Genomic DNA, 56,893 nt, shown 5'->3' on the forward strand with positions numbered 1-56,893 from the left:
GCGCGCGGGGGCAGGGCGACGGCGCCCGGAAGGCCGGCCGCACCGGGCGTCGGCGCGCCGGCGGGCCCGGACGCGGCGCCGGCCGCCGCGTCGGACGCGGGCCCGGGCTCGGACGGGTCGGCGAGGCCGGCGGAGGAGACGGTTCCGGTGCTCATGCGCCCATGCTGTCGCGCCCGCCGACCAGGGGGAATTCCCCTATCGGGTGGTTCGGGCGGACGTCTGTCCGCCCGTTCACTCCTCCGGGTTGAACAGCGCCACCACGTCCCCCGCGGTGAGCCGCTCCAGGGAGTCCGGCGCCGCGTCGAGCGGGCCGGGGTAGAGCCGGTAGAGGGCGCCCGAGGCACCGTCCGGAGCCGGGAGGTCGGCGTGCACCAGCGCGGCGAGCACCCGGCTCCGGGCGAGCCGTCCGGCCAGCGCGCGGGCGGTGTCGTCGGCCGGGGCGGTCACCCTGTCGTCCGGTGCGCGCCCCTCGCGCAGCCGGGCGGCGAAGGCGGCCACCGGCTCATCCGCGGCCCGGCGGTAGGAGCTGACCACGCCGCCGGAGCGGTCGCGGACCAGTACCTCGTCGGTGCGGGCGGCGGCGCCGGCACAGGCGAGGTCCCAGAGCGTGGCGCGGGAGCCCTCGGCGAAGTGCGCCGCGACGTCCGCGGCGAGGGTGCCGATCCGGTCCCGGTACCGCCAGACGTTGTGGAAGCCGCCGGAGGCACCGGTGTTGAGGTCGGTCCAGGTGTAGCTGCGCCGCGCCAGGTCGACGATCATCGGCACGCAGACCTTGGCGTCCCCGCTCAGGTCGAGTCGCTGCCGGACGGCCGCGGGGTGGAACCGGTCGCCGCGGTGGCGGGCCGCCGTGCCCTCGTCCAGCTCCATGAACCCGGCGAAGGCGTCAGCCAGTTCCTCGAACGGGATGTCGTTGTAGCTGAAGACCACGACCACCGCGTACCGGGCGCCGGCGCCGGCCAGCGCGGGCAGGTCCAGGTCGACGAACTCGGTGGCGCCGTGCGGCGGCGGGGCCGAGGTGAAGTCGCCGGAGTGCACGGCGGCGCTCGGGCCGTGCACCAGGTGGGTGTAGTCGCAGAGGCCGGTGAACTGCCACCGGTCGTCGTACAGCGCCACCGAGAGGTCCAGGTCGACCCGCTGGCGCTGCTGCTGCGTCCAGTGCAGGAAGAGCCGGACGCGGCCGCCGTCCGGCAGCCGCTGGACGCTGCCGCGCGGCACCGCGACCAGCGTCCTGGCGGCGGCCCGCTCGGCGAACGGGACCACCAGATCGGCCAGGCCCTCGTCCAGGACGGCGAGTTCGACGCGCTCGTGCTGCCCGGCCCGGCGCAGCAGTTCGGCCTCGATCAGCGCGCAGACGGGTGCGCTGAGCCCGGCCGGGACGGCGGTGCCCCAGTCGTCGCGGGCGTGCGCCAGTGCGACCCGCCCGCGCGGGAAGTAGAGCCGGCGCTCACCGATCTCGCGCGGGGCGCGCAGCCGCCCGTACGCGCCGAGCAGCGGGCCGGGCGCGACCGCGCGCAGGGCCGCCGGGAGGGCGTCCTCCAGTACGGCGGGCAGCGGCTCGCCCGGGCTCCAGGAGGCGTGCACCCGCAGCAGGTGGTGCAGCCGGCGGACCAGCTCGCCCGGGCGGCGGGCCAGCAGCCGGACGGCGGCGCGCACGTCGCCACCGGCCAGGGCCCGCTCGACCTCGGCGGCGAAGGTGCTGACGACCAGCCGGGTGTGACCGGCCGGGGTCGCGTTGATCCGCAGCGGCGCGGGCGCCTCGCCCAGTTGCGGGCCGAGGCCGTGCAGGTCGAGGTCACTCTGCCGGAGCACGGCGAACGCGGCGGCCGCGTACGGGAAGCGCTCGCGGTACTCGTAGGGGTGGAGCAGTTCGCCGGCGCGCAGCCAGGCCTGGCGGTGCCGGCCGAGGTCCTCGGCGACGGTGCCGACCGGGAGCGCGTCGAGGACGGCCAGCAGGTCGCGGCGGAGCGGGCGGGGCAGGGTGCGCAGCCGCAGGCCCTTGGCGGTGGCGGGCAGCAGGTCGGGCTCGACGCCGGACCAGGCCCAGATCAGCCGCAGCACGTCGGTGGCGGTGGTGAGCCGGTCCGCGAGCAGCGGGCGGGCGGCCTCCGGGTCGCGGCGCAGCAGCGCGGCGAGCACGGTGGCACGGCTCTCCCGGACCGGAATGTCCGCCGGCAGCCAGTCGGCCGGGTCTGCGGGCACCAGGTGGAGCAGCAGCGCGAGGTCCTCGCGGTCCTGCGGGTCGAGCGGTGTGCGGCGGGCCAGCAGCCGGCGGGCCTCGGCGGCGGCGAGGGCGGCCCGGTCGGTGCCCCCGGCCAGGCGCAGCGGGCGGAGCAGGGCGGCGGGGCCGTGCTCGCGGGCGGCGTTGCGGACGGACTTGGCGTCCAGCGGGAGGTGGCGCCCGGCGGCGATCGGGGTGCCGCAGAGCGGGCAGGCCCGGCCGTCGCCGTGGATCTCCAGCTCGTCGTGGCAGTCGTCGCAGACCAGGTGGGCGCAGGGCGCGAGGGCGCCGATGCCGCGTTCGGCGCCGGTGCGCTCGCAGACGGCGCAGGGCTGGTCCGGCTGGTTGAGCAGGAAGGCGCGGACCTGCGCGGAGTAGTAGGCGTGCGCGTGGTCGGGCACGCCGCCCGGGAACCGGGCGAACAGCGGCCGGTGCCGGCGGTCGGCGCCGGTCAGCCCGTCGAGGCGCCGCAGCAGCGCCTGCCCGGTCTCGGCCAGCTCGGCCGGGCGCAGTCGCCCGAGCGCGGCCCGCAGCGGCACGGTCAGCAGGTGTCCGCGCAGCGCGAGGTCGGCCTCCAGTGCGAGCAGCCCCCGCGCGCTCCACGGGTCCGGCTCTCCCGCCGCGTCGTCTGCGACGGCGACGGCGACGGCGACGGCGCCGTGGTGGCGCAGCAGCAGCGCGTCGAGGCCGGTTTCGGGCATGGCGGCGGTCTGCTTCTTCACTGGTGGATCCCCCGGAGATATGACGAAGCGGGGGCGGAGAGTGGGCGCACTCGGTTCATTTAAAAGTGAGTGAGAAGGAAGCACGCCGCGGAGCCGCCCCCGCGCCGCCCACCCTAGCGGCGGCCGCCGACGGCGCCGAGCGAATTTCCGCCGCCCGCCCGCCCGGCCCGGTCGGGCGGCGGCGCGAAGAGGCCGTGCCCAACCCCTTCCTACTGGCGAGTAGCTTCGCTACAGTGTCGGCACGCACCACCGTCGGGCTTCGGGAGCCGCACCGACGGGGTCGTCGGCCGGCGCGCGTGATCGTGCGGAACGGGCCGACGGCGGGCGGTGCGTCTTCACCGGTCGGTGCCGCGGATCGCGGCGGGCCGGATTCTCTCCTCGTATCAGAGCCGCTTCCTTTCACCTCGAGCGCCTGAGTACCACGGCACACCCGCAGCACGGCCGGAGCGGACCGGCGGCTGCGCCGGTGGGCCGCAACCGTCATCTCCCCAGCCCCCGCGCGCGGACCCTCCTCCGCCGGCGCGTCCGCCGGAGCGCGCGCGGGCCCTTATGACAAGGAGTCAGGACAGATGGAGCGTCCCTTCCCCACGGTCGCCGTGGTCGGCCTCGGCACGATGGGTGCCGGCGTCGCGGTCGCGGTCGCGCAGAGCGGCCGCCGAGTGATCGGCATCGAGGCCAACGAGGACTCCGCCGCCCGGGCCCTGGCCCGGATCGAGGAGGCGACGGCACACGCCGTCGCCCGGGAGCGGATCACCGCCGAGGACCGGACCGCGCTGCTCGCGCGGATCTCGGTGGGCCACCTGCTCGACGCCGCCGCCGCGGCGGACCTGGTGATCGAGGAGGTCCCCGAGCAGCTGGAGCTGAAGCGGGAGCTCTTCACCGAGCTGGACCGGATCTGCCCGCCCGCGACGGTGCTGGCCACCGGCACCACCGCACTGTCGGTGACCCGGATCGCCGCCGCCACCGGGCGCCCGGAGCGCGTGCTGGGCCTGCACTTCTTCAACCCGGTGCACACCATGAAGCTGGTCGAGGTGGTCCGCACCGTGCTGACCGCCCCACAGGTCGCCGAGGACGCCGCGGCGTTCGCCCGCGGCCTCGGCAAGGAACCGGTGGCGGCGGGCGACCGGGCCGGCTTCGTGGTGAACGGGCTGCTCTTCGCGTACCTCAACCAGGCCGCCGCGATGTTCGAGTCCAGGTACGCCACCCGCGAGGACATCGACGCCGCGATGCGGCTCGGCTGCGGGCTGCCGATGGGGCCGCTGGCGCTGCTCGACCTGATCGGCGTGGACACCGCGCGGACCGTCCTGGAGGCGATGTACGAGCAGTCCCGGGACCGGCTGCACGCGCCCGCGCCGATCCTCGGCCAGCTGGTGGCCGCCGGGCTGCTGGGCCGCAAGTCCGGCCGGGGCTTCTACACCTACGAGGCGCCCGGCTCGTCCAAGGCGGTCGACGCCGCCACCGGACCGGCCCGGGCGAAGGTGCCCGGGCGGGAGGTGCGCGGCGTCGGCGTCTGCGGCTCGGGCACCATGGCCACCGGCATCGTCGAGGTGTTCGCCAAGGCCGGGTACCCGGTGCTGCTGGCCGCCCGCAGCCAGGAGAAGGCCGAGAGGGCCAAGGCGCAGCTGGCCAGGTCGCTGGAGCGCTCGGTGTCCAAGGGCCGGCTGACCGAGGAGCAGCGGGACGCGGCGCTGGCACTGGTGACGCCGGTCGGGCAGTACACCGAGCTGGCCGGGGTCGACCTGGTGGTCGAGGCGGTGGCCGAGGACCTCGCGGTCAAGCGCGAGCTGTTCGCCACCCTGGACAAGATCGTCAAGCCGGGCGCGGTGCTCGCCACCACCACCTCCTCGCTGCCGGTGATCAGCTGCGCGGCGGCCACCTCGCGGCCGCAGGACGTGATCGGCCTGCACTTCTTCAACCCGGCGCCGGCCATGAAGCTGGTCGAGGTGGTCTCCACCGTGCTGACCGCGCCGGACGTCACCGCGACGGCGCTGGAGGTCTGCGCGAAGGTGCGCAAGCACCCGGTGGAGTGCGGTGACCGGGCCGGGTTCATCGTGAACGCGCTGCTCTTCCCCTACCTGAACGACGCCGTGCGGATGCTGCAGGAGCACTACGCGACGGTGGACGACATCGACACCGCCATGAAGCTCGGCTGCGGCTACCCGATGGGCCCGTTCGAGCTGCTGGACGTGGTCGGCCTGGACGTCTCGCTGACCATCGAGCAGGTGCTGCACCAGGAGTTCCGCGAGCCGGGCCTGGCGGCCGCACCGCTGCTGGAGCACCTGGTGGCGGCCGGCTGCCTGGGCCGCAAGACCGGCCGCGGCTTCCGCGACCACGCGCGCCGGTGACCACGCCGTCGGTCGGGGGCGCCGCGCCCCTCGGCGCGGGCCCCGCCGGCCCGGCGCCGGTCCAGCCGGGGCAGCCCGGATACGGCCCGCCGCGCACCGGCTGGAGCCCCGGGGCGGTGTCGGCGCGCTGGCCGAGACCGGCCGTGACCGGCCCGGTCGCGCCGGTACGGCGGGGAAGGCCCGCGGCCCCGGCCCCGGGGGCGTGTAGCGTTCCGGGCATGGATCGGGTTCAGTCAGCCTCCCCTCAGCACTCCGCCGTACCGCGCGGCGCCGACCGGCCGGCCGGGTCCGGCGCCGAGGCGGGTCCGGGCAACCGCCGGGCGGCCGCGCAGCGCCAGCAGATGCGTCAGGACCTGGCCACGGCCGCGATGGAGCTGTTCGCGTCGCAGGGCTACGAGGAGACCACGGTCGACCAGATCGCCGCGGCCGCCGGGGTGGCCCGGCGGACCTTCTTCCGGTACTTCCGGTCCAAGGAGGAGGCGATCTTCCCGGACCACGACGACACCCTCGTCCGGGTGGCCGACCTGCTGGCCAGCGCCGAGCCCGACGAGCACCCGCTGGACGTGGTCTGCCGGGGCATCAAGGAGGTGCTGCGGATGTACGCCTCCACCCCGGCGGTCTCGGTCGCCCGGTACCAGCTGATCCGTCAGGTGCCGGCGCTGCGCGAGCGGGAGATCGCCGTGGTGGCCCGGTACGAGCGGCTGTTCACCCGCTACCTGCTGGGCCGGTTCGACACCGGCGGCGAGATCCCCTCGGGCTGGCAGCGGGCCGGCGAGGATGACTCGATGCTGGCCGAGGTGTCGGCGGCGGCGGTCGTCGCGGCCCACAACCACGTCCTGCGGCGCTGGCTGAGGGCCGGCGGCCGGGGTGACGTGGAGGCGCAGCTGGACCACTCCTTCGAGGTGATCCGGCGGACCTTCTGGGCCGCCGCCCCGCCCGGGGTAAGACGGCGTGGGGCCCTGGTGGCACCCGGTGCCAGTGTGACGCTCCTGGAGGGGGCGGCCGCGAGCGCACTGAGTGCCAGCCCCGGAGGTGAGGTACTCATCACAGTGGCCCGGACCGACGCCCCGCTGGACGTCGTGGTGGACAGCATCCGGGCCGCGCTGAGCAGCGCCAGGGAGGCCTGACCAGCAGCGTTTCCGCAGGTAGAAGCAGCATTGAGGGCCCGTGCCGGATCTCCGGCACGGGCCCTCCGCGCGTCCGCCGGGGGGCCCTCGAACGCGGATTTGATTCACCTGAATTGGTGACACCCGGTGTCTTTACGAGTGGCACAGGGTGCCACTACCTTGTTACCCACCAGTCGCGGCGCCGCGGCTCCCCACCTCGGCGCGCCGTCGTCCGGCGCTCCCACACCCCGGGAGCTGTGTCCAGCCAGGTCCACCGCCAGGCCCCTTGCCAGACCCACCAACCACCCATCTCAGCGAAGCCGGTGTCCGCTCCCGGCTCCCCCAGACGCCCTGTGCCCCTCACACAGGTACGCCTTCGGAGGCAGCCATGAAGGAAATCCTCGACGCGATCCTCAGCTCCGACAGCACCGCGGCGGACTTCGCCGCGCTCAAGCTGCCGGAGTCCTACCGGGCGGTGACGCTCCACAAGGACGAGGAGCAGATGTTCGCCGGCCTCGACAGCCGCGACAAGGACCCCCGCAAGTCCCTCCACCTCGACGAGGTCGCCCTGCCCGAGCTGGGCCCGGGCGAGGCACTGGTCGCCGTCATGGCCAGCGCCGTGAACTACAACACCGTGTGGAGCTCGATCTTCGAGCCGGTCTCCACCTTCGGCTTCCTGGAGCGCTACGGCCGGCTCTCCCCGCTCACCAAGCGCCACGACCTGCCGTACCACGTGCTCGGCTCGGACCTCGCGGGCGTGGTGCTGCGCACCGGCGCCGGGGTCAACGCCTGGAAGCCCGGCGACGAGGTCGTCGCGCACTGCCTCTCGGTCGAGCTGGAGTCCTCCGACGGCCACAACGACACGATGATGGACCCGGAGCAGCGGATCTGGGGCTTCGAGACCAACTTCGGCGGCCTGGCCCAGCTGGCCCTGGTGAAGACCAATCAGCTGATGCCCAAGCCCGCGCACCTGACCTGGGAGGAGGCCGCCTCCCCCGGTCTGGTCAACTCCACCGCCTACCGCCAGCTGGTCTCGCAGAACGGCGCGGGCATGAAGCAGGGCGACAACGTGCTGATCTGGGGCGCCAGCGGCGGCCTCGGCTCGTACGCCACCCAGTACGCGCTGGCCGGCGGCGCCACCCCGATCTGCGTGGTCTCCAACGCCCAGAAGGCCGAGATCTGCCGGGCCATGGGCGCCGAGGCGATCATCGACCGCTCCGCCGAGGGCTACAAGTTCTGGAAGGACGAGAACACCCAGGACCCGCGCGAGTGGAAGCGCCTGGGCAGCCGGATCCGCGAGCTGACCGGCGGCGAGGACGTGGACATCGTCTTCGAGCACCCGGGCCGCGAGACCTTCGGCGCCTCGGTGTACGTCACCCGCAAGGGCGGCACCATCGTCACCTGCGCCTCCACCTCCGGCTACATGCACCAGTACGACAACCGCTACCTGTGGATGTCGCTGAAGAAGATCGTCGGCTCGCACTTCGCCAACTACCGCGAGGCCTGGGAGGCCAACCGCCTGGTGGCCAAGGGCAAGATCCACCCGACCGTGTCCAAGGTCTACAGCCTCGACCAGTCCGGCCAGGCCGCGCTCGACGTGCACCAGAACAAGCACCAGGGCAAGGTCGGCGTGCTCTGCCTCGCCCCGTCCGAGGGCCTGGGCGTGCGCAACGCCGAGCTGCGCGAGAAGCACCTGCCCGCGATCAACCTGTTCCGCGAGGCCTCCGAGCGGACCGAGCGGTCCAGCCGCGACATCTAAGGCGATCCGATGACTGATCAGAAGCGTGATCGGCCCTGGCTGATGCGGACCTACGCGGGGCACTCCACCGCGAGCGACTCCAACGCGCTCTACCGGAAGAACCTCGCCAAGGGCCAGACCGGGCTCTCGGTGGCCTTCGACCTGCCGACCCAGACGGGCTACGACTCCGACCACATCCTCGCCCGCGGCGAGGTCGGCCGGGTCGGCGTGCCGGTGGGCCACGTCGGGGACATGCGCACCCTGTTCGACGGCATCCCGCTCGAACAGACCAACACCTCCATGACGATCAACGCCACCGCGATGTGGCTGCTGGCGCTCTACCAGGTGGTCGCCGAGGAGCAGGGCGCCGACATCGCCAAGCTCACCGGCACCACCCAGAACGACATCGTCAAGGAGTACCTGTCGCGCGGGACGCACGTCTTCCCGCCCGGGCCGTCCGTGCGCCTGATCACCGACATGATCGCCTACACGGTCGGGAACATCCCCAAGTGGAACCCGATCAACATCTGCAGCTACCACCTGCAGGAGGCCGGGGCCACCCCGGTCCAGGAGATCGCCTACGCGATGTGCACCGCGATCTCGGTGCTGGACGCGGTGCGCGACTCCGGCCAGGTGCCGGCCGAGCGGATGGGCGAGGTGGTCGCCCGGATCTCCTTCTTCGTCAACGCCGGCGTGCGCTTCGTCGAGGAGATGTGCAAGATGCGCGCCTTCGCCCAGCTCTGGGAGAAGGTCACGCTGGAGCGCTACGGAATCCAGGACGCCAAGCAGCGCCGCTTCCGCTACGGGGTCCAGGTCAACTCGCTGGGCCTGACCGAGGCGCAGCCGGAGAACAACGTCCAGCGGATCGTGCTGGAGATGCTCGCCGTCACGCTCTCCAAGGACGCCCGGGCCCGGGCCGTGCAGCTGCCCGCCTGGAACGAGGCGCTCGGCCTGCCCCGCCCGTGGGACCAGCAGTGGTCGCTGCGGATCCAGCAGGTGCTCGCCTACGAGTCCGACCTGCTGGAGTACGGGGACATCTTCAACGGCTCCGAGGTGATCGAGACCAAGACCGCCTCGCTGCTGGCCGGCGCGGAGGCCGAGATCGCCAAGGTGCTGGAGATGGGCGGGGTCATCCCGGCCGTCGAGTCCGGCTACCTCAAGTCCAACCTGGTCGCCTCGCACGCCGCCCGCCGGGCCCGGATCGAGTCCGGCGAGGACAAGATCATCGGGGTCAACTGCTTCGACACCACCGAGGAGAGCCCGCTCACGGCCGACCTCGACACCGCGATCATGGTGGTCGACCCGGCCTCCGAGCAGTCCGTGCTCGCCGCCCTGGAGCAGTGGCGCGGGGGCCGCGACGAGGCCGCCGCCCAACTGGCCCTGGACGAGCTGAAGCGCGTCGCGGTCACCGAGGCCAACCTGATGCCCGCCACGCTCGCCTGCGCCCGTGCCGGGGTCACCACCGGCGAGTGGTCCTTCGCCCTGCGCGAGGTCTTCGGCGAGTACCGCGCGCCCACCGGCGTCGGCGGCGCCCCGGTCGCGGTGGCGGCCGAGCCCGGCGGCGAGCTGGCCGCCGTCCGCGAGGCGGTCACCGCGACCGCCGCCGAGCTGGGCGCCGGCAAGCTGCGCCTGCTGGTCGGCAAGCCCGGCCTGGACGGCCACTCCAACGGCGCCGAACAGATCGCCGTCCGGGCCCGCGACGCCGGGTTCGAGGTGGTCTACCAGGGCATCCGGCTCACGCCCGAGCAGATCGTCTCCGCCGCCGTCGCGGAGGACGTGCACTGCGTGGGCCTGTCGATCCTCTCCGGGGCCCACCCCGAGCTGGTACCCGACGTCCTGCACCGGCTGCGTCGGGCCGGGGTGGAGGATGTGCCAGTGATCGTGGGTGGCATCATCCCGGCAGCGGACGGCGAGGCTCTCAAGGCCGCCGGCGTGGCTGCCGTGTTCACCCCGAAGGACTTCGGCATCACGACCATCATCGGCCGGATCGTGGACGAGATCCGGCTGGCCAACAGGCTCCAGCCGTGGACGCCCGCAGCCGCCGCGACGACCACCAGCTGACCCCGGAAGGACTGACCCACCCTCATGGCAACCGTCAACAGGCTCCGCCCCCGCCGCTCCTGCCTGGCCGTGCCGGGCTCCAACCCGCGCTTCCTGGAGAAGGCCCAGGGCCTCCCGGCCGACCAGGTCTTCCTCGACCTGGAGGACGCCTGCGCCCCGCTGGTCAAGGAGAGCGCCCGGCACAACATCGTCGACGCGCTGAACAACGGCGACTGGGGCAAGAAGACCAAGGTCGTCCGCGTCAACGACTGGACCACCCACTGGACGTACCGCGACGTGATCACGGTCGTCGAGGGCGCCGGCCCCAACCTCGACTGCATCATGCTGCCGAAGGTCCAGGACGCCGAGCAGGTCAAGGCGCTCGACCTGCTGCTCACCCAGATCGAGAAGACCATGGGCTTCGAGGTCGGCAAGATCGGCATCGAGGCGCAGATCGAGAACGCCAAGGGCCTGATCAACGTCGACGCGATCGCCGAGGCCTCCCCGCGCCTGGAGACGATCATCTTCGGCCCGGCCGACTTCATGGCCTCGATCAACATGAAGTCCCTGGTGGTCGGCGAGCAGCCGGCCGGCTACCCGGCCGACGCCTACCACTACATCCTGATGCGCATCCTGATGGCCGCCCGCGCCAACGACCTGCAGGCCATCGACGGCCCCTACCTGCAGATCCGCAACCAGGAGGGCTACCGCGAGGTGGCCGGCCGCGCCGCCGCGCTCGGCTTCGACGGCAAGTGGGTGCTCCACCCGGACCAGGTCGCCGCCGCGAACGAGATCTTCTCGCCCTCGCAGGAGGACTACGACCACGCCGAGCTGATCCTCGACGCCTACGACTGGTGCACCTCCGAGGCGGGCGGCGCCAAGGGCTCCGCGATGCTCGGTGACGAGATGATCGACGAGGCCAGCCGCAAGATGGCCCTGGTCATCGCCGGCAAGGGCCGCGCCGCCGGGTTCCAGCGCACCTCCAAGTTCGAGCCCCCGCAGGCCTGACCTCCTAAGGACCACTGAGATGCAGTTCGGACGCACCTACGAGGAGTTCGAGGTCGGCGCTGTCTACAAGCACTGGCCCGGCAAGACGGTCACCGAGTACGACGACCACCTCTTCTGTCTGCTCACCATGAACCACCACCCGCTCCACATGGACACCAACTATGCGGAGAAGACGACCGACTTCGGCAAGAACGTCGTGGTGGGCAACTACATCTACTCGCTGCTGCTCGGCATGTCCGTCCCGGACGTCTCCGGCAAGGCGATCGCCAATCTGGAGATCGAGTCGCTGCGCCACATCGCGCCGACCTTCCACGGCGACACCCTCTACGGCGAGACCGTCGTGCTCGACAAGTGGCCGTCCAAGTCCAAGGACGACCGCGGCATCGTGTACGTCGAGACCAAGGGCTACAAGCAGGACGGCACGGTCGTCTGCGTCTTCCGCCGCAAGGTGATGGTGCCGACCGCGACGTACATCAAGGAGCGCGGCGGCGAGCAGCCCGGCCGTCCCACTCCCCTGTCGTAGGCCCTGCCGACCGAGCCCGCACCTCCCAGAGCTCCGGACGGGTAGGCCGCCGTCATCGGCCGATCCCCACCCCGGTACCGGGGGCCCTGCTGCCGTAGCCACGCCGGCAGGGCCCCCGGAAATCCCCCCCCCGCCAGTTCTTCCCTCCCCCCACCCTCTTCCCTTTCGCCACAGGAGCCGCACGATGGGACGCCTCGCACAGACCGACGGCCTGACCGAGATCCAGCGGGACATCCTCGCCACCGTGCGGGATTTCGTCGACAAGGAGATCATTCCGGTCGCGACCGAGCTGGAGCACAAGGACGAGTACCCCACCGCCATCGTCGAGGGGATGAAGCAGCTCGGCCTCTTCGGGCTCACCATTCCCGAGGAGTACGGCGGCCTCGGCGAGTCGCTGCTGACCTACGCCCTGGTGGTGGAGGAGATCGCGCGCGGCTGGATGTCCGTCTCCGGCATCGTCAACACCCACTTCATCGTGGCCCACATGATCAACGCGCACGGCACCCAGGAGCAGAAGGACCACTTCCTGCCGAAGATGGCCGCCGGCGAAATCCGCGGCGCCTTCTCGATGTCCGAGCCGGGCCTCGGCTCCGACGTTTCCGCGATCTCCACCAAGGGCGTCAAGGACGGCGACTCCTACGTCCTCAACGGCCAGAAGATGTGGCTCACCAACGGCGGCACCTCCACCCTGGTCGCGGTGCTCTGCAAGACCGACGAGGGCGGCAACTCCCCGTACAAGAACATGACCACCTTCCTGATCGAGAAGACGGCGGGCTTCGGCCCGAACCCGACCGTCCCCGGCCTCACCGTGCCCGGGAAGATCGAGAAGATGGGCTACAAGGGCGTCGACACCACCGAGCTGATCCTGCAGGACGTCCGCGTCCCGGCCGACCGCGTCCTCGGCGGCGTCCCGGGCAAGGGCTTCTACCAGATGATGGACGGCGTCGAGGTCGGCCGGGTCAACGTGGCCGCGCGCGGCTGCGGCGTCGCCCGCCGCGCCTTCGAGCTGGGCATCTCCTACGCCCAGCAGCGGTCCACCTTCGGCAAGAAGATCGCCGAGCACCAGGCGATCCAGTTCAAGCTCGCCGAGATGGCCACCAAGGTCGAGGCCGCCCACCAGATGATGGTGATGGCCGCCCGCAAGAAGGACAGCGGCGAGCGCAACGACCTCGAGGCCGGCATGGCCAAGTACCTCGCCTCCGAGTACTGCAAGGAGGTCGTCGAGGACGCCTTCCGCATCCACGGCGGCTACGGGTTCTCCAAGGAGTACGAGATCGAGCGCCTCTACCGCGAGGCCCCGATGCTGCTCATCGGTGAAGGTACTGCGGAGATCCAGAAGATGATCGTCGGACGTCGTCTGCTGGAGGAGTACCGCATCGCGGAGTGAGGACGACCAGTACGAAGACTCGCCCGGGCGGCGCGGTGACGCTCCGCAGGGCGGGTTGACGGCCCGGTGACGGCCGGTCGACGGGCGTGCGGGCCCGTCCCGGCACCCCGCCGTGCCACCAAAGGCCCCGGCCTGGTCCGCCTGGGGTCCGGCACGGCTCCCGAAGCGGCCGTAGGGCGTACAGCTGCTGTCACGCGCCTTACGGCCGCTTCGGCGCACCCTGCGCCCGCCCCCTGCGCCGACGCCCTCGGGGTTCCGTCGGCATGCCTGTTGAGACAAGAGTCACCAGCCTCGCCAGGACCCTTGGGAACCGGAGCGGGGCGAGCTACGGTCGTATACACAGAACGCGCGGCTGCGCCGCACGCAGGACACATGAACGAACAGGCGGGTTGCCCACCCACCGTGTGCTCCCGATAGCATCCACCGGGACAGCAGCCGTCCCTCTATTACTCGATCCCCGCGGTGGCCCCCGTCCAGCGGCCATGATCCCCCGCGACAAAGGTCTTCGATGCCCATCAGCCCGTCCCCTCACACCTCCGTCACGGACCGCGATGCCCTCGCCGCCACGACGGCCGGTCGGCGACCCCGCGTGACCATCGCGCGCGGAGCCACCCCCTGGTTCGTCCCCACCCTCGCCACGGCCGCCGTGACCACCGCCCTCACCCGGCGCAACGGCACGTGGGCCCTGGCGGCGGTACCCGCCTGTGCGCTCAGCGCGGGCATGCTGTGGTTCTTCCGCGACCCCGAGCGTGAGATCGGCACGGGCAGAGTGATCTCCCCCGCCGACGGCGTGGTGCAGAGCATCGACGCCTGGCCGGACGGCCGCACCCGGGTGGCGATCTTCATGAGCCCGCTCAACGTGCACGTCAACCGGGCGCCCCTGCCCGGCACCGTGACCTCCGTCGAGCACGTCGCGGGTGGCTTCGTGCCCGCGTTCAACAAGGACAGCGACCAGAACGAGCGGGTCGTCTGGCACTTCGACACCGAGCTCGGCGACATCGAGATGGTGCAGATCGCGGGGGCCGTGGCCCGCCGTATCGTGCCGTACGTCGACGCCGGTACCAAGGTCGAGCAGGGCGAGCGGATCGGTCTGATCCGCTTCGGGTCCCGCGTCGACACCTACCTGCCGGCCGGCGTCGAGGTCGGCGTCGAGGTCGGCCAGAAGACCACAGCCGGGGTGACGCGCCTTGACCGTGACTGATCCTGAGACGATCGTCGGCCTGGACGACGAGGAGACGGCCCTGCGCCGCCGCCGCTGGGCGCGCGACCGCGAGCTGCGCGCACCGCGCTCTCCTCAGCACCTGTCCACCGCCGACTTCCTGACCCTGGGGAACGCCGTCTGCGGCTTCCTGGCGATCTACTCGATCACCACCGGGGTCCTCGTCCCGCACATCACCAACCCGGACGCCGCGCCGGACAAGCACAGCGCCGCCACCGCGGTGACGCTGCTGCTGATCGGCTCGATGTGCGACCTCTTCGACGGGCTGGTGGCGCGCAAGCTGCGCTCCTCCGCCCTCGGGGCCGAGCTCGACAACCTGGCCGACCTGATCAGCTTCGGCATCGCGCCGGCCTACTTCGTCGCGGTCTGGGGCATGGTCTCGCCGGGCTCCGACAGCCGCCTCTCGGCGCTGATCGCGCTGACGGTGCTGCTGTCCGTGGTCCTGCGGCTGGCACGCTTCTCGGCCGTGAAGATGCGACCCGGGGTGTTCCAGGGCATGCCCTGCCCGATGGGCGCCATGACGGTGATCGCCATCGTGCTGCTCGACCCGCCGTTCCTGCCCGGTCTGCTGGCCATCGCGGGCACCGCGTACCTGATGATGAGCCGGATCGAGTACCCGAAGCCGCAGGGGCTGCTGGCCACCGCCACGCTCTGCTGGATCGTGCTCTCGATCGGCTGCCTGGCCGCCTGGGCGACCGGCGCACCCGGCGGCGACACGCTGCTGCACGTCGGCGCCTTCGCCCAGATCACGCTGGCCGCGATGGCCCCGCTGCTGGTGATCCGGCGCAAGGTCGGTCAGAAGGTCGGGGACGTCCGGGCGCGCCGCGCGGAGTCCCGGATCGGCTGATCCCGACGGACGTACGACGAAGGGCCCGGATCCGCTCGGCGGATCCGGGCCCTTTCGCATGCCCTGCGGCCCGGGCCGGGCAGTGGCCGAACCGGCCGGCTACGCCCCGCCGCGGTGGACGCTGAAGGCCGAGCGGCGGGCGGCACGGGCCACTCCCGGGTCCGGGTGGACGCTGGAGACGGCGGTCAGCACCGAGGCCGCCCGGGGGTGGCCGGACTGCCGGGCACGGGCGAACAGCCGGACCGGGTCACCGGCCGAGGCACCCTCGACATGGCCCACCAGCAGCTCGGTCTCGCCGTGGTCGAGCACGGCGGCCGCGGTGTCCACCCAGAGCCAGGCGGCGTCCTCCGCGCCCAGCACATCGGCCGGGGCCACGCCCTCGTCCGACTGCTCGGCCAGCCAGAGCAGCGCGTACGGGCGCAGCACGGGCGCGTCCACGGCGGCCCGGACGGCCTGCTCGGCGGTGGAACCGGCCACCCGCAGCGCCTCGAAGGCGAGGCCGCGGACCAGGGCGTCGTCGCCCTGGGCGGCGTCCAGCAGTTCGGCCACCGCCCGGTCGGCCGGCCGGGCCGCCACCCAGGCGCGGAACTCGGCGCGGGCCGGGCCCGGCGAGTAGTCGGCGCAGGCGTTGAGCAGCTCGAAGGCGCTCTGCTCGATGTGCCCGGCGGCGGTCTGCGCGACGGTGCAGATCTCCTCCAGCTTGGCCCGCACCGCCCAGTGCCCGAGCGGGGAGAGCTCGGCGGCGTCGTCCTTGCGGACCACCGCGCCGACGGCGGCCAGGCCGTCCAGCATCCAGTCCAGGACGGCGGCCACGTCGGAGGGCGCGGCCGGGGTGTCGATCTGCGGCTCGCGGCAGGTGCCGCGGACGGCGGAGACCGCCGAGGCGGCGTGCGGCACGGGAGAGAGGCCCAGCGCACCGTCGCCGCCGCCGACCCGACGCTCGTCCAGGCCCCGGCGCAGCAGCTCCAGCAGCTCGCTGTCGGCGACCGGGCCGGCCACCAGGTGCAGGAAGGAGAGCAGCTGCGGTGCCTGGTCGACGGCCTGCCCGGCGAGCACCGCGAAGACACCGCGCAGGGCGGCGGGCGGCACCGGGGCGAGCAGCGTCCAGGCGTCGAACAGGGCCGACCAGCCGCGGACCACGGCCTCGTCGTCGTGCTCCCAGGCGTGCAGGCGCCAGCCGGGGGCGGCGCCGCCGTCCCGTGCCTCGACCAGGCCGACCAGCAGGGCCTGGCCCCAGGCCTTGGTGGCGGCGCCCACCGTCATGGCGAGGGCGCGGCCGGCGGCGCGGGCGTCCTCGGGGAGCAGCTCGCCACGCTTGTCGACCTCGGCGAGCTCACCGGCCCAGCGGGCGATGCGGACGGCGTCGATCAGCATCCGGCGGGCCAGCGGGGCGAGCTCGGCGGGAGCGGGGAAGCCTTCCGGCACCGGGACCCGGCCACGGCCGGGGGCGGGTGCGGGGCCTCGTCGGCGGGGTACGCCGGAGCCGCCCGGCCTGGCGCCGGCGGGGCGGTGGGCAGTTCCGGGGAGACGGGTCACCGTCGCACCGGAGCCGATCGTCGGCGGGAGCTGGGCATCACGGTCGCGCGGATTCCGAGACGTCACGTCGAGCAGTCTTCCCCTTGTACCGGCCTTCTGTCACATCCGATCGGCCCCGACCATCGGGAGGCGGTCGCGGGGGGTCGACAAGATCGGGCAACAGAGGCCAAACCGCCTGGCCGGATCTGTATGACGCGGACACGCCAGCTCGGGGGCGGTGTGGTGGACGGGACGGGAGGAGAGGGGCCGGGCGGTGGCGCGGGGCGGCCTCGACGGGGGTCCGGGGGGCAAGGGCGGAGGCGAGGCGGCCTCGGCTCACAGCAGCGGGGTGAGCCAGCGCCGCAGGTGCTCCTCGTAGCGGTCGGGGTCGGCGTTCCAGAGGCCGGCGTGCTCCCCGCCGGGGACGGCCTGGAGGCCGACCACGTCGGCGCGGCGATCGGCGAGCCGGGCGGCGGCCCGCCAGGGGGCCAGCGCGTCGTCGGGCCCGTGCAGCAGGAGCGTGGGCACCCGCAGGTCGGTGCCGTCCGCGAGGCGGGCGAAGTCGGCCAGATCCACGCCGGCACGGCCCTCGGCCGCGAGCGCGCCCAGCTCGGCGGCGGCGCCCCGGTAACCGGCCCGGGCGGCGCCCCGGCGGGCGGTGGCCGGCCAGTCGAGCACGGGCGAGTCCAGCACCAGGCCGCTGATCGAGGACGCCCAGGCGGAGCGGGCCGCGGTCTGCAGGACCATGGTCGCGCCGAGCGACCAGCCGTACAGGATCACCCGCCCGGCGCCGCTGTCGAGGGCCAGCCGCAGGGCGGCCTCGACGTCCCGCCACTCGGTCTCGCCGAAGTGGCCGAGGCCGTCCGGGGAGGCCGGCGCGCCCTGGTCACCGCGGTAGGTGACGGCGAGGACGGGCAGGCCGAGCCGGTGCAGGACGGGGAGCACCGGGAGGGTCTGCTGCCGGTCGGCGCCGGGGCCGTGCACCAGGATCACCCAGGTGCCGCGCTTGCCGTCGAGCCGCCAGGCGGGCAGCGCGCCCAGTTCGCCCTCGACGGCGGTCTCGGTGAACGGCAGGCCGAGTGCACCGGTCGGGTCGCCGAGGTGGACCCGGGGGGTGAAGCGGACGGCGGTACCGGGTGTCAGGGTGCCCCGGTCGGCGCGGACCAGCCGCCGAGTGACGCCCCGCTCGTCGGCGTGCAGGATCTCGTCGACCACCGCGTGCCCGCCGTCGGCCCACTCGACGGCCCAGCGGCCGGGGCGGGCGCTCTCGGCGCCGCGGGTGAAGGTGGCCCGTCCGGCGGCGAGGGTCAGCACGACGACGGGGCCGGCGGCCCGCTCGCGGGCGGCCGCCGGGTGGACCATCCGCTCGGACGCCCTCCTGCCGATCAACAGGACGGCGGCTCCGGTGCCGACGGCGGCGGCCGCCACGGCGGCTGCGGTTCCCCAACGCATATCGCTCCCCGCTCTGTTGGTCGCGGACTGGGCAGTGTGCCCACCAGTCCACTCGCGGGGACGGCGCCCGGCCACCGGACACGGCCGTCCGGGTCATGGCGGCGCGGGATCACCTCGGCGAGGCGGCGCGGGAAAGCCCCACGGCCCCCGACCTCCGCCCCCGACCCCACCCCCCGCCCGTCAGACCGGGATCTCCGTCTCCAGCCGCCCCAGCAGCTCCCAGAACCGCTCGCCGAGCGGCCGGGCCAGCGCCCCGGGGGCACTCGCCGCCGGGGCCGGGGAGCCCCAGCTGCCGGCGCCCCAGTGCGAGAAGACCTGATGCTCGTTCTGGAGCACCGCCAGCACGGTGGCGAGGTCGTCCTCGCGCACCGGCACGATCCGGCCGATCGCCCGGACGTGCGCCTGCCAGCGGCCGTCCACGGTCTGCCGCAGCCGCCGGTCCAGCTCCTCGCCCCGGCCCGTCACCGCGACCAGCTCGCGCAGTGTCAGGCCGAGCGCCTGGGCCAGCGCGTACGTCTGCGCCTGGTCGCCGTCCCACTGACCGGTCGCCTCGGCCTGCTGGTACTGCCGCGGGGTGACGCCGATCCGGTGGGCCGCGCTCTCCTGGTTGAGCTCCCGGGCGACCCGGAAGTCCCGCAGCAGGGCCGGGCGGACGCCCATCAGCTGGGCCGGCGGGCACCAGAGCGCCCGGGCCAGCGCGATGAACTCCTCCTCGGTGGGGCGCAGCTCACCGCTCTCCCAGCCGAGGACGTGGGCGGGCAGCAGCCGGACGCCGTGCGCGGCCATGCCCTCGACCACCTGCTCGGGGGTCAGGCCGAGGCCGGCGCGGTGCGCGCGGGCGGCCGCGGGCGAGAAGGGCACCGGAGGCAGGGCGGGTGGCTGTCTGCGTCGCATGGGACCAGACGGTAGGGGGTGGTTCGGCCGCCACCCAGCCGCCGAACACACGAAGCGGGCCTGGAGGCTCCTCCAGGCGACTGGACGATCCCACAGGCTGTCATGCCCCTGCGGGGGGTGCCGATCGGAGGTAGCGACGGGGCCGGGAAACCCGGCGGCGCTGTGACCAACCCCTCCGTGACCTTGGTTGACGCACGGTTCGGCCGCGTGATGGGATCCTTCAGCCAAACGGAGGCATGCAGAGGAAGCCGGTGCGAGTCCGGCGCGGTCCCGCCACTGTCACCGGGGAGCGCACTCGGAGTCCCTCCTTGCCCGTCGCGGCACCGGAGGGGGCCCATCGCGGCGGGCCGTCACGAGCCGCCGGAAGGCCCGGGAGTGCGTTCGCCCCGGAAGCCAGGAGACTCTCGCCCCCGGTACGTCGATCCAGGGCGCGGACCCTGAGTGAGGACACGCACGCGATGCAGGCTGCCCCGACCTTCCGAGCCCTCTGCTGTCCGCCGTGCGCCCGCTGACCCGCGCCGCCGCCCATGCGCTGGGCGCCGCCGCCGGGTACCTCGCCGACGCCCGCTTCGCCGACCCGCGCCGCGGCCACCCGGTGGCCCTCTTCGGCAGCGCGGCCGGCCGCCTGGAGCGCCGGATCCACCGCGACGACCGCGCCGTCGGCACCGTGTTCACCGCACTCTGCGTGGGCGCCGTCGCGGCCGGTGCGGTGGCCGCCGACCGCACCCTGGGCCGCCGACCGCTCGGGCGGGCCGCGCTGACCGCGGCCGCGACCTGGACGGTGCTCGGCGGCACCTCGCTCACCCGTGAGGCCCGCACGATCGGACGCTCGCTCGCCGCGCACGACCTCGCGGCGGCGCGCGGGCGGCTGCCGCACCTGTGCGGCCGCGACCCGAGCGCGCTCGACGAGCAGCAGATCGCCCGCGCGGTGGTCGAGTCGGTCGCCGAGAACACCGCCGACGCCGTGGTCAACGCGCTCGTCTGGGGCGCCCTCGCGGGGGCGCCCGGGCTGCTGGCGTTCCGCGCGGTCAACACCCTGGACGCGATGGTCGGCCACCGCTCGCCGCGGCACGCCCGGTTCGGCTGGGCCTCGGCCCGGCTGGACGACGTGGCGGGCTGGCCGGGCGCGCGGCTGACCGCGCTGCTGACGGTCGCCGCCGCGCCCGAGCCCCGGACGGCCTGGCGGGTCTGGCGCCGGGACGGCTCCGCCCACCCCAGCCCCAACGCGGGTCAGGCCGAGTCGGCGTTCGCCGGCGCCGTCGGCGTGCGCCTCGGCGGCACCCTGCAGTACGGCTCCCGGGTCGAGCACCGGCCGGTGCTGGGCGGCGAGCTGCGGCCGGTGACGGTGGACGACATCGAGCGCGCCTGCCGGCTCTCCCGCCGGGTGGGACTGCTCGCACTGGGTACGACCGTCGCCGGGCACGCCGTCGTGCAGGCACTCAAGGCGGGGATGAGAAGGGGGAGCGCATGAGCAACGCACTGCTGGTCGCCGGGACGACCTCGGACGCCGGCAAGAGCGTGGTCACCGCGGGCATCTGCCGCTGGCTGGCCCGACAGGGCGTCGCCGTGGCGCCGTTCAAGGCGCAGAACATGTCGCTGAACTCCTTCGTCACCGCCGACGGCGCCGAGATCGGCCGCGCCCAGGCGATGCAGGCCCAGGCGGCCCGGGTGGAGCCCGAGGCGGCGATGAACCCGGTGCTGCTCAAGCCCGGCGCGGACGGCCGCAGCCAGGTGGTGCTGCTCGGCCGCGCGGTCGCCGAGGTCGGCGCGCTGGACTACCGCGAGCGCAAGCCCGTCCTGCTGGAGCGGGCCCTGGAGTGCCTGGCCGACCTGCGCCGCCGCTACGACGTGGTGGTCTGCGAGGGCGCCGGATCGCCCGCCGAGATCAACCTGCGCGACCGGGACATCGCCAACATGGGCCTGGCCACCGCCGCCGCCCTGCCGGTCGTGGTGGTCGGCGACATCGACCGCGGCGGCGTCTTCGCGGCGATGTACGGGACGCTGGCCCTGCTGTCGGAGGAGGACCAGCGGCACGTGGCGGGCTGGTTCGTCAACAAGTTCCGCGGCGACGCGCGGCTGCTGGCACCCGGGCTGCGGATGCTGCGCGAGCTGACCGGCCGTCCGGTGCTGGGCACCCTGCCGATGCTGTCCGGGCTCTGGCTGGACGCCGAGGACTCGCTGGACCTCACCACCGTGGTGGACCGCACCGAGGGCCGCGGGCCGCTCGGCGCCGACGTGCTGCGGGTCGCCGTGGTGCGCTTCCCCCGGCTCTCCAACTTCACCGACGTGGACGCGCTGGCCCAGGAGCCCGGGGTGCTGGTCCGCTGGGCCACCCGGCCCGAGGAGCTGGCCGACGCCGACCTGGTGATCCTGCCCGGCACCCGGGCCACCGTGGCCGACCTGGCCTGGCTGCGCGAGCGCGGCCTGGAGCCGGCCCTGCGGGCCCGGGCCGCGGCCGGGCTGCCGGTCCTCGGCGTCTGCGGCGGCTACCAGATGCTGGCGCGCGCCATCCACGACGAGGTCGAGTCCCGGGCCGGCGCCGTCGACGGCCTGGCCCTGCTGCCCACGCACGTCCGGTTCGGCGCCGAGAAGGTGCTCGCCCGGCCGGTCGGCCGGGCGTTCGGGCAGCCGGTCGCGGGGTACGAGATCCACCACGGCGTGGTGACCGTCGAGGGCGGCGCCGCGTTCGTCTCCGACGAGGACGGCCGGAGCCTGGACGGCTGCCGGGTCGGCGCGGTCTGGGGGACGACCTGGCACGGCGTGTTGGAGAACGACGCCTTCCGGCGCGAGCTGCTGCGCGAGGTGGCGGCGGCGGCGGGCCGGGCGTTCGTGCCCGCGCCGGACACGTCGTTCGCCGAGGCGCGCGAGGCCCGGCTGGACCGGCTGGGCGACCTGATCGAGGAGCACGCGGACACCGACGCGCTGTGGAAGCTGATCGAGGGCGGGGTGCCGGCCGCGGGTTCGCTGCCGTTCCTGCCGCCCGGGGCCCCCTTGGAGAATCATGAGTGACGTCCGCTACCCCTTCACCGCGATCGTCGGGATGGCCGACCTGCGGCTCGGGCTGCTGCTCAACGCGGTCTCCCCGGCCGTCGGCGGCGTGCTGGTCCGCGGCGAGAAGGGCACCGCCAAGTCGACCATGGTGCGTGCGCTGGCCGGCCTGCTGCCGTCCATCGCCGCCGTCGACGGCTGCCGCTTCGCCTGCGACCCGGTCGCACCGGACCCGAACTGCCCGGACGGCGCGCACGACGGCGCCGAGGAGTCCCACCGGCCCGCCCGGCTGGTCGAGCTGCCGGTCGGCGTCTCCGAGGACCGGATCGTCGGCTCGCTGGACCTGGAGCGCGCGCTGGCCGAGGGCGTCAAGGCGTACGAGCCGGGCCTGCTGGCCCGGGCGCACCGGGGCGTGCTCTACATCGACGAGGTCAACCTCCTCCAGGACCACGTGGTGGACCTGCTGCTGGACGCGGCCGCGATGGGCCGCTCCTACGTGGAGCGCGAGGGCGTCTCCGTCCGGCACGCGGCGCGGTTCCTGCTGGTCGGCACGATGAACCCGGAGGAGGGCGAGCTGCGCCCGCAGCTGCTCGACCGGTTCGGTCTGACCGTGGAGATCGCCGCCACCCGGGAGCCGGCGGAGCGCGCCGAGGTGGTCCGCCGGCGACTGGCGTACGACGCCGACCCGGCCGGTTTCGCCGCGCGGTTCGCCGGGGACGAGCGCTCGCTCGCCGAGCGGATCACCGCGGCGCGGGAGCTGCTGCCCTCGGTCGTGCTGACGGACGTGGCGCTGCGCCAGATCACCGCCGTCTGCGCCGCGTTCGAGGTGGACGGGCTGCGCGCGGACATCGTGATGGCCCGCACCGCCGTCGCCCTGGCCGCCTGGGCGGGCCGCACCGAGGTGCTGGAGGAGGACGTCCGCAAGGCCGCCCGGCTGGCCCTGCCGCACCGCCGCCGGCGCAACCCCTTCGACGCGCCCGGCCTGGACGAGGAGCAGCTGGAGCGGACGCTGGAGGAGCACGCCCAGCCCGAGGACGCCCAGCCCGAGGACGCCGAGCCCGAGGAGCAGCGGTCCGAGGGGGAGAAGTCCGGTCAGGACCCCGAGGGCAGCGGCCCCGACGACGGCGGACCGCAGGACGACGGTCCGGGCCCGGACGGCGGCGGCCCCGACGGCGGCGGCGCACCCGCGCCCGCGGACACGCCCGACGGCTCCGCGGCCGCCGAGCCCGAGCCGGAGGCACCGGCCGGCGGGGAGCCGGTTCCGCAGCAGGGCCGGGGCGGCGCGCCGGAGTCCGCGCCGGTCGCGGCCGGCGACCCGTACCGCACCCGCCTGTTCAAGGTGGAGGGCACCGGCAAGGGCGCCCAGGGCCGCCGCTCCCCCGCCGAGACCGACGGCGGCCACACCATCCGCGCCCGCCGCCCGCAGGGGCGGCTCGCCCGGCTGCACCTGAGCGCCACCCTGCAGGCCGCCGCGCCGCACCAGGTGGCGCGCGGGCGGGCCTCGCGCGCGCTGCTGCTGCACAAGGACGACTTCCGCGAGCAGGTCCGCCAGGGCCGCGAGTCCAACCTGGTGCTGTTCGTGGTGGACGCCTCCGGCTCGATGGCGGCCCGGCAGCGGATGACCGCCGTCAAGGGTGCCGTGCTCTCGCTGCTGATGGACGCCTACCAGCGCCGCGACAAGATCGGCATGATCACCTTCCGCGGCGCGACCGCCGAGCTGGCGCTGCCGCCGACCTCCTCCGTCGAGGTGGGCGCGGCCCGGCTGGAGCGGCTGCCCACCGGCGGCCGGACCCCGCTGGCGGCCGGGCTGCTGCGGGCCCACGAGGTGCTGCGGGTCGAGCGGATGCGCGACCCGCACCGCCGCCCGCTGCTGGTCGTGGTGACCGACGGCCGGGCGACCGGCTCCCGCGACGCCGTCGCGAAGTCCCTCCGGGCGGCCGAGCTGTTCACCGCCCAGGGCGTGGCGAGCGTGGTGCTGGACTGCGAGTCCGGTCCGGTGCGGCTCGGCCTGGCCCGCACGCTGGCCGCCCGGCTGGGCGCCACCGCCGTGACCCTGGACGAGCTGCGGGCCGAAGGCGTGGCCTCGCTCGTCCGCGACAACCGTGCCAACCGAGCCACCACGATGCGAAAGGCGGCCTGATCCGCATGCCCAAGGGAGTCCCCGAGAGCGTCCCGGCCGACGGCCTGACCACCCGTCAGCGCCGCACCCAGCCGATCACCGCCGTCCACACCGGCCCCGGCAAGGGCAAGTCCACCGCCGCCTTCGGGATGGCGCTGCGGGCCTGGAACCAGGGCTGGCCGATCGGCGTGTTCCAGTTCGTCAAGTCCGCCAAGTGGAAGGTCGGCGAGGAGAACGCGCTGCGCGTGCTCGGCGCCTCCGGCGAGGGCGGCACGGTCGACTGGCACAAGATGGGCTCCGGCTGGTCCTGGATCCAGCGCTCCACCGAGATGGAGATGGACAGCGAGGAGGCCGCCAAGGAGGGCTGGGAGCAGGTCAAGCGCGACCTGGCCGCCGAGACCTACCGCTTCTACGTGCTGGACGAGTTCACCTACCCGATGCACTGGGGCTGGGTCGACGTGGACGAGGTGGTGTCCGTGCTGAAGGACCGCCCGGGCAGCCAGCACGTCGTCATCACCGGCCGGTACGCCACCGAGGCACTGACCGCGGCCGCCGACCTCGTCACCGAGATGACCAAGGTGAAGCACCCCATGGACGCCGGCCGCAAGGGCCAACGCGGCATCGAGTGGTGAGTCCGCGCAACGTCCGATGAGTCCGCGAAAGCAGTAGGGCCTTGAACAGCATCCCCCGTCTCGTCATCGCCGCGCCGTCCTCCGGTTCCGGCAAGACCACCGTCGCCACCGGCCTGATCGCCGCGCTCGCCGCGCGCGGCCTGGCGGTCTCGCCGCACAAGGTCGGCCCGGACTACATCGACCCGGGCTACCACGCCCTGGCCGCCGGCCGGCCGGGCCGCAACCTGGACGCCTTCATGTGCGGGCCGGAGCGGATCGCCCCGCTCTTCCTGCACGGCGCCGCCAGGGCGGACGTCGCGGTGGTCGAGGGCGTGATGGGGCTGTTCGACGGCGCCTCCGGGCGCGGCGAGCTGGCGTCCACCGCGCACGTGGCCAAGCTGCTGCGGGCGCCCGTGGTGCTCGTGGTGGACGCCTCCTCGCAGTCCCGCTCGGTGGCCGCGCTGGTGCACGGCTTCGCCTCCTGGGACCCGGAGGTCCGGCTCGCCGGGGTGATCCTCAACCGGGTCGCCTCCGACCGGCACGAGCAGTTGCTGCGCGAGGCGCTGGAGGAGGGCTCGGGCGTGCCGGTGCTGGGCGCCGTGCGCCGCTCGGCGGCGGTCGCCACGCCGTCCCGCCACCTCGGCCTGATCCCGGCCGTGGAGCGCTCGGCCGAGGCCCTGCGGGCCGTCGCGGACATGGGCGAGCTGGTCGCCGCCTCGGTGGACCTGGACGCCGTCCTGGCGCTGGCCCGAACCGCTCCCCCGTTGGACGCCACGGCGTGGGATCCGGCCGTCGAGGTCGAGCGGGTGGCCGGTGCGCCCCGGATCGCGGTGGCCGGCGGCGCCGCGTTCTCCTTCTCGTACGCCGAGAACGCCGAACTGCTCACGGCGGCCGGCGCCGAGGTGGTGCCGTTCGACCCGCTGCACGCCGACGCGCTGCCGGCGGACACGGCCGGCCTGGTGATCGGCGGCGGCTTCCCCGAGTTGTACGTCCGGGAGCTGAGCGCGAACGCGACGCTGCGCGCTGCGATCGCCGCGTTCGCCGGATCGGGCGCCCCGATCGCCGCCGAGTGCGCCGGGCTGCTCTACCTCGGGCGGGAGTTGGACGGCCTGCCGATGTGCGGCGTGCTGGACACCGCGGCCCGGATGACCGAGCGGCTGACCCTCGGGTACCGGGAGGCGGTCGCGCTGACCGACTCGCCGCTGGCGCCGACCGGCACCCGGGTGCGCGGGCACGAGTTCCACCGCACGGTCTGCGAGCCCGCGGCGGGGGAACGGCCCGCCTGGGGCTGGCGGTTGCCGACCGGACCGCGCACCGAGGGTTTCACCGGCGGCACGCTCGGCAACGTTCACGCTTCGTATCTGCACCTGCACTGGGGAGGATCACCGCAGCTCGCCGCCTCGTTCGCGGCGGCCGCGGCCGCGCACCGCGCGGGCTGAGCCAACCGACGGGCCTCCGGGTCTGGTGCTCACGGTATCCGGGGCGTCAGAATAGGGACAGATAGCCGCAAATCCCCTCTTTCGCAACCGGTACCGGCCAGACCCGACCGCCTTCAGGCGCCCCGACGCCCCTGGGCGAACCGACCGATTGCCGGCGACCGCCCACTCGACGGGGTCGCCAACCTCCCCGCGGAGTGAGCTGGCTCAAAGGAGCCGTCACGATGCGTCATATCTTAACCCCGCTGCGCCATCATCCTGTCGACGACGACCATCCGTGCCCGGTGCCCATGTCACCGGACGCGCTCGCCAGTGTCCACGCCCGCTACGAGGAACTGATCGAAACCGGACGGCTGCCGAAGAGCATCACCTTCGCGCAGTACTACTACGTCTGGCGCGCCCGGCGCCGTGGCGAGAACGTCATCGGCCTCGACGACGGAGCCGTCCGCCCCGGCCCCCGCTCCGGCGCCCAGCTGATCACCCATCCGTTCAAGAAGCTCAGGAAAGTGGTCCGCACCCTGGTGCTCCTGGTCGACTTCCCCGACCACCCGCACGACCCCGACCACACCACCGACCACTTCGAGCAGCTCCTGTTCAGTTCGGGCACCTTCGCCACCGGCTCGATGCGCGACTACTACCGCCGGATCAGCGGCTTCGACCCCGCCGACCCGAACTCGCTCGGCATCGACATCCAGGGCGAGGTGCACGGCTGGTTCCGCCTGCCGCACCCGCTCTCCTTCTACGCCGACAACCAGTCCGGCCAGGGCCTGCCGCCCCACAACGAGCAGGGCATGGCCGCCGACACCCTGGACATCGCGCGCAAGGAGGGCATCGACTTCACCAAGGGCTTCGACGCCCTCGGCGAGGGCCTGGTCACCGCGCTGTTCATCGTCCACGCGGGCTCCGGGGCCGAGGCGCTCCCGGAATCCCAGCAGGCCGCCAACCTGTGGAGCGCCAAGTGGAACCCGCCCGGCCAGGCCGGCATCGAGGTGGCGCCGAACCTGCGGGTGCAGACCTTCCTGACCGTCCCCGAGGACTGCAAGGTCGGCGTCTGCGCCCACGAGTGGGGCCATCTGGCCGCCCGCTGGGCCGACTTCTACGACACCGGGGACATCGAGTCGACCGCCTCCAACGGCCTCGGTAACTACTGCCTGATGGCGGCCGGCTCCTGGGGCAACTCGGGTGACACCCCGACCTACCCGAACGGCATGCTGCGGATGTTCCACGGCTGGACCACGCCCCAGGAGGTCGTCAGCACCACCAAGGACATCTCCCTGCGCCCCGTCGCCGAGGGCGGCGACATGCTGTTCATCCGCAGCCCGCGGATGACGCAGACCCAGTACCTCATCGTCGAGTACCGTCGCCAGAGCGGCCAGGACGAGTTCCTGCCCTCCCAGGGCGTAGCCGTCTACGTCGTGGACGAGGCCATCGACAACGTCAACGACGAACGCCACCTCGCCATCGAGCTCCTGCAGGCCGACGGCCGGCGCGACCTGGCGAAGATCTTCGGCACCGGCAACCGCGGCGACGAGGACGACCTCTACCCGATCGCCGGCAGCAGCATCATCGGCGAGCACACCAAGCCGGCGCTGAACGAACCCGACGGCACCTGGAGCGGCGTCACCATCGACGTCGGAGGGACGCCTGGGGCCGACCGGATGGAGGTGAGCGTCACCATCGCGTGAACCTCCCGGGCCCGCCCTCCGGGCGTGGACACCCTGCCCGCCGCGTCGCCCGGCCGCGCCGGTGGTCGCGGTGCGGCCGGACCCGGCGCCCCGGGGCATGCGGGTGAAGAGTGCGCCGCGACGTTCGGCGGCCCGCCGCAGGACGGTATGTCTGCCTGTACTGACCATCCGTCATGACGGCCGGCACCCGGCCGGGAGTAGGTGGGTTCATGAGATCGACCCCTCGACACTGGCGTACCTGGGCCACCGCCGTCACCACGGCGGTGGCCACCGTCGTCTCGGCCGGCGTGGCGGGCGCGACCCCCCGGGGCGGCGACGGCCTCAGCCCCGACATCACCGCGATCATGGCCAAGCCCGCCTACCAGTACGCCCAGTGGGGCCTGCTGGAGATCGACGACGAGACCGGCGAGGTCATCCACTCGCAGTTCCCCGACCAGTTCTTCATCCCCGGTTCGACCGCCAAGCTGGTCAGCGTGTCGGCCACCTGGCACGCACTCGGCGGCGACCACCGCTTCACCACCCCCGTGCAGGCCGTCGGCGACCGCGACGGCAGCGCCCTGGACGGCTCGCTGGTCGTGGTCGCCCAGGGCGACCTCACCATGGGCGGGCGCACGAAGCCGGACGGATCCGTCGCCTACACCCCGATCGACCACACCTACGCCAACGACGTCCCGGGGGCGACGCTCACCCCCGAGAACCCGCTCGCCGGCCTCGACGAGATCGCCGGCCAGGTCCGAGACTCGGGCATCACCGAAGTCCGGGGGGACGTCGCCGTCGACTCCCGGCTCTTCACGTCCTTCCCCGAACTGGACCCGAGCCCGACCCCGCTCATCATCAACGACAACGTCATCGACCTGCTGTCCACCGCCACCACCCCCGGGCAGCCGGCGCAGCTCAGCTGGCGGCCGCAGGTCGCGCCCTACCAGGTGGAGTCGACCGTGCAGACGGTCGCGGCGGGCGGCCCGACCGACATCGCGGTCTCGGCCTCGCCGGACGGCACCCGGATCAGCCTCTCGGGCACGATCGCGGCCGACGCCCAGCCGACGCTGCGGATCTCCGCCGTCCAGGACCCGGCGGCGTTCGGGCGCACGGCCCTGATCGAGGCCCTCGCCCGGGCGGGCGTCACCGTCACCGCCCCGCCGACCGGGCCGAACCCGGACCACCTGGTGCCCGCCTCCTACGACGGCACGCAGCGCGTCGCCGCGTACGTCTCCCCGGTGTACGCCCAGTACGCGAAGCTGATCCTGAAGGTCAGCCACAACCTCGGGGCGAACCTCGGGATCTGTCTGATGGCCGTCACGGCCGGCAGCCACCAGTGCGCCGACGGGTTCCCGGTGCTCACCGACTTCCTGCGCCAGGCCGGCATCGACCCCTCGCAGGTGCAGCTGCTCGACGGCCGCGGCGGGAACCCGGTCGACCGGGTCACCCCCCGGGTGGAGAACCAGATCCTGCACTACTGGCAGGGCACCTCGGAGGCGACCCGGTTCCGCGACGCGCAGCCGATCCTCGGTGTCGACGGCCTGCTGGCCTTCGTCTGCGAGGGGTGTCCCACCTGCCCGGGCAAGGGGAAGGTGTGGGCCAAGACGGGCACCGTCGCCGGGTTCGACGCCGTCAACCAGCGGGTGGCCGTGGGCGCGGACACCATCGGCGGCTACCTCGACGCGGGCCACGGGCGGCTGCACACCTTCTACCTGGCCGTGAACGGCGCGTCCGCCCCGGACATCGAAGGCGTCATCCAGATCGGCAACGACCTGGCCCGGATCGCCGGGCTGCTCCAGGAGCAGGCGGAGGCCCGGAACCACTCCTGACCGTCCCCCCCCGGTACGCCGCCCCGGAGCCGGGGCGGCGTACGACGGGAGCCCCGACCGCCTGCTCCGTGCCGGCGGGTCGGGGCTCCGTCGCGTCCGGCCCTTGCGCCGGCGGGCCAGGCGCCGTGCCGGCCGGTCAGACGCTGCGGAGGTCGGTCAGGCGCTGCGGAGGTCGGCGAGCGCTTCGGCCACCGCGCGGCGGCCGACGGTCGCCAGCACCGGGTTCGTCACCCGGTAGTGGTGCTCGGCGGTCAGCCCGAAGCACAGTGCCCAGCCGCGCCCCCGGGCCCAGGTCGCATCGTCCACCCGGACCTCCTCGCGGAACACCTCGCGCGCCCCGGCGGAGAACAGCGTCCAGGCGGCCATCACGTCGCACGCGGGGTCGCCGACGCCCGACACGCCGAAGTCGATCACCGCGCTGAGCCGGCCCTCCCGCGCCAGCAGGTTGCCCGGCAGCAGGTCCCCGTGCAGCCAGACCGGCGCACCCTCCCACCGCGGCAGCCGGAGCACGCCCTCCCAGGCGGCCGTCGCGGCGGCCTCGTCCACCGCACCGTCCGCGCCCAGGCCCCGGATCGCGGCCCGGACCTCGTCGTCGCGGGTGCCGACCCACCCTCCCCGGTAGGAGGGCGGTGCGTCGGTGGCATCGATCCGCTGCAGGGCCGTGACGAAGCCGCCCAGCGCGGCGGCCGCCCCGTGCTGCTCGGCCAGGGGCTCGTCGAAGAGGTTGTCGCCGTCCAGCCAGTGGTACACCGCCCACGGGAACGGGAAGCCCTCGCCGGGCACCCCCTGCCCCACCGGCGCCGGCACGGTCAGCGGCAGGCGCGGCGCGAGGTACGGCAGCCAGCGGCTCTCCTTCGCGATGTCCCCGGCGGCGCCGGGAATGCGCGGCAGCCGCACGGTCAGGTCGGCGCCCAGCCGGTACATGGCGTTGTCCGTCCCGGCGGAACGGACCTTCACCAGGGGGAGCCCCGCCCACTGCGGGAACTGCGCGGCCACCAGCCGGGCGACGAGCACCTCCTCGATGTCGACCTCATCGGCATGCATCTTCGTGCCGGACACGGATCTCCTCTGCAGGGAACGGGGTGCGTGGAACGGGCATGCGTGGAACGGGCTCGGCCGTGCGCGCAGGCCGCGCCGCACGCCGGGGAGGGAGCCTATGCGCCCGTGTCGGACCGGCGCCAAGGCTTTTCGGGCGGCCGAACCGGTACCGGACGGGTCGTCAGCTTCATTCCCTCCGAAGAACGGAGCGCCGCTACACCGCCCGCAGCGCGCCCGGGCGGCGGCCGGTGAGGCGGTCGAGCGCGGCGGACGTCGCCTCGTCGGCGGGGAGGTGGACGAGCAGGCGCTGGTCGTCGTCCGCGGGCAGGTCCAGCGTCTCGTAGGCCAGCCGCAGCTCCCCGACCTCCGGGTGGACCAGCCGGACCACCCCGCTCGCCCTCGGCAGCCCCGGCAGCCGGTCCAGCCGCCCGGCGAACTCCACCCCGGAGGCGACGGTCAACTCATCCATCGCCGCCCCGACATGGAGGTCCGCCCGACCTGGGCCCTGCTTCAGCGCGGCCACCTGCTCGTCGGCGACACCGTCCCAGTCCGGGTAGGCCGTCCGTGCCCTCGGGTCGGTGAACACGAACCGCGCCAGACTCGGCCAGGCACCGTCCAGCAGCCCGATCGGCCCGGCCACCCGGCGGTAGCCGTCCGTACAGGCGAGGACTTCGCTCAGCCGGTTGAGCAGCACGGCGGGCGCGGGTTCGAGCCGGTCGAGCAGCGCCTGCACGGTCGGTCGCACGGTCCGGTTCGGCTGCGCGCCACCCGTACAACTGAAGCCCCCGCCCGCCCCCTTGGCGAGCCGGTGCAGATGGACCCGCTCCGCCGTGGTCAGCCGCAGGGCGCCGGCCAGCGCGGCGAGCACCTCGGCGGACGGCCGGCGGTCCCGGCCCTGTTCGAGCCGGGTCACGTACTCGACGCTGACCCCGGCGAGGGTCGCCAGCTCCGCCCGGCGCAGCCCCGGCGTACGGCGGCGCGCACTCACCGGCAGCCCCGCCTCCCCGGGCGTGACGGCCTCCCGGCGCAGGCGCAGGAACAGGCCCAGCTCGTTGTCGCTCACCCGCCGAACCTAACAGCCCCCGCCCGACCGGATCGTGGCCCTGCCACTACCAGCCTCGGCCCGGCCTCCCTCCCGCGCTCGCGGCCCGGCAGCGTTGGGGGCACGGCCCCACCGGGGTCGCCCACCCCACCGCTTCGGTCCAGGCCAGGAGTACCGCAATGTCCAGTGAGCAGCTCAATCTCGTCGTCGTCCTCGGAAGCGTCCGGGAGGGCCGGTTCGGCCCGGTGGTCGCGAACTGGTTCGTCGAACAGGCCCGGCGGCACGGCCTCTTCACGGTGGACCTGGTCGACCTCGCGGACCTCGACCTCCCGCTCGCCCTGCCGCCGGTGTCGCCCGCGCTGCAGCCCGACCTGCCCCGCCCCGCCGGCATGGCCGAGCTGACCCGGCGCCTCGGCGCGGCCGACGCGGTCGTCGTGGTGACGCCCGACTACAACCGCAGCTTCCCGGCCTCGCTGAAGGCCGCCATCGACTGGCACTACACCGAGTGGCGGGCCAAGCCGATCGGCTTCGTCGGATACAGCGGGGGAAGCGGCGGGCTCCTCGCCATCGAGCAACTGCGGCAGGTGTTCAACGAGTTGCAGGCCCACACCGTCCGCGACTACGTCTCGTTCCCGCGCTACTACGAGCTATTCGCCGCCGACGGCACCCTGCACGCGCCGCAGGCCCCCGAGGGCGCCGCCAAGACGATGCTCGACCAGCTTCTCTGGTGGGCGTCCGTCCTCCACGACGCCCGCCGCGACCGGCCCTACGTCGCGAGCTAGTACCGGCGCCCCGACGGTGATCCTCGCGGCTCCGGGGAGGGAGAGGGCCCCGACGGATCGGCGTCGGGGCCCTTCCGGGTACGGACCCGCATGTGCCACCCCCGCAGGCCCGCCTACAGGTACGTCTGCAGCGCCGAGTACACCCGGCGCCAGGCGTCCGCGCCGGCTTCGGGGTCGTAGTCGGCGGGGCGGTCGGAGCAGGCGAAGCCGTGGTTGGCGGCCGGGTAGGTGACGAGGTCGTGCGAGACCTTGGCCGCGGTGAGGCGCTCGCCGGCCTGCTCCCACTCCCCGGCGGGGATGATGTGGTCCAGTTCGCCCCGGAAGCCCAGCAGGAACACGCCGTTGGCGGCGATCCGCTCACTCGTCTCCAGCGGCGGGACCGGGCCGACCAGCGGGAAGCCGCTGTTGAGGAGCCAGCCGGGGTAGAAGACGGCGGCGAGTTCGAAGCGCAGTTCGGTGGCCGCGCGCACCGCGATGTGCCCGCCCATGCTGAGCCCCAGGAAGGCGACACCCCGGCCGCCGGCCTCGGCGCGGGCGGTCGCGAGGGCGGCCGCCGCGTCCGCGACCAGCTCGTCGCGGTCGAGCGCGCGCATCAGCACCAGGCCGGCCTCGCGCTCCTCCGCCGTGTAACCGAGCTCGGTGCGCCGGGCGTTGCGCCAGTAGTAGTCGGGTGCGACGGCGACGTACCCGGCCGCCGCCAGCTCGGCGCAGGTGTCGCGGACGTAGCCGTTCACGCCGTACAGCTCGGAGCAGACGACGACCGCGCCGCGGGTCTCGCCCTCCTGCGGGCGGTGGACGTGGGCCTCGATGCCGCCCGACTCGCCGAGCGTCTCCCACTGACCTGACATCAGTTCCCCCGTGTTGCTTGCGAAAAGGTGCGGAGGAATCCTAGCCCGCACCGCGAGCCGCACCTCCACCTGCGACATGTCCTTCGGCGTACTCGATGTGCAGGAGACCCGGTACGCCCTTCGACGTCCGGCTCGGACTCGTGCTCTCGTGGCGCAGCGTGACGCAGTAGTGGGCGCTCCGCGGGTGGCGCCGCAGGGCGGCGGGCCCCTCGGTGCTCAGCGAGCGGACCCAGGAGCCGGTCCAGCGGAAGGCGGTGGCGCTGCCGGTGAGGAAGAGGGTGCGGGCGGCACCGGCGAAGCGCAGTTCGTCCCGCCAGCCGGCGAACCCGCGCCGGACGTGGTCGATGTCGTCCTCGGCCGGGAAGTCGCTGTCGGGGATGTCCGCGGTGTGCGGCCGGCCCGCGCCCAGTCGTCGGCGGACCGCCTTCCAGCGGGAGGGCGGGAAGGCCAGGCTGTGGTGGAGGAGCACGAGGTCCAGCCGGTCGGGCTCGGTGGGGCCGACGGGGCCGGCGTCGGCGCGCAGCGGCAGGTGGATCAACGAGCGCGGGGAGCGGGCGGCCAGGGCCCAGGCGGCCGCCAGGTAGACGGCTCCCGGGCGGTCGACGACCATCTGCAGCGACCACTGGCCGTCGTGGAGCACCACGCCGGGGGCCTGCGGGGCGGCGGTGACCACCCGGTACTCCGCCCCGCCGAGCCGGACCTGCTGGACCGTGGTTCGCAACTTCACCGCGCCGCCCGCATGTGTACGTGTGCCCGCTCTCGCCTCATCCGATGTTCCGCCAGTCGTACCGCACCTCGCACCGGGCTGTCGCGCGAGTTTCGACGCGGCTCCGACCGGCGGAGATCGAACTCCAGGCCTCTGATCGATCACCGGATCGAATGCCAACTCCACTACCATGCAAGGGACTTGAACGAACCAAACAGGCCAGGAGAACGCATGGGCGCCGATCCGTCGACACCGCAGACGGACGCCGGGGCGGCGAACACGGCGGCGACGCCACCCTCACCACCGCCGCCCTCATCAGGGTCGCCCTCATCAGGGTCGAACGCCGTGCCCCGGCAGTCGGGCCCCGAGCCCGCCGCCGGCGGAGCGGCGCCCGCCGATCCCCCGCCGCCGGCAGCCCCGCCGGCGCAGACACCGGGCCGGGCGGGCAGGATCGTCGCCCTCGCCGTGACCGTCGTCACCGTGGTGGGCGGCGTGATCGGCTGGTTCGCCTTCTACGACAGCCACCGCACGACGGAGTCCGGCCTGCGCAAGGACGCCGCCGAGTGGAAGGACCGGCAGGAGGACGAGGAGAAGGAGAAGGGGCTCCCGCTCCTCGTCTCCCCCGGCGGCGCCTGGTACGGGGCGCCCTGGTACGCGAACGGCAGTGCGGACCGGTCCGCCGACGGAACGGCGTTCCCCGTGAACGGCGGCGAGATCTTCGAATGGTTCGAGACCCGCACCGCCGCCGTCGGGATGACGGGCACGGCCGTGACCGTGGAGAGCCGGCACAGGACCACGGTGCTCGTCCAGGGCGCGGAACTGCGCGAGCTCAGCTGTCAGGCCCCGCTGGCCGGCACCGCCTTCCGCGCCCCGGGGATCGGGGACGGCGGTGACGAGGCGCCCCCGACCGAGATCGGGTTCGACCTGGACGCGCAGAAACCGATCGCCCGCAACGTGGAGTCCGCACAGGCCGGCGACGGGTCGCCGCCGCAGCGCCTCGGGGGCCCGTTCACCCGCAATGTCGCCCTCGACAAGGGCGACGCGCGCCAGTTCGTCGTGACCTTCGAGAGCCGGACCAGGTCCTGTACGTTCCGCGCCGACCTGCTGGTCTCCTCGCAGGGCAGGATCGTCCGGATCCCGCTCCCCGCAACGTGGAAGGCCGGGGCCGCGGACGGGTACGTCTTCAAGGTGACCGCGCCCGCCGAGCGGTACCAGCAGGCCTACGTGACGGACAGCGCCTGGACGTTCCGGTCCGTCGCCGCCCAGGACGTCGCGAACGACGGCCTGTCGCTGACGCTGGAGGGGGAATCCTCCGCCGCGCCCGCCCGGTGAGCTGCGGGCCGCCCCCGGCTGCGGCGGGCGGGCGCGAGCGGCGGGTACGTCTCGACCGGCGGGCGCCTCTCGACCGGTGACGTCAGCCGGTGGCGCGGACGTAGATGTCCGCGGCGCCGGGGAGGCCGCCGGAGGTGGCGGCGACGTAGATGCGCCGGCCCGAGGTGGAGCGGGTGGGCTCCGGGGTCGGAGTCGGCGTGACCGCGGGGGTCGGGGTGGGCGCGGGGGGTTCGTCCTCGGCCCGGGCGCCGCCCTGGAGACCGCCCCGGGCCGCTTCCTCGGTCGGTCCCGCGGATTCTGCGGGACCGGCGGATTCGGCGGGCCCGGCCTGGTCGGCGTGGTCGGCCGGGCCGTCCTGGTCGGCGGCGTCAGCAGCGTCGGCAGGGCTGCTCGGCGTCGGCGAACACGAACGCGAAGGGGACGGAGCCACCTCGACGGCCGGCTCGGTGGGCGACCCGGCGTCCGCGGTCGGCGGGGCCGACGGGGCCGACGGGGTCGGCGAGGTCGGCGTGGCGCCCACCGGGGTGGGCGCCGGTGTCGGAACGCTCTGCGGATCGAGGAGCTCCGGAGCCTCGGCCGGCTCGTCACCGCCCAGGGCGGCCGCCAGGTCGGCCGGCAGCGGCGCACTGGGCCCGGGGGCGGGCAGGTCGTACGTGCGCAGGAAGTCGCCCAGCCCGACGTCCTGGCCGCCGCCGAGCCGGTAGTGCAGATAGGCGACCGGCACGCCGTCCGCCGTACGCGTGTACACCGCGCCCACCGGCACGTAGTAGTGCCCGGCGCCCGGGTGCTGGGACGGGTGGAGGCCGGCCAGCAGCTCGGCGCGGTCGCGGTCGGTCTCGATCGCACCCCGCCCCAGGGTGAGCGCGTTGACGCCCCGGACCAGCAGTGCCGCCGAGACCGCCACGAAGAGCACCAGTCCCATGGCGATCGTCCGCCGCAGCACCGGGCGCCCGTGCAGGGCCGGCCAGGAGTCGCTCGACATCCGCTCGGTCGACGGTCCGCCGCCCCCGTGCTCCCGGCCCGGCCGCCCCGCTTCGCTCACCGCTGCTGCTCCCCCGTCCCCGTCGGCGTGGCCGCACGCCGGTCGCACCGGTCGGCCCGGCCGCGCCGCTCGCGCTCCTCGCACTCTCGCCCTGGACCCTACGCCCGAAGTTCCGAGTGGGACCAACCAGCCCGATCAGCCCAGATAGGCCGGTGCCACCGCGGCTTCGAGCACCCGCTCGGCCAGACCGCCGCCGTCCGCCGGGACGGTCCACAGATCGGCCCCGAAGTCGCCGGGGAGCGCGTAGAGCAGGGTGGCGTCGTCGACCCAGACCGCCTGGTCGTCGACGCTGCGCTGCTCGGAGGTGGCCGTCTCGGTCATGGTGGCGAGGTCGAGCACGTAGATCCGCCAGGGCGCGTCCTCGGACAGGCCCGGGACACGCTTCTTGTACGCGATGCGGGTGCCGTCCGGGGAGAGCGAGGGGCACTCGACGTTCTGGTGGAGCGTGGTGAGGGTGCGGGCGGCGAGGTCGCCCCGGACGAGGTAGGTCTGGCCGCCGGTGGCCAGGGTGGCGTAGAAGGCGTTGTCGTCGGCGAAGGTCACGCCCCAGATGTTGACGTCGGGCGCCTGGTACGGCTTGCCGTCCTTGATCACGGCGAAGGCCTCCAGGTTGTCCCGGAGGTTCCAGTCGCGGACGTCGACGATCGCGGTGCGGGTGGAGAAGTTGGTCCCCGCGTAGGAGTCACCGCTGACGAAGACCGTCCAGGCCACGAGGTGGCCCGAGGGCGAGACCCGGGAGCGGGTCGGGATGCCGGCGGCGGGGAAGGACCGCAGTTCGCGCAGCCGGTCGTCGAGCACGACGGCGTGGTAGGTGTCCTGCAGCGGGCCGCGCTCGGCCTGCAGGCAGATGCCGGTGCCGGCCGCCGCGTAGAAGCGCAGGCACTGCACGCCCGAGGCGGTGCGCGGGCCGTCCGGCTGGTCGGCCGGCACGGTGACGAGCTCGTCCCGGTGCGGGCCCCAGGCCATGTTGCGGAACACCAGCCGGCGCCCGCCGGCCGGCGGCTGGAGCGACACCGGGCCGGGGGTGACCACCGGGCCACCGGGCTGCGCCTGGTCCTTGCGGGCCGACTGGCCGGACGCGTACAGCACGGCGCCGGTACCGACCGAGCCGAGCAGCAGGACGGCGACCAGCAGGATCAGCACCCTGGTCCGGCCTTGGAGCGGTTGGGTCACGAGGGCACCTCGGAGTCGGAGTCACGGTCGGGGTCGGGGTCGCGGTCGGAGCCTGGGGAGGCGGGGCCCACAGTGGTCCCGGGGGCCTCGCGGAGCACGAAGGCGGCCGCCAGCACACAGCCGGCCAGCGCCGCCGCGGACCAACCGAGCGCGGCCGTGCCGCCCACCGCGCTCCACAGCGCGCCGAAGGCGAGCGAGCAGCCGAAGCGGGCGAGCGCCTGCCCGGTGCCGACCAGGGCCAGCCCGGCCCCGCGCTGCTCCGCCGGTACCGCGTCGGCCGCCGCGGCCGCCAGCACGCCGTCCGTCGAGGCGTAGAACGCGCCGTGCAGCGCCAGCACGCAGACCGCCGCCGGCAGCCCGCCCAGCGGCGAGAGCAGCAGCCCGTACGCCAGCAGCAGGGCGCCGTGGCCGGCCAGGAAGAGCCGACGGCGACCGATCCGGTCGGCGAGCGCGCCCAGCGGGACGGCGAGCAGCAGGAACGCCGCGGCGGTGCCGAGCGGCAGCAGCGGGAAGAGGTCGGTGGCGAGGCCGAGCCGGCGCTGCACCAGCAGGAAGAGGAACGAGTCGCTGACGGTGGTCAGGCCGAGCAGCACCGCGCAGAGCGCCAACCGGCGCAGTCCGGGCAGGCGCAGCAGGGCGAGGCCGTCGCGCAGTCGGGGGGCGGTGGCCGGCGCGGCGTCGCCCTGCTGCCGGTTCGGGACGAAGAGCAGCAGCACCAGTACGCCCAGCACCGCGACGCAGGCGCTGACGGTGAACACCGCGTCGTAGCCGTGCCGTTCGCCGCCGTCGGCGAGCAGCGGGCCACCGGCCAGGCGGAGCACGAGGAAGGCGGCGAGCGGCCCGATCAGCGCGCCGGCCGTGTCCATCGCCCGGTGGACGCCGAACGCCCGCCCCCGGTGCTCGGGTTCGGTGGCGAGCGAGATCATCGCGTCCCTCGGCGCGGTGCGCAGCCCCTTGCCCGTACGGTCGACGGCGAGGACCGCGCCGATCAGCGGCACGGTGTGGACGAGCAGCAGCAGCGGCTTGCAGAGCGCCGACAGGCCGTACCCGACCACCGCGACGGCCTTGTGCCGGGACGTGCCGTCCGCGCCCCGCCGGTCGGCGAGGTGCCCGCCGGCCAGTCGGACCAGCGCGCTGAACCCGTTCTGGATGCCGTCCAGCAGCCCGAAGCCGAGCGGGGACAGCCCGAGCCCGGTGAGCAGGTAGAGCGGCAGCACCGCGCTGACCATCTCGGAGGAGATGTCGGTGACCAGGCTGACGGTGCCCAGGGCCAGCACGGTGCCGGGCACCGCGGCCGCCCTCCCCGCCTTGCCACCCCCGGGCCGGAGGGGCCCCCGCCCCGGCCGGGGGGCCGGGGCGGGGGCCTTGGAGCTGCGGGATTCCGCGACGTACACGGGCGTCAGTTCCAGATGCCGGTGATGGTGGCGGCGGAGGCGGCGTTGCCCGCGTGGGTGGTCAGACCGGCGAGGTCCTCCAGCGTGCGCAGCACGTTGTAGTGGTTGTAGGTGGTGGCGGTGGTGGAGCCCGGCGTGACGTGCTCGCCGTAGAAGACGGTCGGGATCCGGTTGCCGGAGAGGCGGTTGTCCTCGTCGAAGGTGACGACCAGGATGCTGTTGTGGGTCTTGGCCCAGGTCGCGTAGGCGCCGAGCTTGTTCTTGACCCAGGTGTCACCGGTCGAGACCGAGCAGTCGTGCATGTCGTTGCAGAGGTCCGGCACGACGAAGGACACCTTGGGCAGCGTCGTGTAGTCGGTCGGGAACTGCGTGAAGGTGTACGCGGTGTTGGTCGGCACGTTGTTGAAGCCGAACCACGGGTTGTGCTTCTGGGCGTACTTGCCGCTGCTGCAGGTCGTCGAACCCTGGCTCGGCAGGCCCTCGTTGTAGCTGCCCCAGGTCTTGCCGGCGGCGATCAGCTCGGAGCCCAGGTTGGCGGCGGAGAGCGAGCCGACCGGGACGCAGCTGTCGTCGGTGCGACCCTGCGCGCTGCCGGAGAACAGCTGGTAGTAGTTGGGCTCGCTGGGGTGGGTGAGCCCGTACGACTGGGTCAGCGTGGCGCCGCCCGCCTTGAGGGTGTTGTTGATGTACGGCGCGCTGGAGCTGCCGACGACCTGCGAGTAGGCGTGGTTCTCCAGGACGACGACGACCACGTGGTCGGGCGTCGGGAGGGTGGCGGCCTGCGCGGTGCCGGTGGCCGCCCAGAGGCCGAGCGAGCCGGCGAGCAGGCCGAGCCCGGCGCCGAGCGCGGTCAGGGTGCGGCGGGGGCTGCTCGGGCGGAGTCGTGCGAAGGGCATGGTGTCCTCCGTGCGTCGGGTACCGGGGTTCGGCAGGAACCTCCGGGTGGGGCTGTGCGGGTCGAGCTGTGCAGGTCGAGCTGTGCAGGGGGTGCGGCTGTGCGGGGGTGGAGCTGCGCCGGGGCGGGCGGTGCCGGGACGGCGCCGCCGGGTTCGGAGCGCCGCAAACAGTAGGAGCGCGGCGGTGGCGTGTACGGCACAAGGAAGGTGAAGAACAGGCGAACAGCCTCCGGCGGCCGGCGATGGAGGTCACAGGAGCCTCGATTGACCCGTCCGACGCGCCCGTGGTGGGATTTCGTGGGCCGTCGAGCGGCTGCCGCACCGCCGCCCGCGAGCACCGGGCGACCATCGGGCGGCCCAGGGGCGGCCACCGGGTGAAGGGAACGCGACGTGATCGGGCTGCTGGCCCTCGATACGGCGGGCTGCCTGCTCGCCGAGGAGCTGCACGCGCTGTGGCCGGACAGCAGCAGGGTGTTCCGGGCTCAGGAGGACGGCGACGGCCCGGGCGAACTCCTGGAGCGCGCGCTGGGTGACTGCCGGCAGCTGGTCTGCTTCGCTCCCGTCCCTTCGATCGTACGACTGCTGCTCGACCGCTCCCCGGCCGGTCGGGAGCGGTCCGGTGGGCTCGACGGCGCCGGTGGGCCCGGTGTCGTCTGCGTCGACCCGGCGCGGCGCTTCGCCGTGTCGCTGACCGGCCACGGCACCGGAGCGGACGAGCTGGCGGGCGAGGTGTCCGCCCTGCTCGACACCTGCCCGGTGCGCCCCGGCGGCCCCGCCGTCGGTGCCCCCTTTGTCGATGCCCCCGCCGTCGGCGCCCTCGTCGTCGGCGTCGGCCTGCGCGAGGCGGCGGCCCCGCCCGAGGTGGCCCGGCTGATCCGCCGGGCCCTGCGGGAGGCCGGACTGTCCGTCGGATCCGTCGCCCGGCTCGCGACCCTCACCGGCAAGGGCGACCACCCCGCCGTCCGCCGCGCCGCCGCCCTGCTGGGCGTCCCGGTGGACGAGCACGCGGCCGAAGACCTCTCGGCCGTCGCCGTCCCGAACCCGTCGGCCACCGTCGGCGCGGCGGTCGGCACCCTGAGCGTGGCGGAGGCCGCCGCACTGGCGAGCGCACCGGGCGGCGAACTCGTCGTCCCCAAGCAGAAGTCGGCCACGGTGACGGTGGCCGTCGCCCGCGCGGCGGTGACCGGACGGCTCGCGGTCGTCGGCCTCGGCCCCGGGCCGCGCGACCTGATCGTCCCCCGCGCCGAGGCGGAGCTGCGGCGCGCCTCGGTGGCGGTGGGCACTCCGGACGCCCTGGCGGCCGCCGCCGGGCTGCTGCGCCCGGGCGCACGACGGCTCACCGCCCCCGACTGCCTCCGGGCGGCCGTCGACCTCGCCTCGCGCCGCGAAGCCGTCGCCCTGGTCACGCTCGGCGACGGGCGCGCGTACGCGCCGCCGGCCTCCGACCACTACGCACTCGTCCGCGTCCCCGGGCTGCCCGTTCTCGCCGATGTCGATGGAGACCCCTCGTGACCACCCCCGACCATGACCTCCGCCACCACGGTGACGCGGAGGTGCGCGCCGACGGGGCCGGTCTGGTCGACCTCGCCGTCAACGTCCGCACCGGCACTCCCCCGCAGTGGCTGCGCGAGCACCTCGCGGCGACGCTCGGCGACCTCGCGGCCTACCCCGACGGCACCGCCGCCCGCGCCGCCGTCGCCGCCCGGCACGGTCGGCCGGTGGCGGAGGTGCTGCTCACCGCGGGCGCGGCGGAGGCGTTCGTACTGCTGGCACGCGTACTGACGCCACATCACGTCGCCGTGGTGCACCCGCAGTTCACCGAACCGGAGGCAGCCCTGCGGGACGCCGGGCACGCCGTGCAGCGGGTGCTGCTCCCGCCCTCGGACGGCTTCCGGCTGGGCGCGGTACCGGAGGAGGCGGACCTGGTCGTCCTCGGCAACCCCACCAACCCGACCTCCGTCCTGCACCCGGCCGACGCCGTCGCCGCCCTGGCCCGACCCGGCCGCACCCTGGTGATCGACGAGGCGTTCATGGACACCGTGCCCGGCGAGACCGAATCGCTCGCCGCCGTACGGGACCTGCCCGGCCGGGTGGTCGTCCTGCGCAGCCTCACCAAGACCTGGGGCCTGGCCGGCCTGCGGATCGGCTACGCGCTCGGCCCGGCCCCCCTGATCGCCGCCCTCGGCGCCGCCCAGCCGCTCTGGCCGGTCTCCACCCCGGCGCTGGCCGCCGCCGAGGCGTGCAGCGCGCCCGAGGCCCTCGCCGAGGCCGAGCAGGCCGCCCAGGACCTCACCCTCCACCGCGACCACCTGCTCAAGGGCCTCGCCGCCTTCCCGACCGTCCGGGTGCACGGCGAGCCGGCCGCCTCCTTCGTCCTGGTCGAACTGCCGGATGCCGCAGCCGTCCGCGCCCGGCTGCGCGAGCACGGCTTCGCCGTCCGGCGCGGCGACACCTTCCCCGGACTGGGGCCGGACTGGCTGCGCATCGCCGTCCGGGATCCCGCGACGACGGACCGCTTCCTGGCGGCGCTCGACACGGTGCTGGGCGCGGGTCCGCGTACCTCCTGAGCTGACGCCTGAACCCCCCGGGCCCCCTGGAACCCCTGGGACAGGACCGGGACATTTCAAGCACCACCCGGTGATCAAGCCGGACCTAACGTGGAGGCAGACAACGATCCCCCCTCGACAGACGGAAGTTGGGACCTCCATGCGCTCGCGAATCGCCCTCGCCGCTCTCGCCGTCACCGCCCTCGCGGCCACCGCCACCGCCTGCGGCCCGGAGAACAGCGACGCGCCGGCCACCGCGGGCGGTGCCCCGACGACCGCCGCTCCGACCGCCGCCCCGACGACCGCTCCCCCGGCTGCCGCGCCGACCTCCGCCGCACCCGCCGCGCCGAGCAAGTCCGCGAAGCCGTCGGCCTCCACGCCCGCCCCGGGCGCGGGCGACAAGACCGGCTACGGCCAGGCCTGCGGCGCCAACGACCTCACGTTCAGCGCCAAGATGGAGACCCAGGCCGGCGGCTACATCCAGATCTCCGCCAAGGCCAAGGCGGGCATCACCTGCGTCCTGTCCGGCGAGCACCCGGTCATCGCCTTCGGCTCGGGCGGCATCGAGGCCGCCAACGCCGAGCAGGCCGTCGGCGCGCCGATCACGCTCAGCGGCTCCACGGTCGCCTACGCGGGGATCAACCCGAAGAGCACCAACACCAACCAGGTCATCGAGTTCAAGGACGTCATCATCGCCATCGGCAAGGGGGACGCGAACCCGGCGAGCATTCCCGTCGGTTCCGTCAAGGTCGACAAGCCGGTCGTCACCAACTGGCACACCAACGCGAAGGATGCCGTCCCCGGTGTCTGATCTTTGATGATTGACGGTCGGTCAAAATCCCTTTTCCGACCGGCCGGAGAGCATTCTCGCCCGTTTGCCGAATTCCTCTGCCGCCGAACCATGTCTGTGCTACGTTCCGAATTCCCAACAGAACACCCAGACATAGGTGACCCCGGCGGTGCAGCAACACCCCGGGGCCCGGCAACAGGAGCAATCAACTCCCGATGCGTGTCCATCGTAGCGCCCACGCGCGCCATTTCACCGTGCTGCCCAACGGTCTGCTCCAGGACCGTCGGCTCAGCTACACCGCCCGAGGCCTGCTCGCCGACCTGCTCTCCCGCCCCGACGGGCGACGCGAGGACGGTCGCCAGATGGCCGACACCAGCCCGCAGGGGCGCGGCGCCGTCCGCCGGGCCCTGAAGGAGCTGACGGACGCCGGCTACTACCGGATCGAGACCGTCCGCCTGCCCGACGGCACGCTCCGCAGCGAGGCCCACGTCTACGACACCCCGTACGCGCGACCGAGTGCCACCCGTCCGGAACCCGGTGAGCCGAACTCCGGGCGCGCTGACGCCCCTTCGGTAAAGGAACCGGGGAAAGCACCCGCCCTCCCGCCTCCTCCCGAACCACCCGACGAGCAGACCCGGGCGGCCGTGGCGACGCTCTTCCAGGTGCTCCGCCCGGAACCGCGGCTGCGCCTCGGCGAGGCCGAGGCGCTCGGCCTGGCGCCGCTGGTCGCTCAGTGGCTGCACCGCGGCTGCACCGCGGACGACCTCGCCCGGGCGCTGCTCCCCGGCCTGCCGGCCCAGCTGCACTCCCCCGTCGCCGTCCTCCACAGCCGCCTCACCCGCAAGCTGCCGCCCGTCCAGGAGGAGCGGCCGCACCCGGCCGCGCGGTACACGGAGTGCCCCGGGTGCCACGACCCGGTCCCGCAACCGGGCCTGTGCCGCCCCTGCGCGGGCGTCGCCCTTCGGTCACCGGTCGCCGACTCCCACGTCGCTCTCGCGGGCGCCACCCGCGTCCGCGACGCCCTCCACGCGGCCCGGACGGCCCTCCGGCCGCGCGGCGGACCGGCACCGGCGGGGTAGGCGAACCGGACGGGCCTCCCCCGCGCAGGGGAGGCGGATCATGCCCGGGCCCGATCCCGGGCCGTCGGCGCCCCGAAAAGCTTGGCGCATGGCAATCCTTGCGAAGCATCCGAAAGCGGCGACCGCGACCACCGAACGACCCGTCCCGCGCTGGGCCGAGACGGTCGCCCACCTGATCCCGCTGATCGGCCTGCCGGTGTGCCTCTGGCGGCTGCCGATCGGATTCGGGTTCCTGATGGGAATGGACATTCCCCGCGCGTCGCAGCCGCTCTGGGTGACCGTGCCCTACGTCTTCGCGCTCAGCCTGCTGTCCGAGGCCTTCGCGCTGCTCTGTTCCGGCCTGGTGCGACGGTGGGGCGAAGTCGTGCCCGACTTCGTTCCGGTGCTCCGCGGCAGGCGCATTCCGCCTGCCGTGGTGATCGTGCCCGCAACGGTCGCCGGCCTCGCCTTCACCTGCCTGACCGTCGACTGGGTCCTCACCGAATTCGGCCTCGCCGGGTTCTCGACCGTCGAGTACACCAACGGCTGGTGGCGGGCCCTGGCAGCGACGGTGAGCGGACTGTTCGTCCTGTGGGGCCCGCTGGTGCTGGCGCTGACGTACGCCTACTATCGGCGCCGCTGCCGCCCGACCAGGTGAGGAGCACCCCGAGATCGCCGGAACAGGAGCGCCCGTGCCGCCCACAGACGACCTCGCGACGGCCTGGACCACGATCGTCCACCGGCTCGCCGCCACCGCTCCGGCAAGCTTCGAGGCCCTGGGCCCGCCGGCCACCGACGCCGACCTCCGGGCCCTCGCCGACGCCCTCGGGCGGCGCGTGCCGGAGTGCCTGGAGACTCTGCTGCGGCTGAACAACGGGTCCACCGCCAAGGACGGCGTGCAGATCCTCCAGGGGCACGCCAGCCCGGTGTCCCACGCGCACTCCCGGCTCCTCCCCGGCGGGAAGGTGCTCCTCGACTGCCGGAAGATCGGCCAGCAGTACGGTCGCTACGTCGCCATCGCCCGGGAGAACGGCGACGCGGACTGGTGGCGGCCCGGCTGGATCCCCTTCGCCGAGGAGACCGAAGGCCACGAGGGCTTTCTCCTCGATTCCGGGAGCGCGGCCAACCCCGTCCTCCGCCACACCGAAACCGACCACCCGAGGCCCTACGCCCCCTCACTCGCCGCCTTCGTCGCGCATCTGGGCAAGGCCCTGGCGGACGGCGGAAACCCGCGCGGCACCCCGTTCGCGGGGTGCCACGTGCGGGTTGTGGACGGCGGCCTGATGTGGGAGCTCTGATGGCTACGGACGGGAAGCAGCCCCAGTCTCGGCTCCCCGCCGAGACCGGGGCACGACCTCAGGCGATGTCGCCGCCCTTGACGCCGTCGATCAGACCGCGCCAAGCCTCTGCGGTGAACCGGAGGCAGGCGCCTTCCTTGTCCTTGGAGTCGCGGACGGCAATGCCGGATTCCGTACGCGCGACCTCGACGCAGTTGCCGCCGTTCTCACCGCTGTAGCTGGATTTGGCCCATGACGGGGCGTCGATCCCAGACACACGGCCTTGCGAGTCATCCTGCATGGCAGCTCCTCGATCGAAGTTCGGCGTGGGCTCACCCTGCGGCGTCCCGGTCGTCCCACGAATCCACGGAGACATCCGGGCCGCCGACGAGGTACCGCAGCAGGGCGCTGGCCGTCGTGGGGACAAACTCGTCCGGAATCGCATCGACCGGAGTCCAGACCACGGCGGAGTGCTTCTCCGGCTCACCGTTCACCAGCTCGCCGTCCCACTCCTCGGCGGCGAACACCACCGTGAGGAAGCCGTTCGGCGCCTCCACGCCCTGCGCACCGTGGATGACGTGAGCAAGGCGGAGCTTGTCGGATTGGACGATCAGGCCGGTCTCTTCCCGCAGTTCCCGAACCGCAGTCGCCGTGATCGGTTCGCCGGGCTCGTTCTTGCCAACGGGCAGGTCCCACATCCCCTGAGCGAACTTGGCTCGCGGCCCCCGCCGGAGGAGAACGACCCTCCCCGCCTCACGGTCATGGACGATCACGGCCGCGACCAGAAGAGTCATCGCCTCTGTAGCCGGCTTCAAGCTTCGTGCAACACCATCGATCGCTTCCTTGACCACTGCATTCCCTTCGTAGTTGGCGGCGCAGCTATGCCAATGCTTCTCGGGCACGTATGTCCAGGTCGTTGGCCCCCGGGACTCCGCGCCTACGGTAGATCGCCAGCCACGGCCTAATTGAGGAGATGGCCTTTCTGGTCCGATCGGAGGCCACGCCTTCCATGAGGCTCAGCGCCTGCACCCAGGCAACGATTGCCTCGTCAGCACGTGCCTGAGCCGCAAGGCTGTCCCCGAGATCAGCGTAGGTAAGCATGTGTACCCGCTTGTACTTCGTCGGGTCCCACCGAAGAAGCGCAGCTCGATGCTGTTGCTCCGTGCCCACGTGATCGGCAAGATCAGTCAGCGTCCTTGCTGTGTGGCTCGCGACTGTCCCAGCTGCCGGGCCAGTGACCGACGAGAAGCTGGGCTGTGGCCCATCATCCCGGGAGAGCGCGTCTTCCGAGGAGAGCAAGGCCTTGGCTGCGGCAGCTTTCTCCCCTGTCGCTGCGTATGCTCGGGCGTGGGCGATGTGCAGCAATGCTTCGGTCTGGCCGTCGACATAGCCAAGGCTACGCTTTAGCGCCTGCTCAACGAGAGCAATGCAGTGGTGCGGTTGCTTCAAACTAAGCGCCTGGTGAGCGAGAGTCCGCATCATCCATCCTGCGTGCCCCCGAGAATCAGCTTCACAGGCCAACTGATATCCCACCAGATAGTATCGCTGTGCGAGACCTTCGTGCCCGAGATCATGATGCTTCCAACCCGCAAGGTAAGCGAGTTCAGCCACTGCTCCAAATGCCTTCCTTCGCAGGCCATCGCTCGGAAATCGCCCACCCAGCATTGGTGCTGCGGTATCGGCAAGGTAGGCGGTGACAGTCGACATGCCATGCCCGCCACCTAGCCTCTCGTCTGCTGCGCTAAAGGCAGAGGTGATTTGCCTGACCACCTCTACTTCTTCCAGGCCAACCAGCATCCGCCCAGAACGGGCCTGAAGGAGGCGCGACACAGCCTCATGATCGTATGTCAATGGCATGGAAATCCCGGTCGTCGTAAAGACGGCAGCCGCAAGGAAGTTCTGGCGCTCAAGGTCCGCTCGCCCAAGAACCGTGGCTGCGAGCACAGGATCGTCGGCGGCTGCCAGCATGTCGACCTCGACCGCCAGCCCGAGCTCGACTCCATTTACGGGTCTGCCCATCCGACGCGTGAAGGCTTCTGCGATGTACTGTCCCACCCGTCCCGACGGCTGAACTCCGCCAACCCAATGGGCAACTGCTGACTTGTTCGTCCGCAGAATCTCACCGTTCTCCGCAGCAACCTGCCTAACTGCAGACGCGAGGCCCGCGTAGCTCCAGCTGGCCACCGCGATGGCCTCACGAAGCCTGACATTGGAGTCCCTCGGCATCCCCGCGCCCCTCCGACCTGGAGCCACTAAACCCGTTAAACCACTCTGCGTGCCCACAACCGTACCGTGAGCGAGCACCTCAGGGTTCACTGGTTACCAGTTGCCAAGCCCTGCCAAACGATGGGAACGCCGTCGTTGACGGAGGCCCACACAGGTCTGTCCCAGCCGGTGAGCCGGGACAGCAAGCGAAGGTGCGAACGATGTCCACTCTCAGCAGACCGATCCTCCATGCCTGGGAAGGCACCCTCACCGACCACGGCTCCTCCGTACGGACCGCGCGCCACCAGGTCCGCCATCAACTGGCCTCGTGGGGGTGGAACGGCGACCGCGTCGATGACCTCGTGCTCATCACCTCCGAGCTGGTCACCAACGCCGTCGTCCACGCCTGCCGGGGGACCGGCGAAGTGCGTCTCTACCTCCAGGAGTTCGCGGGCGACTGCCGGCTCGAAGTCTGGGATCCGCGCTTCGACCTGCCGCTCCGGGACCGACGCCCCCGCCGCTTCAGCGAGGGCGGACGAGGGATCGAGCTCGTCCGCGAGCTGGCCTTCGACTTCGGGGTGGTCATACGGCGCGGCACGGGCAAGCGCGTCTGGGTGCGCGTCCTGCTCGACGACGACCAGAACCCGTACTCACCGCACCGGAGTTGAGCACCGATGCAATCCCGTACGGGCCGTCACGCCCGCCGGCAGCGCGAAGACGCCAGGGCGGCCGTCGCCGAACTGACCGACGCCCTGGCCGCCGCGAACATCGTCCTGCCCTCGATCGGCACGGACAGCCCCTCCCTCTTCACCGGTGAGGTACTGGTGGAACTCGGCCGCGCCCGGCCCGACATCGTCGTCCGGCTCGCCGCACTCATCCGCCGAGGGACCGACCGGTGAACCGGCCGACGCCCCTCGAACTGGCCGTCGCCACGCTCGTCCTCGCCGCAAGCATCGCGCTCGCCTTCGGTGCGGCCGCGCTGGTCGACCCCGACCAGCGCGGCACTGCCGGCGTCGTCTGGTGGACGACCCTCGCGGCCTCGTTCCTCCGGGGCCTCAGCTGGTCCGAGACCGCCCTCGACCGGCGCCGGACACCGCCGCAGTGATCAGCACAGCTCGACCGCGTCCCCCACCCTCACCGCCCCCGGCTCCACCACCTGCGCGTACACGCCCGCGCAGGGCAGCGCCGCCATCCCCTCCAGCGGCACCAGCCGGTTCTGCGCGGCGAGGACCTTCAACGCCGCCGTACTGCGCGGCAGTTCACCGTGGGCGAGAGTGGGGACGGCGCAGCGTGGGGTGGGGACCAGCACGCGGATCCGCAGGTCCGGGCCGATCCGCACCTCGCGGCCCACCCACGCGTTCTCGACGTAGCCGTCACCCTCGGTGCGGATCACCAGGTTGGGGCGGTAGCGCTCGGCCTCGGCCGGCACGGCGTCCAGGGTGGAGGTGGTCACCAGATGCAGCGGGGCGAAGTCGAAGAACGTCCCGGCGGGCGCGGCCCGGCCGATCTCGTTCTCCGTGACGGCGACCTCCTCCTCGATCCCACGCGCCAACACCTCTTCCGGCACGGCCCGTTCGACGATCGCACCGGGCGGTCGCTCGTCGACCAGACGGACCTTGCGGCCCAGGAGTTCGGACAACACACGCTCGTCCACCTCCCGACCGTCCGGCCCGGTGATCACGACGCCACCGGGCTCCAGCACGGCCGTGAACCCGAGCATCGCCGCCCAGAGCCGCGGGTTCTTCGCACTCGCCACCCGCCCGCTCTCGGCATCGAGCAGCCCCATCACCCGGTCCCCGTCCAACCCGCGCTCGGTCACGGCAGCCTCGCCCAGCTCCTCCCCCAGCATCGACTTCACCGGGTACCGCCGAAGCCGCTCCACCGTCCCGATCCTCATGCCGCCGCCTCCGCCCATGCCCGCAGTTCCGCAAAGTTTCCCTCGCCCAGGCCGAGCCTAGAACGATCCACCGATTCAGCGCCGGGCCAAGGTGGTGAGCCGAGGGCCACCGACCATGTGCGGCAACGGGCCCAGCACCCGGGCACGGGAGGTGACCTCAGCAGCCACCGTCGACCTACATGGCCGAGTCATTTGACGAACACTCAACTCAATGCTCCGCCAGGCAGGGGAAACGCCTGACAAGCCCCCTTCGCTCGGGCAATGCTGATTCTTGCACCAATCACCACGCGGCATCACGCAAGCAATGTGACGGGAGCGGTGGTCATGGCAGTACGGTTCCTTGGTATCGATCCGGAAACCGGCAAGGAGGGCTCTCCGACCGTGTGGGTCGACGACGAGAGCCGGGACATCCTGATCCAGGGCTGGGACGCCGACAGGGAGCTGGTCGCGGCCGTGCTCGACGCGGGGCACGGCGAGCACCACGCGAACACGATCCCCGAAGGCGAATCAGTCGTCAGGATTCCAGCCCGACTGGTACCGGTCCTGAGGAGGGCATGCGATGCAGCAGAGCGTCCCTAGCTTCGCGGGACTGCTGGAGAGCGCCGAGCATTCGGCTGTTCACTTGGAGATGCGCGACGCTTACGGTGTCGCCGACGAGGCCGACGACTTCTCGAACTGGCGCGCCACGGGCCGGCGGGACAGCGATCCGGATTCCGACTACTGGAAGCCGTGGGTCGACAGCATCTCCCGGAAGGTCCGGCAGGGCGTTGACTTCCGCCGAGCACGGATCGTGTCGGTTCCCGTCAGCGACTACATCCGCTACGAACATGCCGCCACATCGGTGAACGTCGTCGCGGGCGAGCAGGTCCGCTGGCTGCCACGTGCCGAGGCATCAGGTCTCGCTCTTCCGGGCAATGACTTCTGGGTCTTCGACGGCCGGGCGGCCCTGTTCAACATCTTCGACGGTCACGGCGACTGGGCAGTACCGAAGCAGCAGTTCAGCACCGACCGTGAAGTCGTGGAGCTGTGCACCCGCGCCTTCGAGAGCGTCTGGGAGCGCGCCACCCCGCACGAGAAGTTCGCGGTCTGAGCCGATAGACCGGACCGCCAGAACATGCCCCTCTCTCCGTCTTCCAGTGCCCAAAATGCCCGTGCGTCCATCGCAGGCAAGCTCCGAGAGCTTCGGGACAGCGCCGGACTCACGGGACATGGCCTGGCACTCCGCACAGGTTTCAGCGAGTCCAAGGTCTCGCGCATCGCCAACGGCAGGACTCCCCCGTCCGCAGATGACATCAACCGCTGGTGCGTCGCCTGCGGAGCGGAGGCCCAGGCCCCGGACCTGATCGCCGCGAACCTCCAGGCCGGCGAGATGTACGTGGAGTGGAAGCGGCTCCACAGGACCGGAATGAAGAACGCCCAGGAGTCGGTCCTGCCTCAACTGGCTCAGAGCCGCCAGGTTCGCGTCTACGCCTCGAACGTCGTGCCTGGCATGATCCAGCGCGGCGAGTACGCACGGGCCTTGATGAGCACCATCACCGATTTCCAGAACACGCCCGACGATGTCGACGCGGCGGTGGCGAGCCGGCTGCAACGCGGACGCTACCTCCGCGAGGGGAACCGGACGTTCGCGCTCGTCATGGAAGAGGCGGTTCTTCGCTACCCCATCGGCGGCAAGGCAGCCATGGAGGACCAACTCCGCTACCTGCTTCAAGTGATGACACTGCCCCGCGTGAGCCTGGGCGTGATCCCCTTCGGGGCGCCCCGCGCGATGTGGCCGCTGGAAGCGTTCTACATGTACGACGACCGTATGGCCGATGCCGAGCTACTGACAGCGCTGGTGACCATCACCACCCCGAGCGAGATCGCCGCGTACTCGAAAGCATTCAAGATCCTTTCGTCCATGGCGGTGTACGGGCCACTCGCGAGAGCCCTGATCGAAGAGGCCATCGCCACTCTGGGGTGAATCCATGCAAGACGGCGCAAGATTGTGGCACTGTCCGTGACTGCCTCCCTACCGTCTATCACGTAGCCACTCGTACCGAGGGGAGGGAGAGCGGGGATGGCCACGCATCCACCAGGCCCGGCGCCACAGTCCCCGCTCCCCCACCGGCAAGGCATCGCAGTGGGCCACCGGCGCTCCACAGACCCCGCCCGCGCCGCTCCAGCGGCACGGGCGGGCAGCGCCGCCCTGTTGGGCTCCCGTCCGAGAGAGGTCAAGCCATGATCGTGCAGAACGACGGAGGACACGGGGGCAACCCCGCGCCGATCCAGCCGCCCGCGCCTCCGCCGCCGCCGTCCCCCGATGGTCAGTCGCCGCCCGGAGACGGAGGCCACCGCAAGTGACCGACTCCCTCCCCGAGGGTGCGGACCGCCCCGGCTCCGAGCCGGGGCGGTCCCTGCTCTCCGACGGTTCGATGAGCCCCGCATGGGCGGACACCTTCGACGCCGTGCCGCGCGCGCTGTTCGCGCCCGACATCGTGTGGTCGCACGACATGGCCAGCGGGCGGAGCGTCGTGGCCGACCGGCGGACCGACCCCGCGGGCTGGGTCGAAGCGATCGACGCGAACGTCCCCCTCGTCACGCAGTGGGATGACGGCACGCACAGGGGCACCGACCCGGGCACCGTTGCGACCAGCAGCATCAGCATGCCGAGCCTGGTCGCGTCGATGCTCCGGGACCTGGACGTACGACCGGGCATGAAGGTCTACGAAGGCGGGACCGGCCCCGGATGGAACGCCGCCCTCCTGGCCCACCGGCTCGGCTCGGCACAAGTGGTGAGCGTCGAGTACGACGAGGAGGTCTCGAAGGCAGCCCGGATCAACCTGGCCCGCGCCGGACTACGCCCCGAGCTGGTCATCGGTGACGGTGCGGCCGGCTGGTCCCGGGGCGGGCCGTACGACCGGGCGATCTTCACCTACGGCCTCCGGGCGATTCCGGCGCCCGTCGTGCGCCAGGTTCACGCCGGGGGCATGATCCTCGCTCCTTGGGGAACAGACTTCACCGCGCTGGACGCCGTGGTGAAGCTGACCGTGAACGACGACGGGAGCGTGAGCGGGCCGTTCACACAGATGGTCGAGTTCATGAAGTCGCGCAATCAACGGCTGGAATTCCCACAGCACTCGGCCTATGTCCCGGACTTCCCCGGCGACGCCGACACCTCCTGCATCACCGCCCTGATGCCCGAGGACCTCGGCGGGTACTGGGACGTTCGCCGCTTCTCCCTCGGCCTGGCCGTGCCGGATGCCACGCACGTCGTCCATCAACAGGACGACGGGACGACGTCGGCGTGGTTCTACGGGCTCACCGACCGGTCCTGGGCGGCTGTTGTCCGGCGCGAGGGCGATGCTGTGGGATCGGTGTACCAGTCAGGCCCCAGGCAACTCTGGCCCGCGGTGGAGCGCGCCCTGGACTGGTGGCAGGGCCAGGGCCGTCCGAGCCTGGAGCGCTTCGGACTGAGCGTGATCAACGGCAGCCACACCACCTGGCTGGACACCCCGGACAACGTGGTGCCGACGTACCGCTGATCGGCGCTCGACCGGGGTGTCCACAACCCTCAAGGAGACGCTGGATGTCGCAGAGCTTGACCAACTTCGCCGACCTCGTGCGGTCTGCGACGAAGTCGGCCGTCCATCTGGAACTGCGTGACGTCTATTCGGTCGAGAACGAGGACGAAGGCTTCCGAGCGTGGCGGGCCGGCCACCGGCTCGACCCCGCCGACCGCTCGTCCTGGTGGCGGCCGTGGCTCGACCTCGTCCAGGAGGTCACCGCCAACGGTGTCTCCGTCAAGCGTGCCCGAATCATCTCCGAGCCCGCCAGCGAGTACATCCGCTACGAGCACTCGTTCACATTCACCAATGTGGCCGGCGGTGAGGAAGTTCGCTGGCTGCCCAGGCGCAACACTTCCGATCTGCTGCTGCCCGGAAACGACTTCTGGCTGTTCGACGGCCGGATTGTCCAGTTCAACATCTTCGACGGCGAGGGCCGGTGGGTGCACACCGATCAGAACGATGAGCCCACCGTGGCACGATTCTGCGCGGCCGCCTTCGACGTCGTGTGGAATCGTGCCACCCCACACGACAAGTACAGCGTCTGATCCGAACACCACCCTGGCTGGCGCTGGACTCCCAAACTCATGCCACCGCCTCCGCCCAATCCCGCAGTAGCGCGAAGTCTCGCTCTCCCAGGCCGAGTTTGGGGTCAATGCGCAGGGTCAGCGCCGGCCCGGGGTGGTGGGCCGCTATCCACTCGGTGTCCTGCGGCTTCAGCTCGTCGTCCACCCAGACGAACGGACGGCTGGCGGCCCAGGCGACCAGGTTCCTGGTCTTCCAGTGCAGGCCGTCCGGATCCTCCTGGTGCAGCTCCGGCCAGTGGATGTACGGGAGCCGCGGCAGCCCGAGCAGCGGCCCGATGAAGGTGTTCGCCTCGTCCATCCACGTGGTGGCCCACACCAGCTCGTACCGCAGCGCCAGCAGCTCGGGCCCGTGGTCCGGGTTGATCCAGATCCGCAGCGGCCGCACGCGCTCGGCGGGCTTCTGCGGAAAGCGGGCGACCCAGCAGTCGGGCTTCACCCGGTGCGTGCCGTACCCGTGCGGCCGCCGGTGCCGCTTGGCTGCGTAGGGATTCAACGGACCGTCGACATCGAGCAGGAGCAGCGGCAGCGTCATACCGGGCATCCTCGCCGGGGAGCCCGCTCCGAGACCAGGGATTTCTCCTGCCCGGTTCGGATCCTCAAGGGCGCCGCGAAGCACCATCCCGGATCACGAGTCCGTGATCCGTATCCCGGAGCGCATGGTCCCGATCTTGAAGGAGGCTGTCGAACGTGTCGAACGTGCCCGACTTCGCCGCGCTGTTGAGGAGTGCCCGGCGGACCGCAGTTCATCTGGAGATGCGTGACGCCTACGCCGTGGGCGACGAGGCCGAGGAGATCGACCGGTTCGCCCGAACCGGCGAGATCGAGCTCGACCCCGAAGCGTCCTGGTGGCCCGAGTGGTTGGGACTCGTCCGCGAGACGGTCGGCCGGGGTGTGGTCATGCGGCGCGCCCGGATCGTCTCCGAGCCGGTGACCGACTACATCCGATGGGAACACGCGGTCACCCCGATGAACGTGGCGGCCGGCGAGCTGGTCCGGTGGCTCCCCAGAAGCCAGGCATCCGACATCGCGCTGCCGGGCAACGACTTCTGGCTGATTGACGACCAGCTGGTGCTGTTCCACTTCTTCACGGGGTATGGCGACTGGGCCGACCCGGGGTTCGCGTTCTCCGAGGACCCGGCGACGGTGCTTCTCGTCTCCTCCGCATTCGAGGCCGTCTGGAAACGCGGCACCCTGCACGACAGCTATAGCGCCTGATCTGAACCTCACCCTGCCAAGGGTTGTCCCGTCACTGATCTTTGGCAGCACGAGAGTGGCTGGCCAGGATCGCATCCCAGGTTCCCTTCGGGGAGGCACTGACCTCGGTTCACCCCTGCGACCGCACGACACAGCAGCGGGTAGCAGACGCCTCCGGCCGACAACGTGCGAGCCTCCTGACCTGGGGAGATGAGCAGGGCCCCTGTTATCGTGCGCCAATGTCAACGATCAAACAGTTCCAAGTGACCTTCGACTGCGCGGAGCCAGTGCGCCTCGCCGCCTTCTGGTGCGAGGTGCTGGGGTACGTCATGCCGGCGGTCCCGGAGGGCTTCGCCACGTGGGAGGAGTGCTACCGCTCACTGCCGCCCGAGGATGCGATCTACTTCGCGTGCACTGATCCCTCGGGTGTGGCCCCGCGCTTGCTCTTCCAGCGAGTTCCCGAAGGCAAGGTCGTCAAGAACCGGGTGCATCTCGATGTGCGGGCCGGCGTCGGGCTCGTGGGTGAGGAGCGCCTGGCCACACTTGAGGCCGAATGCGCGCGGCTGACGGTGCTCGGCGCGAAACACGTGCTGACGCAGCGCGCCGATGGCGTCAACGAGTCGTGCATCACGATGCAGGACATCGAGGGCAACGAGTTCTGCCTCGCCTGATTCTCCTCCGAGACTGCGAGGTGGGCGGCCGTCTCCGGCCTCGGGGTACATCGGGACCCTGATCGTCACGGCCAGGACTCCGGGGGCCTGACGCCCGCGCCGCTCCGCCCGTGCGTCACCTGGTGACGCACGGGCGGAGCATACGGGCGAGGCATGGTGCCCTACGGCGCGATGGGCAGGCGGCGCTTGTGGTCGGTGAGGCGGTAGCGGCGGACGATCGTGTCGAAGGCCTGCTCGCCCACCGGCTTGCCCTCCAGGAAGTCGTCGATGTCGTCGTAGGTGACTCCGAGCGCGTCCTCGTCGGCCTTGCCCGGGGCGAGGGTCTCCAGGTCGGCCGTCGGGACCTTCCAGACCAGTTCGGCGGGCGCGCCCAGGGTGTCCGCGACGGCGCGCACCCGGCGCTTGGTCAGGCCGGTCAGCGGGACGAGGTCGGCGGCGCCGTCGCCGAACTTGGTGAAGAAGCCGGAGACCGCCTCGGCCGCGTGGTCGGTGCCGACGACCAGGCCGTCGTGCGCGCCGGCCACCGCGTACTGGGCGATCATGCGCTGGCGGGCCTTGATGTTGCCGTGCACGAAGTCCTGGTGACCGGCGCCGCGGAAGGTCACGTCGGCGGCCAGGGCCGCGTCGAGCGCGGCGTCGCTCGCGGGCTTGATGTCGACGGTCAGCACCTCGTCCGCCCGGATGAAGGAGAGCGCGAGCTGGGCGTCGTGCTCGTCCGCCTGGACGCCGTAGGGCAGTCGCATCGCGTAGAACCGCGCCTCGTGGCCGGCGGCCCGGGCCCGCTCGACGGCGAGCTGGCACAGCCGGCCGGCGGTGGTGGAGTCGACGCCCCCGCTGATGCCCAGCACGAGGGAGCGCAGACCGGTGGAGGTCAGCCGCTCGGCGAGGAAGGCCACCCGGCGCTCGATCTCCCCCGCGGCCTCGAAGGTCTCGGCGACCTCCAGCTCCCGGGCGATCTCCTGCTGCAGGGCGATGGACGCCGGCACGCTCACGTCTGCTCCTTGGTCGGGTTCACGATGTGCTGTCGCACCCACCCTACTCAGCCCGGATACCCGGCGGGAAAGCCCGTTCGACAGGCGTCGGCGCCATCCGGCGGCCGGGCCGGGCGGGGGTGCCCCGGGCCGGCGGGCGGCCGGGTCGCCGCCGGTCCGCGCCCGTCCTTCGCACGCACACCCGCTGACGGTCCGTCGGAGGCGGTCCGTAGCATGG

52 protein-coding genes and 1 riboswitch are annotated in these 56,893 nt (G+C 72.9%); of the genes, 34 read left to right on the forward strand and 18 right to left on the reverse strand.

Annotated features, from left to right (window positions below; translation table 11 throughout):
* Positions 1-231: 231 nt before the first annotated feature.
* Positions 232-2,940 (reverse strand): MXAN_6230/SCO0854 family RING domain-containing protein, encoded by a 2,709-nt coding sequence (locus ACFVYI_RS28460; RefSeq protein ID WP_387890743.1) that lies wholly within the window; start codon positions 2,938-2,940, stop codon positions 232-234.
* 569 nt (positions 2,941-3,509) lie between these two features.
* On the opposite strand from ACFVYI_RS28460, the gene ACFVYI_RS28465 reads away from it, so the two are divergent.
* From ACFVYI_RS28465 to ACFVYI_RS28505, 9 genes are all read left to right on the forward strand, one after another.
* Entirely contained in the window at positions 3,510-5,285 is a 1,776-nt protein-coding gene (locus ACFVYI_RS28465) for a 3-hydroxyacyl-CoA dehydrogenase family protein (RefSeq protein WP_387890745.1), read from the forward strand.
* Positions 5,286-5,503: 218 nt separating this feature from the next.
* Positions 5,504-6,412 carry a TetR family transcriptional regulator gene (locus ACFVYI_RS28470; RefSeq protein WP_387890747.1) on the forward strand — a complete coding sequence of 303 codons (909 nt, stop codon included), beginning with the start codon at positions 5,504-5,506 and terminating at the stop codon, positions 6,410-6,412.
* A 367-nt stretch (positions 6,413-6,779) separates the two neighbouring features.
* Positions 6,780-8,150, forward strand: a complete 1,371-nt coding sequence (gene ccrA / locus ACFVYI_RS28475; protein WP_387890749.1) for a crotonyl-CoA carboxylase/reductase — start codon at positions 6,780-6,782, stop codon at positions 8,148-8,150.
* A gap of 9 nt (positions 8,151-8,159) precedes the next feature.
* The gene (locus ACFVYI_RS28480; protein ID WP_387890751.1) at positions 8,160-10,190 is read left to right on the forward strand and encodes a protein meaA; all 2,031 of its coding nucleotides are present in this window, start codon (positions 8,160-8,162) and stop codon (positions 10,188-10,190) included.
* Between the two features lie 24 nt (positions 10,191-10,214).
* Positions 10,215-11,177, forward strand: a complete 963-nt coding sequence (locus ACFVYI_RS28485) for an HpcH/HpaI aldolase/citrate lyase family protein (RefSeq protein ID WP_387890754.1) — start codon at positions 10,215-10,217, stop codon at positions 11,175-11,177.
* Between the two features lie 19 nt (positions 11,178-11,196).
* Positions 11,197-11,700, forward strand: coding sequence for a MaoC family dehydratase (locus ACFVYI_RS28490; protein ID WP_387890756.1), 504 nt, complete (start codon positions 11,197-11,199; stop codon positions 11,698-11,700).
* Positions 11,701-11,884: 184 nt separating this feature from the next.
* Positions 11,885-13,087 (forward strand): acyl-CoA dehydrogenase family protein, encoded by a 1,203-nt coding sequence (locus tag ACFVYI_RS28495; protein WP_387890758.1) that lies wholly within the window; start codon positions 11,885-11,887, stop codon positions 13,085-13,087.
* A gap of 508 nt (positions 13,088-13,595) precedes the next feature.
* Positions 13,596-14,288, forward strand: coding sequence for a phosphatidylserine decarboxylase (locus tag ACFVYI_RS28500; protein WP_387890761.1), 693 nt, complete (start codon positions 13,596-13,598; stop codon positions 14,286-14,288).
* Positions 14,275-15,153 carry a CDP-alcohol phosphatidyltransferase family protein gene (locus tag ACFVYI_RS28505; RefSeq protein ID WP_387890763.1) on the forward strand — a complete coding sequence of 293 codons (879 nt, stop codon included), beginning with the start codon at positions 14,275-14,277 and terminating at the stop codon, positions 15,151-15,153. Before ACFVYI_RS28500 ends, ACFVYI_RS28505 begins: the two co-directional genes overlap by 14 nt.
* 99 nt (positions 15,154-15,252) lie before the next feature.
* Here the strand turns inward: ACFVYI_RS28505 and ACFVYI_RS28510 are convergent, their stop codons facing one another.
* From ACFVYI_RS28510 to ACFVYI_RS28520, 3 genes are all read right to left on the reverse strand, one after another.
* Positions 15,253-16,578 (reverse strand): hypothetical protein, encoded by a 1,326-nt coding sequence (locus ACFVYI_RS28510; protein WP_387890764.1) that lies wholly within the window; start codon positions 16,576-16,578, stop codon positions 15,253-15,255.
* Between the two features lie 426 nt (positions 16,579-17,004).
* A complete protein-coding gene (locus tag ACFVYI_RS28515) occupies positions 17,005-18,120 on the reverse strand; it encodes an alpha/beta hydrolase family protein (RefSeq protein ID WP_387890766.1) in 1,116 nt (371 codons plus the stop codon).
* A 180-nt stretch (positions 18,121-18,300) separates the two neighbouring features.
* On the reverse strand, positions 18,301-19,014 hold the full coding sequence (locus tag ACFVYI_RS28520; protein WP_387890769.1) for a transcriptional regulator: 714 nt from the start codon (positions 19,012-19,014) through the stop codon (positions 18,301-18,303).
* Positions 19,015-19,254: 240 nt separating this feature from the next.
* Positions 19,255-19,418: riboswitch (cobalamin riboswitch) on the forward strand.
* Positions 19,419-19,513: 95 nt separating this feature from the next.
* Here ACFVYI_RS28520 and ACFVYI_RS28525 point away from each other — a divergent pair.
* From ACFVYI_RS28525 to dacB, 7 genes are all read left to right on the forward strand, one after another.
* Positions 19,514-20,485 (forward strand): cobalamin biosynthesis protein, encoded by a 972-nt coding sequence (locus ACFVYI_RS28525; protein WP_387890770.1) that lies wholly within the window; start codon positions 19,514-19,516, stop codon positions 20,483-20,485.
* Entirely contained in the window at positions 20,482-22,023 is a 1,542-nt protein-coding gene (locus ACFVYI_RS28530) for a cobyric acid synthase (protein WP_387890772.1), read from the forward strand. The genes ACFVYI_RS28525 and ACFVYI_RS28530 overlap by 4 nt, the downstream gene beginning before the upstream one ends.
* Positions 22,016-24,142: a putative cobaltochelatase gene (locus ACFVYI_RS28535; RefSeq protein ID WP_387890775.1), complete on the forward strand. Its 2,127-nt coding sequence runs from the start codon at positions 22,016-22,018 to the stop codon at positions 24,140-24,142. The genes ACFVYI_RS28530 and ACFVYI_RS28535 overlap by 8 nt, the downstream gene beginning before the upstream one ends.
* A gap of 5 nt (positions 24,143-24,147) precedes the next feature.
* Positions 24,148-24,753, forward strand: coding sequence for a cob(I)yrinic acid a,c-diamide adenosyltransferase (cobO, locus tag ACFVYI_RS28540; RefSeq protein ID WP_387890777.1), 606 nt, complete (start codon positions 24,148-24,150; stop codon positions 24,751-24,753).
* A 41-nt stretch (positions 24,754-24,794) separates the two neighbouring features.
* Complete coding sequence (locus tag ACFVYI_RS28545) at positions 24,795-26,171, forward strand: cobyrinate a,c-diamide synthase (protein WP_387890779.1); 1,377 nt, start codon at positions 24,795-24,797, stop codon at positions 26,169-26,171.
* 221 nt (positions 26,172-26,392) lie between these two features.
* On the forward strand, positions 26,393-27,853 hold the full coding sequence (locus ACFVYI_RS28550) for a M6 family metalloprotease domain-containing protein (protein WP_387890782.1): 1,461 nt from the start codon (positions 26,393-26,395) through the stop codon (positions 27,851-27,853).
* Positions 27,854-28,062: 209 nt separating this feature from the next.
* On the forward strand, positions 28,063-29,661 hold the full coding sequence (gene dacB / locus ACFVYI_RS28555; protein ID WP_387890785.1) for a D-alanyl-D-alanine carboxypeptidase/D-alanyl-D-alanine-endopeptidase: 1,599 nt from the start codon (positions 28,063-28,065) through the stop codon (positions 29,659-29,661).
* 156 nt (positions 29,662-29,817) lie between these two features.
* Here dacB and ACFVYI_RS28560 read toward each other — a convergent pair whose 3' ends face one another.
* Positions 29,818-30,720, reverse strand: a complete 903-nt coding sequence (locus ACFVYI_RS28560; protein ID WP_387890787.1) for an aminoglycoside phosphotransferase family protein — start codon at positions 30,718-30,720, stop codon at positions 29,818-29,820.
* 193 nt (positions 30,721-30,913) lie between these two features.
* Positions 30,914-31,762 (reverse strand): helix-turn-helix domain-containing protein, encoded by an 849-nt coding sequence (locus ACFVYI_RS28565; RefSeq protein ID WP_387890790.1) that lies wholly within the window; start codon positions 31,760-31,762, stop codon positions 30,914-30,916.
* Between the two features lie 158 nt (positions 31,763-31,920).
* Between ACFVYI_RS28565 and ACFVYI_RS28570 the strand changes: the two genes are divergently transcribed.
* Entirely contained in the window at positions 31,921-32,523 is a 603-nt protein-coding gene (locus ACFVYI_RS28570; protein ID WP_387890791.1) for an NADPH-dependent FMN reductase, read from the forward strand.
* Positions 32,524-32,636: 113 nt separating this feature from the next.
* Here the strand turns inward: ACFVYI_RS28570 and ACFVYI_RS28575 are convergent, their stop codons facing one another.
* The gene (locus ACFVYI_RS28575) at positions 32,637-33,371 is read right to left on the reverse strand and encodes a dienelactone hydrolase family protein (RefSeq protein ID WP_387890794.1); all 735 of its coding nucleotides are present in this window, start codon (positions 33,369-33,371) and stop codon (positions 32,637-32,639) included.
* A gap of 40 nt (positions 33,372-33,411) precedes the next feature.
* Complete coding sequence (locus ACFVYI_RS28580; protein WP_387890797.1) at positions 33,412-34,098, reverse strand: hypothetical protein; 687 nt, start codon at positions 34,096-34,098, stop codon at positions 33,412-33,414.
* A gap of 324 nt (positions 34,099-34,422) precedes the next feature.
* On the opposite strand from ACFVYI_RS28580, the gene ACFVYI_RS28585 reads away from it, so the two are divergent.
* On the forward strand, positions 34,423-35,409 hold the full coding sequence (locus ACFVYI_RS28585; protein WP_387890799.1) for a hypothetical protein: 987 nt from the start codon (positions 34,423-34,425) through the stop codon (positions 35,407-35,409).
* 82 nt (positions 35,410-35,491) lie between these two features.
* Here ACFVYI_RS28585 and ACFVYI_RS28590 read toward each other — a convergent pair whose 3' ends face one another.
* The 4 genes from ACFVYI_RS28590 to ACFVYI_RS28605 all read right to left on the reverse strand — a co-directional run bounded on the left by ACFVYI_RS28590 (position 35,492) and on the right by ACFVYI_RS28605 (position 39,914).
* Complete coding sequence (locus ACFVYI_RS28590) at positions 35,492-36,451, reverse strand: hypothetical protein (protein ID WP_387890800.1); 960 nt, start codon at positions 36,449-36,451, stop codon at positions 35,492-35,494.
* A 135-nt stretch (positions 36,452-36,586) separates the two neighbouring features.
* Complete coding sequence (locus ACFVYI_RS28595) at positions 36,587-37,624, reverse strand: TolB family protein (protein WP_387890802.1); 1,038 nt, start codon at positions 37,622-37,624, stop codon at positions 36,587-36,589.
* Positions 37,621-39,018 carry an MFS transporter gene (locus ACFVYI_RS28600; RefSeq protein ID WP_387890804.1) on the reverse strand — a complete coding sequence of 466 codons (1,398 nt, stop codon included), beginning with the start codon at positions 39,016-39,018 and terminating at the stop codon, positions 37,621-37,623. The genes ACFVYI_RS28595 and ACFVYI_RS28600 overlap by 4 nt, the downstream gene beginning before the upstream one ends.
* Before the next feature lie 5 nt (positions 39,019-39,023).
* The gene (locus tag ACFVYI_RS28605) at positions 39,024-39,914 is read right to left on the reverse strand and encodes an alkaline phosphatase family protein (RefSeq protein WP_387890807.1); all 891 of its coding nucleotides are present in this window, start codon (positions 39,912-39,914) and stop codon (positions 39,024-39,026) included.
* Positions 39,915-40,304: 390 nt separating this feature from the next.
* On the opposite strand from ACFVYI_RS28605, the gene ACFVYI_RS28610 reads away from it, so the two are divergent.
* The 6 genes from ACFVYI_RS28610 to ACFVYI_RS28635 all read left to right on the forward strand — a co-directional run bounded on the left by ACFVYI_RS28610 (position 40,305) and on the right by ACFVYI_RS28635 (position 45,606).
* Positions 40,305-41,426, forward strand: a complete 1,122-nt coding sequence (locus ACFVYI_RS28610; protein WP_387890809.1) for a cobalamin biosynthesis protein — start codon at positions 40,305-40,307, stop codon at positions 41,424-41,426.
* Positions 41,423-42,481, forward strand: a complete 1,059-nt coding sequence (gene cobC, locus ACFVYI_RS28615; RefSeq protein WP_387890812.1) for an Rv2231c family pyridoxal phosphate-dependent protein CobC — start codon at positions 41,423-41,425, stop codon at positions 42,479-42,481. Before ACFVYI_RS28610 ends, cobC begins: the two co-directional genes overlap by 4 nt.
* A 139-nt stretch (positions 42,482-42,620) precedes the next feature.
* Positions 42,621-43,271: a hypothetical protein gene (locus tag ACFVYI_RS28620; RefSeq protein WP_387890815.1), complete on the forward strand. Its 651-nt coding sequence runs from the start codon at positions 42,621-42,623 to the stop codon at positions 43,269-43,271.
* A gap of 194 nt (positions 43,272-43,465) precedes the next feature.
* Complete coding sequence (locus tag ACFVYI_RS28625) at positions 43,466-44,329, forward strand: hypothetical protein (RefSeq protein ID WP_387890817.1); 864 nt, start codon at positions 43,466-43,468, stop codon at positions 44,327-44,329.
* Between the two features lie 88 nt (positions 44,330-44,417).
* The gene (locus ACFVYI_RS28630; protein WP_387890819.1) at positions 44,418-44,966 is read left to right on the forward strand and encodes a hypothetical protein; all 549 of its coding nucleotides are present in this window, start codon (positions 44,418-44,420) and stop codon (positions 44,964-44,966) included.
* A 34-nt stretch (positions 44,967-45,000) separates the two neighbouring features.
* Entirely contained in the window at positions 45,001-45,606 is a 606-nt protein-coding gene (locus ACFVYI_RS28635; RefSeq protein ID WP_387890822.1) for an SMI1/KNR4 family protein, read from the forward strand.
* Between the two features lie 58 nt (positions 45,607-45,664).
* On the opposite strand, the gene ACFVYI_RS28640 is transcribed toward ACFVYI_RS28635, so the two are convergent.
* The 3 genes from ACFVYI_RS28640 to ACFVYI_RS28650 all read right to left on the reverse strand — a co-directional run bounded on the left by ACFVYI_RS28640 (position 45,665) and on the right by ACFVYI_RS28650 (position 47,811).
* Entirely contained in the window at positions 45,665-45,886 is a 222-nt protein-coding gene (locus tag ACFVYI_RS28640) for a DUF397 domain-containing protein (RefSeq protein WP_387890824.1), read from the reverse strand.
* Between the two features lie 31 nt (positions 45,887-45,917).
* Positions 45,918-46,379: an NUDIX domain-containing protein gene (locus tag ACFVYI_RS28645; protein ID WP_387890914.1), complete on the reverse strand. Its 462-nt coding sequence runs from the start codon at positions 46,377-46,379 to the stop codon at positions 45,918-45,920.
* 85 nt (positions 46,380-46,464) lie between these two features.
* Positions 46,465-47,811, reverse strand: coding sequence for a tetratricopeptide repeat protein (locus ACFVYI_RS28650; protein ID WP_387890827.1), 1,347 nt, complete (start codon positions 47,809-47,811; stop codon positions 46,465-46,467).
* A 200-nt stretch (positions 47,812-48,011) separates the two neighbouring features.
* Between ACFVYI_RS28650 and ACFVYI_RS28655 the strand changes: the two genes are divergently transcribed.
* Genes ACFVYI_RS28655 through ACFVYI_RS28665 form a run of 3 tightly spaced genes read left to right on the forward strand, consistent with a single transcriptional unit; the run spans position 48,012 to position 48,895 of the window.
* Positions 48,012-48,458, forward strand: coding sequence for an ATP-binding protein (locus ACFVYI_RS28655; RefSeq protein WP_387890830.1), 447 nt, complete (start codon positions 48,012-48,014; stop codon positions 48,456-48,458).
* Between the two features lie 6 nt (positions 48,459-48,464).
* Positions 48,465-48,689 carry a hypothetical protein gene (locus ACFVYI_RS28660; RefSeq protein WP_387890833.1) on the forward strand — a complete coding sequence of 75 codons (225 nt, stop codon included), beginning with the start codon at positions 48,465-48,467 and terminating at the stop codon, positions 48,687-48,689.
* Positions 48,686-48,895 (forward strand): hypothetical protein, encoded by a 210-nt coding sequence (locus tag ACFVYI_RS28665; RefSeq protein WP_387890836.1) that lies wholly within the window; start codon positions 48,686-48,688, stop codon positions 48,893-48,895. The genes ACFVYI_RS28660 and ACFVYI_RS28665 overlap by 4 nt, the downstream gene beginning before the upstream one ends.
* On the opposite strand, the gene ACFVYI_RS28670 is transcribed toward ACFVYI_RS28665, so the two are convergent.
* Entirely contained in the window at positions 48,896-49,687 is a 792-nt protein-coding gene (locus ACFVYI_RS28670; protein WP_387890839.1) for an MOSC domain-containing protein, read from the reverse strand.
* Positions 49,688-49,948: 261 nt separating this feature from the next.
* Here ACFVYI_RS28670 and ACFVYI_RS28675 point away from each other — a divergent pair, with 261 nt between their 5' ends.
* The 5 genes from ACFVYI_RS28675 (at position 49,949) to ACFVYI_RS28695 (ending at position 53,780) form a co-directional block, all read left to right on the forward strand.
* Entirely contained in the window at positions 49,949-50,266 is a 318-nt protein-coding gene (locus ACFVYI_RS28675; protein ID WP_387890842.1) for a hypothetical protein, read from the forward strand.
* Entirely contained in the window at positions 50,247-50,777 is a 531-nt protein-coding gene (locus tag ACFVYI_RS28680) for a DUF6879 family protein (protein ID WP_387890845.1), read from the forward strand. Before ACFVYI_RS28675 ends, ACFVYI_RS28680 begins: the two co-directional genes overlap by 20 nt.
* 24 nt (positions 50,778-50,801) lie before the next feature.
* Positions 50,802-51,650, forward strand: a complete 849-nt coding sequence (locus ACFVYI_RS28685) for a helix-turn-helix domain-containing protein (RefSeq protein ID WP_387890847.1) — start codon at positions 50,802-50,804, stop codon at positions 51,648-51,650.
* A 376-nt stretch (positions 51,651-52,026) separates the two neighbouring features.
* Positions 52,027-53,211, forward strand: coding sequence for a methyltransferase domain-containing protein (locus ACFVYI_RS28690; RefSeq protein WP_387890850.1), 1,185 nt, complete (start codon positions 52,027-52,029; stop codon positions 53,209-53,211).
* Between the two features lie 44 nt (positions 53,212-53,255).
* The gene (locus tag ACFVYI_RS28695) at positions 53,256-53,780 is read left to right on the forward strand and encodes a DUF6879 family protein (RefSeq protein WP_387890853.1); all 525 of its coding nucleotides are present in this window, start codon (positions 53,256-53,258) and stop codon (positions 53,778-53,780) included.
* 37 nt (positions 53,781-53,817) lie between these two features.
* Here ACFVYI_RS28695 and ACFVYI_RS28700 read toward each other — a convergent pair whose 3' ends face one another.
* A complete protein-coding gene (locus tag ACFVYI_RS28700; RefSeq protein WP_387890856.1) occupies positions 53,818-54,351 on the reverse strand; it encodes a hypothetical protein in 534 nt (177 codons plus the stop codon).
* A 146-nt stretch (positions 54,352-54,497) separates the two neighbouring features.
* Here ACFVYI_RS28700 and ACFVYI_RS28705 point away from each other — a divergent pair, with 146 nt between their 5' ends.
* Positions 54,498-55,034, forward strand: coding sequence for a DUF6879 family protein (locus tag ACFVYI_RS28705; RefSeq protein ID WP_387890916.1), 537 nt, complete (start codon positions 54,498-54,500; stop codon positions 55,032-55,034).
* Positions 55,035-55,252: 218 nt separating this feature from the next.
* Positions 55,253-55,684: a VOC family protein gene (locus ACFVYI_RS28710; RefSeq protein WP_387890859.1), complete on the forward strand. Its 432-nt coding sequence runs from the start codon at positions 55,253-55,255 to the stop codon at positions 55,682-55,684.
* A 161-nt stretch (positions 55,685-55,845) separates the two neighbouring features.
* On the opposite strand, the gene nadE is transcribed toward ACFVYI_RS28710, so the two are convergent.
* A complete protein-coding gene (gene nadE / locus ACFVYI_RS28715; RefSeq protein WP_387890862.1) occupies positions 55,846-56,676 on the reverse strand; it encodes an ammonia-dependent NAD(+) synthetase in 831 nt (276 codons plus the stop codon).
* Positions 56,677-56,893: the final 217 nt, after the last annotated feature.

The sequence above is a fragment of the Kitasatospora sp. NPDC058218 genome (assembly GCF_042882445.1).
In the GTDB taxonomy this organism is placed as follows: Bacteria; Actinomycetota; Actinomycetes; order Streptomycetales; family Streptomycetaceae; genus Kitasatospora.

Bases quoted from the DNA above. Each gene is read 5' to 3' on its own strand.
- ACFVYI_RS28500 (WP_387890761.1), top strand. From the start codon at position 13,596: ATGCCCATCAGCCCGTCCCCTCACACCTCCGTCACGGACCGCGATGCC.
- ACFVYI_RS28535 (WP_387890775.1), top strand. From the start codon at position 22,016: ATGAGTGACGTCCGCTACCCCTTCACCGCGATCGTCGGGATGGCCGAC.
- ACFVYI_RS28620 (WP_387890815.1), top strand. From the start codon at position 42,621: ATGCGCTCGCGAATCGCCCTCGCCGCTCTCGCCGTCACCGCCCTCGCG.
- ACFVYI_RS28480 (WP_387890751.1), top strand. From the start codon at position 8,160: ATGACTGATCAGAAGCGTGATCGGCCCTGGCTGATGCGGACCTACGCG.
- ACFVYI_RS28465 (WP_387890745.1), top strand. From the start codon at position 3,510: ATGGAGCGTCCCTTCCCCACGGTCGCCGTGGTCGGCCTCGGCACGATG.
- ACFVYI_RS28645 (WP_387890914.1), bottom strand. From the start codon at position 46,379: ATGACTCTTCTGGTCGCGGCCGTGATCGTCCATGACCGTGAGGCGGGG.
- ACFVYI_RS28520 (WP_387890769.1), bottom strand. From the start codon at position 19,014: ATGCGACGCAGACAGCCACCCGCCCTGCCTCCGGTGCCCTTCTCGCCC.
- dacB (WP_387890785.1), top strand. From the start codon at position 28,063: ATGAGATCGACCCCTCGACACTGGCGTACCTGGGCCACCGCCGTCACC.
- ACFVYI_RS28605 (WP_387890807.1), bottom strand. From the start codon at position 39,914: ATGCCCTTCGCACGACTCCGCCCGAGCAGCCCCCGCCGCACCCTGACC.
- ACFVYI_RS28570 (WP_387890791.1), top strand. From the start codon at position 31,921: ATGTCCAGTGAGCAGCTCAATCTCGTCGTCGTCCTCGGAAGCGTCCGG.
- ACFVYI_RS28530 (WP_387890772.1), top strand. From the start codon at position 20,482: ATGAGCAACGCACTGCTGGTCGCCGGGACGACCTCGGACGCCGGCAAG.
- ACFVYI_RS28670 (WP_387890839.1), bottom strand. From the start codon at position 49,687: ATGAGGATCGGGACGGTGGAGCGGCTTCGGCGGTACCCGGTGAAGTCG.
- ACFVYI_RS28515 (WP_387890766.1), bottom strand. From the start codon at position 18,120: ATGCGTTGGGGAACCGCAGCCGCCGTGGCGGCCGCCGCCGTCGGCACC.
- ACFVYI_RS28700 (WP_387890856.1), bottom strand. From the start codon at position 54,351: ATGACGCTGCCGCTGCTCCTGCTCGATGTCGACGGTCCGTTGAATCCC.
- ACFVYI_RS28655 (WP_387890830.1), top strand. From the start codon at position 48,012: ATGTCCACTCTCAGCAGACCGATCCTCCATGCCTGGGAAGGCACCCTC.
- ACFVYI_RS28660 (WP_387890833.1), top strand. From the start codon at position 48,465: ATGCAATCCCGTACGGGCCGTCACGCCCGCCGGCAGCGCGAAGACGCC.
- ACFVYI_RS28575 (WP_387890794.1), bottom strand. From the start codon at position 33,371: ATGTCAGGTCAGTGGGAGACGCTCGGCGAGTCGGGCGGCATCGAGGCC.
- ACFVYI_RS28495 (WP_387890758.1), top strand. From the start codon at position 11,885: ATGGGACGCCTCGCACAGACCGACGGCCTGACCGAGATCCAGCGGGAC.
- ACFVYI_RS28695 (WP_387890853.1), top strand. From the start codon at position 53,256: ATGTCGCAGAGCTTGACCAACTTCGCCGACCTCGTGCGGTCTGCGACG.
- ACFVYI_RS28550 (WP_387890782.1), top strand. From the start codon at position 26,393: ATGCGTCATATCTTAACCCCGCTGCGCCATCATCCTGTCGACGACGAC.
- ACFVYI_RS28640 (WP_387890824.1), bottom strand. From the start codon at position 45,886: ATGCAGGATGACTCGCAAGGCCGTGTGTCTGGGATCGACGCCCCGTCA.
- ACFVYI_RS28680 (WP_387890845.1), top strand. From the start codon at position 50,247: ATGCAGCAGAGCGTCCCTAGCTTCGCGGGACTGCTGGAGAGCGCCGAG.
- ACFVYI_RS28675 (WP_387890842.1), top strand. From the start codon at position 49,949: ATGCTGATTCTTGCACCAATCACCACGCGGCATCACGCAAGCAATGTG.
- ACFVYI_RS28685 (WP_387890847.1), top strand. From the start codon at position 50,802: ATGCCCCTCTCTCCGTCTTCCAGTGCCCAAAATGCCCGTGCGTCCATC.
- ACFVYI_RS28625 (WP_387890817.1), top strand. From the start codon at position 43,466: ATGCGTGTCCATCGTAGCGCCCACGCGCGCCATTTCACCGTGCTGCCC.
- ACFVYI_RS28490 (WP_387890756.1), top strand. From the start codon at position 11,197: ATGCAGTTCGGACGCACCTACGAGGAGTTCGAGGTCGGCGCTGTCTAC.
- ACFVYI_RS28470 (WP_387890747.1), top strand. From the start codon at position 5,504: ATGGATCGGGTTCAGTCAGCCTCCCCTCAGCACTCCGCCGTACCGCGC.
- ACFVYI_RS28650 (WP_387890827.1), bottom strand. From the start codon at position 47,811: ATGCCGAGGGACTCCAATGTCAGGCTTCGTGAGGCCATCGCGGTGGCC.
- ACFVYI_RS28710 (WP_387890859.1), top strand. From the start codon at position 55,253: ATGTCAACGATCAAACAGTTCCAAGTGACCTTCGACTGCGCGGAGCCA.
- ACFVYI_RS28485 (WP_387890754.1), top strand. From the start codon at position 10,215: ATGGCAACCGTCAACAGGCTCCGCCCCCGCCGCTCCTGCCTGGCCGTG.
- ccrA (WP_387890749.1), top strand. From the start codon at position 6,780: ATGAAGGAAATCCTCGACGCGATCCTCAGCTCCGACAGCACCGCGGCG.
- ACFVYI_RS28630 (WP_387890819.1), top strand. From the start codon at position 44,418: ATGGCAATCCTTGCGAAGCATCCGAAAGCGGCGACCGCGACCACCGAA.
- cobO (WP_387890777.1), top strand. From the start codon at position 24,148: ATGCCCAAGGGAGTCCCCGAGAGCGTCCCGGCCGACGGCCTGACCACC.